The organism is Paracoccus binzhouensis, from assembly GCF_016446475.1.
GTDB lineage: Bacteria > Pseudomonadota > Alphaproteobacteria > Rhodobacterales > Rhodobacteraceae > Paracoccus > Paracoccus binzhouensis.
In genome coordinates this window covers 1-49,847 of record NZ_JAEHFP010000015.1, presented here as the reverse complement: position 1 = coordinate 49,847, position 49,847 = coordinate 1, and the positions used below count along the sequence as shown (strand labels likewise).

Genomic DNA, 49,847 nt, shown 5'->3' with positions numbered 1-49,847 from the left:
TGTTGCACAAATCCCGTCAGGGATTCAGATCGTGAATCCAGGGTGGTAGCTGTGATGTATGAGCAGACCCACACCGCCAACCTACAGGACCAGAAACTGGCCAGCCTACAATGAAGCGCTCAAGCGCCGGGGCTCGCTGACGATCTGGTTCGACCCCGAGATGAGCTGGGATGCCGTGCCGACGGGGAGGCGTGGCCGCCAGCAGACCTACAGCGATACTGCCATTCAGAGCTGCCTGACGATGAAGGTGCTATTCGGCATGGCGCTCCGGCAGACGACCGGGTTCGTCGAGAGCCTGCTGCGTCTGGTTGGCCTCGACTGGACGGTGCCTGACTTCAGCACACTGTCCCGCCGCCAGAAGACCTTGGCTGTGAACATCCCGTATCGCGGCTCCAAAGGGCCGCTGCACCTGCTGATCGACAGCACAGGAATCAAGGTCGAGGGCGAAGGCGAGTGGCACGCTCGCAAGCATGGTGGCCCCAAACGGCGGGTCTGGCGCAAGATCCACCTTGGGATCGACGAGGAAACGCTAGAGATCCGGGCTGTCGAGATCACCGGGAGCAACGTCGGCGATGCGCCGATCCTACCTGACCTTCTCGACCAGATCCCGGAGGACCAGGAAATCGGTAGCGTCACGGCAGATGGCGCCTACGACACGCGCAAGTGCCACGATGCGATTGCAGATCGCGGAGCCCATGCCGTCATCCCACCGCGCAGGAACGCGAAGACCTGGAAGACCATCACCGCTGGAGCCGTCGCGCGCAACGAGGCCCTCCGGGCGTCCAGGTATCTCGGCCGCACCCTGTGGCGACGATGGAGTGGATACCACCGCCGGAGCCGCATCGAGACGAAGATGCATTGTGTCAAACTGCTGGGCCAGCGGCTCATGGCAAGGGACTTCGACCGTCAGGTCGCCGAGTTCCAGATCCGCATCGCCGTCCTGAACGGCTACACCGCGCTCGGCATCCCGGTCACGGAAGCTGTAGGATAAGTCTGTCCGGGGAGGGGGTAACCGCGCCCATCACCTGAGTTATGCAACAGAGCCTTCGGCATCCCGGTCACGGAAGCTGTAGGATAAGTCTGTCCGGGGAGGGGGTAACCGCGCCCATCACCTGAGTTATGCAACAGAGCCCTGCCGCCATAAAGCGTATCGCTGCCGGTTCCGGCATGCAGGTAATCCCGGCCGGATCCGCCCGACAGAAAGTCGTTGCCGTCATAGCCATAGATGTAATCGTTGCCGTTATTGCCGTACATCCAGTTGGCGCCATTGGTCCCGTAAAGGGTGTCGTTGCCGGAGCCGGAATAGACGTTCTCGAAATTCACATAGCTTTCGCCGGTGAAGTTCGTGGCGCCGGTGGCCAGGTTGATCCTGTAGGCACCGCTATAGGTGGCGGTGTTCAGCCAGTCGGTGCCGGTGCCGCCGTCCAGCGTCTCGCTGGTGCCAAGGCCGGCATAGATGTAATCGTTGCCGGCATCGCCGTAATATTGCCCGGCGCCGCTGGAGACGACGGTGTCATTGTCGTCCCAGCCATGCACCGTGTCGGTGCCCGAGCCGGCGCTGATATAGTCGTGGCCGTCGCCGCCGGACAGGTAATCGCTGCCCGAGCCGCCATAGATCGTGTCATTGCCCCCGAGGCCGAGGACGTAATCGTTCCCGCCAAGAGCATTGAAGACTTCGCTGGCAGACGTACCGATCAGGGTGTCGTTGCCATTGGTTCCAGTAGGCATGTTCTCCTCCTGTCGTCTGATGGTCGCGGGGCTTCTTCACCCTCGTGAAGCGAGAGTGCTCCCCGATGCGTGAAGGCGGCGTGAAATGTGGTTTACCAATTGAAAGAAAACAAATTTTTCTGGAAATGGCAGGGGTTGCCCGATCCTTTGCGCAAGGCGGCGGCGGCGGGCGGGGATTGCCCCTTGCCCCGCGCGCGGCTATCGCAGGCAAAAAGGGGTCCGGGAACCATGAGCTTCAACACCTTCGGCCGCGTCTTCACCTTCACCACCTGGGGCGAAAGCCACGGACCGGCGCTTGGCGCGACGGTGGACGGCTGCCCGCCCGGCGTGGCGCTGGACGAGGCCTGGATCCAGCAGTTCCTGGACCGGCGCCGGCCCGGCAGCTCGAAATTCACCACCCAGCGGCAGGAGCCGGACCGGGTGCGCATCCTCTCGGGCGTGTTCGAGGGCCGGACCACCGGCACGCCGATCCAGCTGATGATCGAGAACACCGACCAGCGCAGCAAGGATTACGGCGAGATCGCCCAAGCCTTCCGTCCCGGCCATGCCGACATTGCCTATCACCTGAAATACGGCATTCGCGACTATCGCGGCGGCGGCCGGTCCAGCGCGCGCGAGACGGCGGCGCGGGTGGCGGCCGGCGGCGTCGCCCAGGCGGTGCTGCGCGAGCTGGCGCCGGGGCTGAAGATCACCGGCTACATGGTGCAGATGGGCGAACTGCATCTGGACCGGGGGCGTTTCGACGCGGAGGAGATCGGCAGGAACCCGTTCTTCCTGCCCGACGCCTCGGCCGTGCCGGCCTGGGAGGACTACCTGAACGGTATCCGCAAGGCGCAGGACAGCGTCGGCGCCGCGCTCGAGGTGCTGATCCAGGGCTGCCCGCCGGGCCTGGGCGCGCCGGTCTATGCCAAGCTGGACACCGACCTGGCCGCGGCGATGATGTCGATCAACGCGGTCAAGGGCGTCGAGATCGGCGAGGGCATGGCGGCGGCCGCGCTGACCGGCACCGCCAACGCCGACGAGATCCGCATGGGCAACGAAGGCCCGCGGTTCCTCACGAACCATGCCGGTGGGATCCTGGGCGGCATCTCAACCGGGCAGGACATTCTGGTGCGCTTCGCGGTCAAGCCGACCAGCTCGATCCTGACGCCGCGGCGGACGATCAACCAGCGGGGCGAGGAGATCGAGCTGATCACCAAGGGCCGCCACGATCCCTGCGTCGGCATCCGTGCCGTGCCCATCGCCGAGGCCATGGCGGCCTGCGTGATCCTGGACCACCTGCTGCTGGATCGCGCCCAGACCGGCGGCCAGCGCGGCCGCATCGGCTAGGGATCCGCCGGGGAAGGCCCGGTCGCGCGGGAAAGGGGAACGCCGTTCCCCTCTTGGCCCGTGCCGGGCCATTTCACCCCATGGAGTATTTGGGGAAACGGTGAAGCCCGGGCCTCGGCCTGTGGTTTTCCCTGTTGCCCAAATACCCTTTCGATTGTCACGCAACTGACATATTCCTTTCGCATAACCGTCGCATCGCCGTTCTAGAGAGCGATCAGGCCGCAACGGCCCCTAGGAAATGTCAGGAGTGATCCTATGAAATCCGCGAAATTCACCGTGTCGGCGCTGGCCGTGATTGCTGCCTCGGCCACGGCGGCCGCCGCGCGCGACCAGATCCAGATCGCCGGCTCGTCCACGGTGCTGCCCTATGCCACCATCGTCGCCGAAGCCTTCGGCGAGAACACCGACTTTCCGACCCCGGTGGTCGAATCTGGCGGCTCCTCGGCCGGGCTGAAGAAATTCTGCGAGGGCGTGGGCGAGAACACCATCGACGTCGCCAATTCCTCGCGCCCGATCAAGGACAGCGAGAAGGAAGCCTGCAAGGCCGCCGGCGTCACCGACATCATGGAGGTCCGCATCGGCTATGACGGCATCGTCTTCGCCAGCGACATCGGCAGCAACGACTTTGCCTTCACCGCCGCCGACTGGTTCAACGCCCTGGCCGCCAAGGTGGTCAAGGACGGCAAGGTCGTCGACAACACCGCGACCAAGTGGAACGAGATCCGCGCCGACCTGCCGGATCAGGAAATCCTGGCCTTCGTGCCCGGCACCAAGCACGGCACCCGCGAGGTCTTCGAGGAGAAGGTGATCGCCGCCGGCTGCGAGGAATCGGGCGCCGCCGAGGTGTTCAAGGCCGAGCTGGGCGAGGAAGAGGGCGAGGCGGCCTGCATGGCGCTGCGCACCGACGGCAAGTCCGTGGATATCGACGGCGACTATACCGAGACCCTGGCCCGCATCCAGTCGGCCAAGAACGGCATCGGCGTCTTCGGCCTGTCCTTCTATGAAAACAACACCGACAAGCTGAAGGTCGCGACCATGGGCGGTGTCGCCCCCTCGACCGAGTCCATCGCCTCGGGCGAATACCCGGTCTCGCGCCCGCTGTTCTTCTACGTCAAGAAGCAGCATATCGGCGAGATCCAGGGGCTGAAGGAATTCGCCGAGTTCTTCGTCTCGGACGAGCTGGCCGGCCCCGAGGGTCCGCTGGCCGCCTATGGCCTGGTCGCGGATCCCGAGCTTGCGGCGACGCAGCAGGCGGTGGCCGACGAAGCGACGCTCGCCCAATGATCTGACGGGCGCGGGGGCAGGGTCCCCGCGCCTTCTCCATTTCCCAGTCTCGAGGCTCACATGCCTGTCTCCTGGACCTTGCTGATCGTCCTTGCCATGGCGGTCGGGGGCTATCTTGCCACCCGGTCGCGCGCCATCGCCCTGGCGTCCGGCGACATCCGGCGGCTGCATTCGCGCCCCAGCTATTACGGCTGGAACGCGGCGCTGCTGACGGCGCTGCCTGCGCTCTTCCTGATCGCGCTCTGGCGCTTCTTCCAGCCGGGCGCCGATACCCTGTTGGTGTCGGCCGCAGGCCTGGTCCTGGCCGCGGCGGGGCTGGCCTTTGCGCTCAGCCGCACCGCGCCGGGCTTTCGCGCCCGCAACGCCGTCGAATCCATGGTCAAGGGCCTCTTGATCCTGTGTTCCAGCATCGCCATCCTGACCACCGCCGGGATCGTGCTGTCGATGCTGTTTGAGACCGGGAACTTCTTCCGGCAATATCCCTGGCAGGACTTCTTCTTCGGCACCACCTGGTCGCCCCGCTTCGGCGGCGGCTCGCAGCTGGGCATCCTGCCGCTGGTCTGGGGCACCCTGTATATCTCGGTGATCGCGCTGGCGGTCTCGGTGCCGATCGGGCTGTTCGCGGCGATCTACATGTCGGAATACGCCTCGCCCAAGCTGCGCAGCATCGCCAAGCCCGCGATCGAGGTGCTGGCCGGCATCCCGACCATCGTCTACGGGCTTTTCGCGCTGATCACCGTCGGGCCCCTGCTGCGCGACTGGTTCGCGCAGCCGCTGGGACTGGGCAATTCGGGTTCCTCGGTGATGACGGCGGGCCTGGTCATGGGCATCATGCTGATCCCCTTCGTCAGCTCGCTGTCGGACGACATCATCAACGCTGTGCCGCAATCGCTGCGCGACGGCGCGCTGGGGCTGGGTTCGACCCATTCCGAAACCGTCAGGAACGTGGTGCTGCCGGCGGCGCTGCCGGGCATCGTCGGCGCCATCCTGCTGGCCGCCTCGCGCGCCATCGGCGAGACGATGATCGTGGTCATGGGCGCCGGCGCCGCCGCGCAGATGGACCTGAACCCGTTCGAGGCCATGACCACCATCACCGTGAAGATCGTCAGCCAGCTGACCGGCGACACCGATTTCGCCGCGCCCGAGACGCTGGTCGCCTTCGCGCTTGGCCTGACCCTTTTCGTCGTCACCCTGGGGCTGAACATCATCGCCCTTTACGTGGTGCGCAAATACCGGGAGCAGTACGAATGACCGACGCAGCCATGCCGGCCGCGGCCCTTCCGCAAGGGAAAAGCTCGCTTCTGGTCGCCGATCCCCGCACCCGCAAGCGCAACGCCGCCGAGGCCCGCTTCCGCGCCTATGGGCTGGGCGCCATCGTCATCTCGATGGTCATGCTGGTGATCCTGCTGTTCACCATCCTGACCGGCGGCATCGGCGCCTTCCGCCAGACCTATCTGGAGATCCCGGTCACGCTGGACGCCGCGCAGCTTGACAAGAGCGGCAGCCGCGACCCCGAGCAGATCAAGAAGGTGCTGACCCTGACCTATGGCAAGCTCCTGCGGCAATCGCTGGAACAGGCCATCGCCGGAAAGGGCATCGCCATTCCCGACCTGTCCGAGAAGGACGTCTCGACCCTGATCTCCAAGGAGGCGGCGGCGCAGCTGCGCGCCCGCGTGCTGGCCGATCCCGAGCTGATCGGCCAGACCGTCGAGACCCGCGTGCTGGTGAACGGTCGCATCGACGGCTATTACAAGGGCCGCGTCAGCATGGAGAGCGCGGCGCGCGACGCCAATACCTCACCCGCGCAGCTGCAGCTGGCCGATGCGCTGAAGGCGGAGGGGATGCTCGCGACCGAGTGGAACTGGTCGTTCCTGACCAGCCCCGACGCCTCGGACCAGCGCCCCGAGGCCGCCGGCGTCGGCATCGCCATCCTCGGCTCGCTCTACATGATGCTGGTGGTGCTGGTGCTGTCGGTGCCGATCGGCGTCGCTGCCTCGATCTATCTCGAGGAATTCGCACCCAAGAACCGCTGGACCGACATCATCGAGGTGAACATCTCGAACCTCGCCGCCGTGCCTTCGATCGTCTTCGGCATCCTCGGCCTTGCCGCCTTCATCAACTTCGCCGGCCTGCCGCAATCGGCGCCCATTGTCGGCGGCTTGGTGCTGACGCTGATGACCCTGCCCACCATCATCATTGCCACCCGCGCGGCGCTGAAGGCGGTGCCGCCCTCGATCCGCGACGCGGCGCTGGGGGTGGGGGCGTCCCGGATGCAGTCGGTGTTCCACCACGTCCTGCCGCTGGCCATGCCGGGCATCCTGACCGGCACCATCATCGGCCTGGCCCAGGCCCTGGGCGAGACCGCGCCGCTGCTGCTGATCGGCATGGTGGCCTTCGTGAAGAACTATCCCTCGGCGCCGCCGGACGGGCTGTTCGAGCCCGCCTCGGCCCTGCCGGTCCAGGTCTACAACTGGACCCAGCGCGCCGACCCCGCCTTCGTGGAACGCGCTTCGGGGGCGATCATCGTCCTGCTGGTGTTCCTGCTCTGCATGAACCTTCTGGCCATCTTCCTGCGCCGCAAGTTCGAGCGCCGGTGGTAATCCCGGAAAGGAGACCCGATATGAACGACATGAGTTTGCTGGAGCGCAGTGTGGACCAGACGGAAATCAAGATCTCGGCCCGGGACGTGCAGGTCTGGTATGGCGACAAGCATGCCATCAAGGACGTGAATGTCGATCTGCTCGACAAGACCGTGACCGCCTTCATCGGCCCCTCGGGTTGCGGCAAGTCGACCTTCCTGCGCTGCCTGAACCGCATGAACGACACCATCGACATCAGCCGGGTCGAGGGGCGGATCACCCTGGACGGCGAGGATATCTACGACAAGCGCGTCGATCCGGTGCAGCTGCGCGCCCGCGTCGGCATGGTCTTCCAGAAGCCGAATCCGTTCCCGAAGTCGATCTATGACAACGTGGCCTATGGCCCGCGCATCCACGGCCTGGCCCGCCACCGCGCCGAGCTGGACGAGATCGTCGAGAAATCGCTGCGCGGTGCGGCACTGTGGAACGAGGTCAAGGACCGCCTGCAGGAGCCCGGTACCGGCCTGTCGGGCGGCCAGCAGCAGCGGCTTTGCATCGCCCGCGCCGTCGCGACCCAGCCCGAGGTGCTGCTGATGGACGAGCCCTGTTCGGCGCTGGACCCCATCGCCACCAGCCAGATCGAGGAGCTGATCGACCAGCTCCGCGCCGAATTCTCGGTGGTGATCGTCACCCATTCGATGCAGCAGGCGGCGCGGGTCAGCCAGAAGACCGCCTTCTTCCATCTCGGCAACCTGGTGGAATACGGCAGCACCGACGACATCTTCACCAATCCGCGCGACCCGCGCACCGAAAGCTATATCTCAGGCCGCATCGGCTAGGCCGGAAAGGGATCTGACATGAACAACGAACGCCATATCCTCTCGGCCTTCGACCGCGACCTGGAGACCGTCCAGGCGCTGGTGGTCAAGATGGGCGGCATGGTCGAAAGCGCCATCCACGACGCCGCCATCGCCCTGGAGACCCGCGACGACGAGCTGGCCGAGGAGGTCCGCCGCCGCGACAAGGCCATCGACGAGCTGGAAATGCAGATCAACGAGGAGGCGGCGCGGCTGATCGCCCTGCGCGCGCCCCGTGCCACCGACCTGCGCATGGTGCTGTCGGTGATCAAGATCTCGGCCATTCTCGAGCGGGTGGGCGATTACGCCAAGAACATCGCCAAGCGCAGCAACGTGCTGGCCGACATGCCCGCCATCGACGGCGCCGGCATGGCGCTGCGGCGCATGTCCACCACGGTCGAGGCGATGATGAAGGACGCGCTGGACAGCTATATCCAGCGCGACGCGGCCCTGGCCGGCGACGTGCGCAAGCGCGACCTGGAAGTGGACCAGATGTATAACGCGCTGTTCCGCGAGTTCCTGACCTACATGATGGAGGACCCGCGCAACATCACCGCCTGCATGCACCTGCATTTCATCGCCAAGAACATCGAGCGCATGGGCGACCACGCCACCGGCATCGCCGAGCAGGTCATCTACATCGCCACGGGCGAGCTGCCCGACGATCCGCGGCCCAAGGGCGAAAGCGTGCCGCGCATGGAGGGGGCCTGATCCATGGCGCAGTCGCAACCCTGTGTTCTGGTGGTCGAGGATGAGGGCGCGCAGCGCGAGGTGCTGAAATACAATCTCGAGGCCAAGGGCTTCCAGGTGGTCATGGCCGAGAACGGCGACGAGGCCATGCTGCTGGTGGCCGAGGAACAGCCCGACCTGATCGTGCTGGACTGGATGCTGCCCAATGTCTCGGGCATCGAGATCTGCCGCCGCGTCAAGGCTGACCCCTCGACCCGGCAGATCCCGATCATCATGCTCTCGGCCCGCTCCGAGGAGGTGGACCGGGTGCGCGGGCTGGAAACCGGCGCCGACGATTACGTGGTCAAGCCCTATTCCGTGGTCGAGCTGATGGCGCGGCTGCGCACCCAGCTGCGCCGCACCCGCCCGGCCTCGATGGGCGAGCGGTTGAGCTTCGGCGACATCATCCTGGACGCGGCCGAGCACCGGGTCTTCCGGGCTGGGCAGCCGCTGCACCTGGGCCCGACCGAGTTCCGGCTGCTCTCGACGCTGATGGAAAAACCCGGGCGGGTCTGGACGCGCGAGCAGCTTCTGGACCGGGTCTGGGGCCGCGACATCTATGTCGATACCCGCACCATCGATGTGCATGTCGGCCGGTTGCGCAAGGCGCTGATGGTGCATGGCGGCGACAATCCGGTCCGCACCGTGCGCGGCACCGGCTATTCGCTGGGCTGAACGGCCGGGAATCGGGCAGGGCCGGCGCCGGTGATGGCCGCCGCGTCCGGCGGCATTCGGGCCTGTCGGCGTTGGCCGGCAATCATGGTGCAAGCATGGTCACGGCAGCCGGTTGCGGAATCATGCGGCCGCCCAGCCGGCCATCATCCGTCCGAGGCGGCGGAGGATGGAAACCGCTTCCCTGTCGCCCAGGGGGACAGGCCGAAATGCGTCGGCCAAGCGCCCGCTCCGGGCGATCGCAGCCACCAAATCCGCAAAGCTTGCATTGAATGGGCAGTTCGTCCCGCGATGACGCTTCCTGCGCAGCCGCATCCGCCGGAAGATTGGCCGTAAGATCGCCGGCATGGGTGGCAACCCGGGAATTGGATGCAAGTCACGCTGGCCTGGCAAATCCGGGCAAGCCGTCGTGCTACCCTTCTTGCCCGGCCAGCAAAAACGGCCGGGCGCAAGTCACGCCCGGCCGCTGCGATCCGCGAAAGCCGCCATTCCAGCAGCTTTCGGGTTGTTCAGTTCTGCGCCTGTTCCAGCAGATCGGTGATCCGGCGCACGGCGACGCGGCGGTTCGCCCGCTCGGCCCCTTCGCTCGGCACCAGCAGGAACTGCTCGCCATAGCCCTGCACCACCATGTTCTCGGGCGGCACGTCGAAATATTCGGTCAGCGCCAGCGCCACCGATTCTGCCCGGCGATCCGACAGCGCCAGGTTCGCGGCGTCCGACCCGACCGCGTCGGTATAGCCCTCGATCATGTAGATCTCGCGCGGGTTCTGGTCGATGCTGTCGCGGATCACCTTGCCCAGCGTGGCAAGCTGCTGCGCCTGGTCCGGGGTGATCGCCGATGAGCCGGTGTCGAAGGTGATCTCGGGCACGTTCACCGGTGCGACCAGGGCGCGGACCTCGGGGATATTGCGGATCTGCCCCAGGGTGAAGCGCCGGTCCACGGCAGCCTCGCGCAGCAGCGCTTCGCGCAGCGCGGCCTCGTCCAGCGGGCCGCGGTTCAGCACCACCGGCGGCGGGGCGGGCAGGGTCGCGATCTCGACCGGCTGCACCTCGGTATTGTCCAGCAGCCGCATCTCGGTCCCGTCGGCGCGCACCAGCGTGCGGCGCAGGATGTTCATGTTGGCGTCGCGGATGGTGACCACGCGGCTGCCATCCTCGCGCAGGACCGTGGTGCGGGTCGAGCCGTCCTCGAAGCTTTCTGTGCGCACGTTCGAGCCGGGTTGGTAGAGCAGGGCGTTGTCGTCCTTGATCACCTGCTGGCTGCCGTCGGGCAGGGTGACGACCACCCGATCGCCGGTATTCAGCGCCACCTGCCGGTCGTTCGACAGCATCTTGCCGACGGCGAAGCCGGCCGCACCGGCCAGCAGCAGCTTGCCGATGTCCTTGAGGTCGTCGTCATCGTCGTCCTCGCGCGCCTCCTGCTGCCGGTCCGGCTGGGCGCGCTGCTGCAGCCCCTGCATGATCGCAGTCTCGAAATCCTCGTCCGAGCGACGGGCGTTTTCGCGGGTGATCTGCACTTCCTCGACCTGGCCCTCGGCCTCGTTTGCCTGGGCGGCCAGCGCGGCCGCGTCGGCGGGCGCCTGCTGCTCGGCGGCGCGTTTCGCCACTTCGTTGGGCTTCACCCGGGCTTCGGGAGCCTGGACCTCGTTGCGCTGGCCGGGCTGCGGCTGTCCTGGTTGCGGCTGGCCGGGCGGAGCCATGGGCGGGGTCTGGTCCTGCTGCGCCTGCTGGTCACCCTGCTGTTGCTGCTGGCGTTCCTGCAGGCGGCGGCCGAGCTCCTCGGCATCGGGCACCGTGCCCTCTGCGCCCTCAGCGCCTTGCGCGCGCCGAGGCGGCTTCTGCGGGTCGGCGGCCTGGTCGCGGCTGTCGGCCTGGGCCGCCGCGCGCTCCTCGCCGGGTTGCGGCTGGCCGGGTTCGGGCTGGCCGGGCTTGGGCCGAGCCTCGCCGCCGGTCCTGGCCTCCAGCGCCTTCTTCAGCTCATCGGCGTCGGGGCTTTCGCCGGTTTCCGCGGCTGGCTGCCTGGTTTCCGCGGCCGGATCGTCCTGCTGCGGTTTCCGCTCTGGCGCCGGATCCGAGCGCGTCATCGCCTCGGGCGTATCGGGCTTGGGTTCGGGCTGTTTCTGCGCCTCCTCCTGCGCCCTGTCGCGGCGGGTGGCGGCCTCGGCAGCATCCCGGGGCTTGCCCTTCGGCGTTTCGGCCTGGACGACCGGAGGCTTGGCCTGCGGCTCCTGCGCCTGGGTCACCTCGGGCTTGGGCGCAGGGGCCTCACCTTGCTGTCGGGCCGGGCGGGGCGGTTCGGCACCGGGCTGATCGTCGGCTTGCGCGTCGACCGCAGGCGCGAGCTCGGGCTGGGCCTGCTCCTGCTGCCGGGCTTGGGCCTCCGGCTCCGGCTCCGGCTCCGGTTCGGGGGCGGCCTGCCGCCGGGGCGGCTGTTCGGGCTGCGCTTGCGCAGGAGTCTCCCGAGCCTGGTCCTGCACGGGACGTTCCTGCTGGGCCTGCTCCGGCTGGGCCTGCTCCGGTTGGGGTTGCCCTTGGGCCTTGCCTTGCTGGCGCTGCGGCTGTTCGGCCGGGCGTTCCTGCTGTTCGGCGGCCTTGGGCTGCGGCTTCTCGCCTTGCCGTGCTGCCGCCTCGGCATCCTTCTTGAGCCGGGGCAGGATCTGCTGTTCGCCGCCGCCTTCGCCCTGCTGGTCTTGCGCCACCGCAAGCTGCGGGGCGATCAGCGACAGGCAGGCCACGATCGCGGTTGTCGTTTTGTAGATGCGGCGCATGTCGGTCCTCTTCCGATGGTCGCGTTGCTGCGGCCAAACCCGGAGCCGAAAGCCGGGGTTCCCCAACAACCGCGTGACCGGGCCGTGATGGCAGGATCGGGCCGATATTCTCCGCGGGGTGGTTCAGGCGCCGATCAGCGCCAGTTTCCCGCCGGCCAGGCGTTGGACGCGACCGGCAAGCTCCAGCGTCAGCAGGGCCGGGGCGATGACGGCGGCGGACACCCCCAGGTCGCGGATCAGCATGTTTTCCTCGGTCGGGCTTGGCCCCAGCCGGGCGAGGATCCGTGCCTCGAGCGCCGCCGGCCCGCCTTGCGCGGGTGGCGTGGCGGGGGACGGGGCTGGATGATGACCCAGCTCTGCCAGACGGCTTGCCACGGCGGCAGGTTGCATCGTCCGCGCCTTGCCGGGTTTCGTTGCGGATTCCTTTGCGGGGGCAGCGGCAGTCTTCCGAACGGGTTCCGCCGCCAGGCTTGGCACTTCGACCGGGGCGGCATTCGCCTGCAGCGCGGCCAGCACATCGGCGGAATTGCGCACCAGAAGCGCGCCGTCGCGGATCAGGGCGTTACAGCCGCCCGCCCGCGCATCCATCGGATGGCCGGGCACCGCCATGACCTCGCGCCCCTGGTCGAGGGCGCAGCGCGCGGTGATCAGGCTGCCGGAGCGATGCGCGGCCTCGATCACCACCACGGCCCGCGACAGGCCCGAGATGATGCGGTTGCGGGCCGGGAAATGCCGGGCGACCGGCTCGGTCCCCGGGGGCTGCTCGGTGACCAGCAGCCCGGTTTCGCAGATCGATTCGGCCAGGGAGGCGTTCTCGCCGGGATAGATCATGTCGATGCCGCCGGCCATGACCGCGATGGTGCCGGTGCTCAGCGCCGCCTCATGCGCGATGGTGTCGATGCCGCGCGCCAGCCCGGCGATGACCACCGCCCCTTCCTGCGCCAGGCCCGCGGCCATGCCGCGCGCCATGCGCAGTCCCAGAGACGAGGCATTGCGCGCCCCGATCACCGCCACCGGCAGGCGGTCCAGCACCGCAAGCTGGCCGCGCACCCAAAGCACCGGCGGCGCTTCGGCCACCGCGCGCAGCAGCGGCGGATAGTCGGGATCGTCCCAGCCGAGCAGCCGGGCGCCGGCGCGATGGCCGGCCGCGATCTCGGCCTCGGCCACGGCGGCGGGGCAGGGGGCGTAATCCGCGATTCCGGCGGCGCGGGCGATGTCCGGCAGCGCGTCCAGCGCCGCCTCGGCGCTGCCATGCTCGGCCAGCAGCCGATGGAAGGTCGCCGGCCCGACCTTGCGAGAGCGGATGAGGCGCAGGGCGGCAAGCCCGTTCCCCTTCGGGGTGAGTGGGGTGTGGTGGGGGTCGAAAGAAAGCGGTCCTGCCATGATCCCATGCCTTTGCCTCATCCGCAGGCCGAGTCATGGCATGGCAATGGTTAAGAATGGGTTAGCCGCGGAAATATTCCTTCAACCGCATGAAAGGAAAGGCAATCACGCCGCGGAACCGCCGATGGTCAGGCCGCCGATGCGCAGCGTGGGCAGGCCGACACCGACCGGAACCCATTGCCCCTGCTTGCCGCAATTGCCGATTCCCGGGTCCAGCGACAGGTCGTTGCCGATGGCGCGGATCTGCTGCAAGGCGGTGGCGCCGTCGCCGATCAGCGTGGCGCCGCGGATCGGATCGCCGACCTGGCCGTTCCTGACCCGGTAGGCCTCGGTGCAGGAGAACACGAACTTGCCGTTGGTGATGTCCACCTGGCCGCCGCCAAAACCAACGGCATAGATCCCGTCCTCGAGCCCGGCGAGGATCGAAGCCGGGTCTTCCGAACCCGCCAGCATGAAGGTGTTGGTCATGCGCGGCATCGGCGCATGGGCATGGCTCTGTCGCCGGCCGTTGCCGGTCGCCGCGACACCCATCAGCCGGGCGCTCTGGCGATCCTGCATGTAGCCGACCAGGATCCCGTCCTCGATCAGCACGTTGCGGCCGGGCGCCGTGCCCTCGTCATCGACCGAGATCGAGCCGCGTCGGTCGGGGATGGTGCCGTCGTCCACCACGGTCACGCCCGGCGCCGCGACGCGCTGGCCCATCAGCCCGGCAAAGGCGGAATGGCCCTTGCGATTGAAATCGCCTTCCAGCCCGTGGCCCACGGCCTCGTGCAGCAGGATGCCGGGCCAGCCGGGGCCCAGAACCACGTCCATCACCCCGGCCGGGGCGGGGACCGAGCGCAGGTTGACCAGCGCGATGCGCAGCGCCTCGCGCACCAGGTCCTGCCAGTGCTCGGGCGCGACCAGCCCGTCCAGCGCGACGCGGCCGCCGCCGCCGGCGGTGCCCGATTCGCGGCGGGCGTTGGATTCCACGATCACCGAGACGTTCAGCCGCGCCATCGGCCGGATGTCGGTGGCAAGCCCCCCTTCGGGGCGCAGGATCGCCACCTCCTGCACCGAGGTGGCGATGCTGGCCGAGACCTGCACCACCCGCGGGTCGAGCCCGCGCGCGAAGGCGTCGATCTCGCGCAGCAGGGCGACGCGGGCGGCGAAGGGCACGGTTGCGGCCGGGTCCACGGGCGCGTAGAGCCGCCGGATCTCGCCCTTCGGGGGCAGGGCCAGGGTGCCGCCGCCGTCGCCGACCGCCAGCCGCACCGTCTCGGCGGCCTTCTTCAGCGCCGCCTCGTCGATCTCGGTCGAATGGGCGTAGCCGGTGACCTCGCCGCGCACGGCGCGCAGGCCGAAGCCCTGCTCGGCATCGTAGCTGGCGGTGCGCAGGCGGCCGTCGTCGAAGACCAGCGCCTCGGAGCGCGAGCGTTCCAGGAACAGATCGCCATCCTCTGCACCGGCCAGCGCCGATTGCAGGATGCGCAGCGCGCGGTCCTGATCGAGATGGGTTTCGAAGGGGGAAAACACAGCGTCTGTCATGGGGCCGATCCTTGCCTGGATGCCTCGCCTAGGGGTTTTTTGGTAGCAAGTCGATAGCTATAGGCTTGCCCGGCGGGGTAAGATATGGTTCTGGTGCAGCACCGAATGCCGGCGGTCCGAGGAGTCATGGCCTGCCGGCGGCATGATAGGCAACGGGATGGGATGATGGCAATTGCGACGATGCGCCGCGCAGTGGCGGCGGTAACTGGCCTTGGACTTGCAGCGATGGCGGCCATTCCGGCCATGGCGCAGGACGTGCTGGGCGAGCTGCCGGTGATCGGCAAGCCGCATAATGGTGGAATGGGTTTCCAGCCGGCCTCGAGCCCGCTGGCGCATGACCAGCAATGGCTGGATCATTTCGTGCTCTACATCATCACCGCCGTGACGATCTTCGTCTGCCTGCTGCTGCTGATCTGCATCCTGCGCTACAACCGCCGGGCGAATCCGGTGCCGGCCCGCTTCACCCACAACACCCCGATCGAGGTGATCTGGACCCTGGTTCCGGTGCTGATCCTGGTGGCCATCGGCGCCTTCTCGCTGCCGATCCTGTTCCGCAGCCAGGAGATGCCGAACGACCCGGACCTGGTGATCAAGGCCATCGGCCACCAGTGGTACTGGTCCTATGAATATCCCAATGACGGCATCGCCTTCGACGCGCTGATGCTGGAAAAGGACGCGCTGGCGGATGCCGGCTATTCCGAGGACGAATACCTGCTCGCCGCCGACAATCCGGTCGTGGTGCCGGTGGGCAAGAAGGTGCTGGTGCAGGTCACCGCCACCGACGTGATCCACAGCTGGACCGTCCCGGCCTTTGCCGTCAAGCAGGACGCCGTGCCGGGCCGCATCGCGCAGCTCTGGTTCGAGGTCGATCAGGAAGGCGTCTATTTCGGCCAGTGTTCGGAGCTGTGCGGCATCAACCACGCCTATATGCCGATCGTGGTCAAGGCCGTCAGCCAGGAGAAATACGACGCCTGGCTGGCCGGTGCGAAGGAAGAATTCGCCGCCGATGCCTCGGATTACCTGCCGGCGAAGCCCGTCCAGCTGGCCCTGGCGGAGTAAGGTCGGGCCGTGGCCGATATCAACGCATATGAGGGGCCCGCAGAGGCGGGCTTCGGCGACTATGTCGCGCTGCTGAAGCCGCGCGTCATGTCGCTGGTGGTGTTCACGGCCTTTGTCGGGCTGTGGATCGCGCCGCAGCCGGTCAACCCTTTCGTCGCCTTCTGCGCGGTGCTGTTCATCGCGCTGGGGGGCGGGGCGTCGGGCGCCCTCAACATGTGGTATGACGCCGATATCGACGCGGTGATGAAGCGCACCGCCGGCCGTCCCGTGCCCTCGGGCCGCGTCGCCCCGGACGAGGCGCTGGCGGTCGGGATCGCGCTGTCCGGCCTGTCGGTGATGATGCTGGGGCTGGCGGCGAACTGGTTCGCGGCCGGCTTCCTGGCCTTTACCATCTTCTTCTATGCCGTGGTCTATACGATCTGGCTGAAGCGCTCGACGCCGCAGAACATCGTCATCGGCGGCGCGGCCGGGGCCTTCCCGCCGATGATCGGCTGGGCCTGCGCCACCGGCGGCATCGGCCTGGAACCGCTTCTGATGTTCGCGCTGATCTTCTTCTGGACGCCGCCGCATTTCTGGGCGCTGGCGCTGTTCATGAAGGAGGATTACTCCAAGGCCGGCGTGCCGATGCTGACCGTGACCCACGGCCGCAAGGTGACGCGCCGCCATATCTTCGCCTATACGCTGGTGCTGGCGCCCTTCGCGATCTGGCTGGGCCTCACCTCGGTTGGCGGCCCGCTCTACATGGCGGTCTCGGTGGTGCTGAACGCGCTGTTCATCGCCGGCGGCTGGCGCATCCTGCGCCGCAGCGAGGAGCAGGCCCAGGCCGACGGCTACAAGGTCGAGAAGCGCTATTTCCGCCTGTCGCTCTATTACACCTTCCTGCATTTCCTGGCGCTGCTGATCCAGCATTGGGTGGGGGGATGGTGATGCTGCCCCAGGTCGAGCATGAACTGCACAAGCGCCGGCGCAGCCGCAACATCGGCCTTCTGGTCGTGCTGCTGGGTTTCGTGGCGCTGGTCTTCGGGCTTTCGGTGGTCAAGATCACCCAGGGCGACATGATGCAGGGTTACGATCACCGCCCGCGCGCCTCGATGCTGCCCGCCGACCCGAACCCGCCGGCGCGCAATTCCGCGCCCGTCGCGGCGCCGGGCACCCCGGCGGCCGAGCAGGGTGGCGCAGCGGAGGCAGGCCAATGACCGCCAGGCCCGGATCCAACGGGCGCACCGTCGCCATGCTGGCCGGCATCGTGGTGCTGATGGGTGCACTGAGCTGGGCGGCGGTGCCGTTCTATTCTTGGTTCTGCCGCGTCACTGGCTTTGCCGGCACCACCAACGTGGCTGAGGCGGCCTCGGACACCGTGCTGGACGAGAAGATCCGCGTGCGCTTCGACGCCAATGTGGACGACAACCTGGGCTGGACCTTCCGCCCGCTGCAGCGCGAGATGGAACTGCGCATCGGCGAGAACGCCATCGCCTTCTACGAGGCGGTCAACAATACCGACGAGACCATCACCGGCACCGCCAGCTATAATGTCGCGCCTGATGCCGCCGGCTATTTCTTCAACAAGATCCAGTGCTTCTGCTTTACCGAGCAGACGCTCGCCCCGGGCGAGCGGATCGAGATGCCGGTCAGCTTCTTCGTCGATGCCGAACTGGTGAAAGACCGCGATGCCGGGCGCATCCGTGACATCACCCTGTCCTATACCTTCCACCGGACCGACCCGCCGGCGCCGAAACAGGCGGCGCTGGACGCGAAGGCGGAACGGACCGTAAATTGAGCAACAAGAACCAGCAACAGCCGGAAATGCAGCCATGGCCCATGTAAAGAACCACGACTATCAGATCCTGCCGCCATCGATCTGGCCGTTCTTCGGCGCGATCGGCGCCTTCGTGATGCTGACCGGCGCGGTCGCCTGGATGAAGGGCATCTCGATCCTCGGGCTTCCGGTCGAGGGGCCGTGGATGTTCCTGATCGGTCTGGTGGGCGTGCTCTACGTCATGTTCGGCTGGTGGGCCGATGTCGTGAACGAGGGCGAGACGGGCGAGCATACCCCGGTGGTGCGCATCGGCCTGCAATACGGCTTCATCCTGTTCATCATGTCCGAGGTGATGTTCTTCGTCGCCTGGTTCTGGGCCTTCATCAAGAACGCCATGTATCCGATGGGGCCGGACAGCCCGATCAAGGACGGCGTCTGGCCGCCCGAGGGCATCGTCACCTTCGACCCCTGGCACCTGCCGCTGATCAACACGCTGATCCTGCTCTTGTCGGGCGTCGCGGTGACCTGGGCGCACCATGCCTTCGTGCACGAGGGCGACCGCAAGACCACCATCAACGGCCTGATCGTCGCGGTGATCCTGGGCCTGTTCTTCACCGGGCTGCAGGCCTATGAATACAGCCACGCCGCCTTCGGCCTGGCCGACACCGTCTATGCCGGCGCCTTCTTCATGGCCACCGGCTTTCACGGCGCGCATGTCATCATCGGCACGATCTTCCTGTTCGTCTGCCTGATCCGCCTGCTGCGCGGCCAGATGACCCAGGAACAGCATGTCGGCTTCGAGGCCGCGGCCTGGTACTGGCACTTCGTCGATGTGGTCTGGCTGTTCCTCTTCGTCGTCATCTATATCTGGGGCCGCTGATCCCGACAGAGATTTCCACGGCGCGGGACGGCAGTTCCCGCGCCGTTTGCTTTGGAGGCCCGCCATGCGCCGATACCTGTTCCCGCTGATCGTCGGCGTGCTGGGCTGCGCCATCCTGATCTCGCTCGGCCTCTGGCAGCTCAAGCGGCTGGACTGGAAGGAGGGCATGATCGCCCAGATCCAGGACCGCATCATGGGCCAGCCCGTGCCCCTGCCGGCGGCGGTGGACCCGTCGATGAAATACCAGCCGGTGCTGGTCTCGGGCCGGACCACCGGGGAAGAGATCGACGTGCTCTCCGGCACACGCGAATCCGGCGGCGGCTATCAGGTCGTCTCGGGCTTCGTCACCGATGACGGTCGCAGGATCCTGCTGGACCGCGGCTTCGTCGATCAGGACCGCAAGCGCGATCCGCGCCCGCCCACGCGGCTGGAGGTGGCGGGCAACCTGCACTGGCCCGACGAGAAGGGCAGCGCCACGCCCGATCCCAACCTGTCCGAGAACGTCTGGTTCGCCCGCGACGTGCCGGCCATGGCCGCGCGGCTGGGGACCGAACCGATCCTGGTGGTCGCGGCCGAGGTTCGCGGCGACGCCCAGGGTGTGCAGCCGATCCCGGTCGCGGTCGAGGGCATCCCGAACAACCACCTGAGCTATGCCGTGCAATGGTTCATGATCGCTGCGGTCTGGGCAGGGATGACAGTGGCGCTGATCTGGCGTATCAGGCAGCGGCAATTCTAGGGGGACGCGATGCGTTACGTTTCGACTCGGGGGCGGGCTCCGGTCCTGGACTTCGAACAGGCGATGATGACCGGGCTGGCGCGGGACGGCGGGCTCTACCTGCCGGAAGCCGTCCCGATGTTCTCGGCCGAGGAGATCGCCGGTTTCGAGGGCCTGCCCTATGAGGAGGTCGCCCGCCGCGTCACCAGCCCCTTCGTCGGCGAAAGCTTCGGCGATGCCGAGTTGCGGGACGCCATCGCCCGCGCCTATCGGGGCTTCGACCATGTCGCCCGCGCGCCCTTGGTCCAGCTTGCCCCCGGCCATCACCTGCTGGAGCTGTTCCACGGCCCGACCCTGGCCTTCAAGGACTTTGCCATGCAGCTGATCGGCCAGCTGTTCCAGCTGGCGCTGGCGCGCTCGGGACAGCGGGTGACGATCCTGGGCGCGACTTCGGGCGACACCGGCTCGGCCGCCATCGAGGCGTTCAAGGGCCTGCCCAACGTCGACGTGTTCATCATGTATCCGCATGGCCGCGTCAGCGAGGTGCAGCGCCGGCAGATGTCCACGCCCTCCGAGGCGAATGTCCATGCGCTGGCCGTCGACGGCACCTTCGACGACTGCCAGGCGCGGCTCAAGGACCTGTTCAACGACCACGGTTTCCGCGACGCGGTGGGGCTTGCCGGCGTGAACTCGATCAACTGGGCGCGGGTGCTGGCGCAGATCGTCTATTACTTCACCGCCGCCGTCAGCCTGGGCGCGCCGGGCCGCGCGGTGGACTTCACCGTGCCGACCGGCAATTTCGGCGATGTCTTCGCCGGCTCCATCGCCAAGGCCATGGGCCTGCCCATCGGCCGGCTGGTCGTGGCCACCAACCAGAACGACATCCTGCACCGGGCGCTGACCGGCGGCGAATACCGGGTGGGCGCCGCCCGGCCCTCGATCAGCCCCTCGATGGACATCCAGGTCAGCTCGAATTTCGAGCGCGCGCTGTGGCTGGCCTATGGCCAGGACGGCAATGCCGTGGCGGCGCTGATGGAGGAACTGAAATCCGGCGGCTTCGCCATCAGCCAGGGCGCATTGCAGGCGCTGCGCGAGACCTATGTCTCGGGCCGCGCATCCGAGGCGGAAACCGCGGCGACGATCGCCACCATCCGCGAGGAGACGGGCGAGGTGATCTGCCCGCATACTGCCGTCGCCGTGAAGGTGGCGCGCGAGCATCTGCGGCCGGGCGTGCCGATGGTCTCGCTTTCCACCGCGCATCCGGCGAAATTCCCCGATGCGGTCGAGGCCGCCACCGGCATCCGCCCGCCCCTGCCGCCGCATATGGCCGACCTGTTCGAGCGCGACGAGCGCATCACCCGGATCGCAAACGACGCCGAGGCCATCAAATCGCTGATCCTTGAACGGAGAACCGTGTGAGCCAGATCCGCATCAGCACCCTTCCCAACGGCCTGCGCGTCGTCAGCCGCGACATGCCCGGCCTGCATTCCGCCGCCATCGGCATCTGGGTCAATGCCGGCTGCCGCGACGAGCGCGCCGAGCAGAACGGCATTGCCCATTTCCTGGAACACATGGCCTTCAAGGGCACCGCCCGGCGCAGCGCGCTGGAAATCGTCGAGTCGATCGAGAATGTCGGCGGCTATATCAACGCCTATACCTCGCGCGACGTGACCTCCTATTACGCGCGGGTGCTGGCGGGGGATGTCGAGCTGGCGCTGGACGTGATCTCGGATATCGTGATGAATCCGGTTTTCGACCAGCGCGAGATCGAGGTCGAGCGCGGCGTGATCCTGCAAGAGATCGGCCAGGCGCTGGACACGCCCGACGACGTGATCTTCGACTGGCTGCAAGAGGCGGCCTATCCGAACCAGCCCATGGGCCGCACCATCCTGGGTCCGGCCGAGCGGGTCAGCCGCTTCGACCGTGCCGACCTGTCGGGCTTCATCACCGAGCATTACGGCCCCGAGCGCATGATCGTGGCCGCCGCCGGCGCGGTGGACCATGACCGCATCCTGCGCCAGGTCGAGGCGATCTTCGGCAACCTGCCGGCCCGCAAGCTGACCACGCGCGAGCCCGCCCGCTGGCAGGGCGCCGAGGCGCGCCGCGTCAAGGGGCTGGAACAGGCGCATTTCGCGCTGGCCTTCGAGGGGCCGGGCTATCAGGCGCCGGATTTCTACGCCGCGCAGATCTGGACCTCGGTGCTGGGGGGCGGCATGTCCTCGCGCCTGTTCCAGAAGCTGCGCGAGGAAAAGGGGCTGTGCTATTCGATCTTCGCGCAAAGCGGCTTCCACGACGATACCGGCATGGTGACGATCTATGCCGGCACCTCGGGCGAGCAGATCGCCGATCTGGCGACGCTGACCGTGGACGAGCTGAAGCGCTCGGCCGAGGACATGACCGAGGCCGAGGTGGCCCGCGCCCGCGCGCAGCTCAAGGCCGGGCTGCTGATGGGGCTGGAAAGCCCGACCGGCCAGGCCGAGCGCATGGCGCGCTCGCTGGCGATCTGGGGCCGGGTGCCCGACCCCGCCGAGGTGGCCGAGCGCATCGACGCCGTGACCGTCGCCGATATCCGCGCCCATGCCGGACAGCTGATCGCCGATGCCCGCCCGGCGCTGGCGCTTTACGGCCCGGTCGAGCGCGCGCCCTCGCGCGAGGTGCTGGCTGAAAGGCTTGCCGCCTGATGTTCTCGCGCCGCCGTCCGCCGCGTCTGGAAACCGAGCGGATGGAGCTGCGCCTGCCGGTGCATGCGGATTTCGGGCCCTGGGTGGCGCTGCGCGTCGAAAGCCGCGCCTTCCTGGCCCCGTGGGAGCCGGTCTGGGCCCCCGACCACCTGTCGAAGCGCAGCTTCACCAACCGGGTCTACTGGGCGCAACGCGCCAGCCGCAACGGCACGGCGCTGCCCTTGTTCCTGATCCGCCGCGACGGCACGCTGCTGGGGGCGATCACGCTGGACAACATCCGCCGCGGCCCGGCGCAATCGGCGACCATCGGCTACTGGATCGGCCAGCCCTTCGCCCGGCAGGGCTACATGCGCGAAGCCATCGGCGCGCTGGTGCAGCACGCCTTCACCGAGATGGACCTGAGCCGCATCGAGGCCGCCTGCCTGCCCGAGAACACCCCCTCGCGCGGGGTGTTGGAACGGGCGGGCTTCAAATACGAGGGCGTGGCGCAAAGCTACCTGCAGATCAACGGGCGCTGGCGCAACCATGTGCTTTACTCCAACCTGCGCCACGACCGGCGCGGCAAGACCGAGGTGCGCTGATGCTGAACCCCGCCGATGAAACGCTGTCCGCCCGCCTGCCCGAAGGCGTGCTGCGCGAGGTGACGCCCGCCTATCTGGAGGAGCCGCGCGGCCGCTATCTGGGCCGGGCCGGGCTGGTCGCCGCGCCGCGCAGCACGGATGAGGTCGCCGCCGTGGTCCGCGCCTGCGCCGCGGCCCGCGTCGGCATCGTGCCGCGCGGCGGTGGCACCGGCCTGGTCGCCGGTCAGGTAATGCCGGACGGCCCGGCGCCGCTGATCCTGTCGCTGGAGCGGATGACCGCGCTGCGCGGCATCTGGCCCGAAGAGAACGTGCTGGTGGCCGAGGCCGGCATGACCCTGCAGGCCGTGCGTGACGCGGCCGAGGCGGCGGGGCGGCTGTTCCCGCTGTCGCTGGCCAGCCAGGGCACCGCGGCCATCGGCGGCTGCCTTGCGACCAATGCCGGCGGTGTCACCGCGCTGCGCTATGGCACGGCGCGGGCGCTGTGCCTGGGGATCGAGGCGGTGCTGCCTGACGGCTCGGTCGTCCACGACCTGAAGCGGCTGCGCAAGGACAATACCGGCTACGACATCCGCGACCTGCTGATCGGCGCCGAGGGCACGCTGGGCATCGTCACCGCCGCCAGCCTCAAGCTGGTGGTGCCGCCGCCAGGGATCGGCACCGCCATGCTGCAGGTGCCCTCGCCCGAGGCGGCGCTGACGCTGCTGTCGCTGGCCGAGGGGCGCATGGCCGGCGGCGTCACCGCCTTCGAGTTGATCGGCGGGCAGGGGCTGGCCTTTCTGGCCGAGGTGCTGCCCGAGATCCGCCAGCCGCTGCCCGGCGCCGAATGGTCGGTGCTGGTCGAGGTTGGCCTGCCCGAGGAGCTGGCCCCCGAATCCGCGCTGGAGGGGCTGCTGATCGACGCCATGGAGCGCGACCTGGTCATCGACGGCGTGATTGCGCAATCGGGGGCGCAGGCCGCCGGTTTCTGGCACTTGCGCGAACATATCCCCGAGGCGAACCGCCGCATCGGCGCCGTCGCCAGCCATGACATCAGCCTGCCGCTGTCGGAAATCGCCGGCTTCATCCGCGACGCCGGCGCGGCCTTGGCGGGCGAGGGGCTGCGCATCAACTGCTTCGGCCATCTGGGCGACGGCAACCTGCATTACAACCTGTTCCCGGCCCCGGGCCGCAAGCGCGCGGATTACGACGACCGGCGCAAGGCGCTGTCGCAACTGGTGCACCAGATGGTGGTGGATCGCGGCGGCTCCTTCTCGGCCGAGCACGGGGTGGGGCGGCTGAAGACCGGCGACCTGGAACGCTGGGGTGATCCGGCGCGGCTGGCGGCCATGCGGGCGATCAAGGCCACGCTGGACCCGCTGGGCATCATGAATCCGGGCGCGGTGCTTTCAGCAGCGGCGTAAGCCGCGCCCGAAGGTGGTCCAGATAGGCCGAAAGCCGCGGCGGCATGAAGGGCTGCGGCAGATAGAGCGCCTGGATGTCCAGCTGCGGCCGCTGGAAATCCGGCAGAAGCCGCTGCAGCCGGCCCTCGGCCACGTCGCGGGCGACGATGAAATTCGGGATCATCGCCACGCCCTCGCCCTCCAGCACCAGTTGCCGCACGGCCTGGGCGCTGTTCACGGTGATGCGGCCGGGCAGGGGGATGCTGACCGCCTTGCCCTCGATCAGGAAGATCGCCCGGCCGGGATTCTGGGTATTGCTGTCGCGGATGTTGACATGCTCGCGCAGTTCCTCGGGGCGGGCGGGGCGCGGATGCCTGTCCAGATAGGCGGGGCTGGCCACCGCCCAGGCCTCGGCCTGGCCGATGCGGCGGGCGATCAGGCTGGAATCGGCAAGCTGGCCGATGCGCAGCGCCAGGTCGAAACCCTCGGCCGCCAGATCGACATAGCGGTCGGTTAGGTTCAGGTCGATCTCGATCCCCGGATGGCCGGCGGTGAAGTCGCGGGTCAGGGTGGTGGCGAACATCTCGCCGAAGGCCACCGGGGCCGAGATGCGCAGCCGCCCGGTCAGCACCCCCTCCTCGGCATGGGCCTGCGCGTCCAGTTCCTCGACCGCCGCCAGCACCCGGCGGGCCGCCGCCAGATAACGCTCGCCCGCGGGGGTCAGCGACAGGGCGCGGGTGGTGCGGTTCAGAAGCGTGACGCCCTGCTGCCCCTCCAACGCCGCGACATATTTGCTGACCAGCTTGTTCGAGATCCCCAGCCGCTCGCCTGCCCGGGTGAACGAGCCGGCATCGACCACGGCGACAAAGGCGCGGATGCCGTCGATCCTGTCCATTCCATCCCCGTATCGGCGACAATATTTCCATGAATATGGCAATTTTCGCGACAATCGCCAAGGGCTATCTGTCGGGCAACGGACACGCGAACAGTTGCAAGGAAACACATCATGACCGACCTTAACCAAAGCGCCCCGGCCCTGGCCGAGCGCAATGCCGACCTCGCCGCCTTCATCCTGCGGGCCTCGACTGGGACCTGGTTCCTGGTCCACGGGCTGATCAAGCTGCTGGTCTTCACGCCCTCGGGCACCGCCGGCTATTTCCAGTCCATCGGCCTGCCCGGCATCTTGGGCCCGCTGACCATGCTGGCCGAGATCCTGGGCGGGCTGGCGCTGATCGCCGGTATCTTCACCCGCCAGGTCGCGCTGGCGCTGGCCGCCGTGCTGCTGGGCGCGGCTTGGTTCGGCCATGGCGGCGCGGGTTTCACCTTCAGCAATCCGGGCGGCGGCTGGGAATATCCGGTGCTCTGGGCCGTGACCATGGTGGCGCTGGCGCTGCTGGGCGACGGGGCCTGGTCGCTGGGCCGGCGCCGCTGAGCCCTGCGCGAAACGATCTTGCCACGGCCGGCCTTGGGGCCGGCCTTTCCTTGCGTGCATGGCTGGGTTGATTTGTCAGCCTTGCGCGATGGCTCTAATCATCCCGCCCAGTTCAGGGAGGCTGCCATGACCGAGGATCACCTTCACCGCATTCGCCACAAGGCTCTGCGCGAGCGCGTGGTCAGCGCCGAAGAGGCGGCAAGCCTGATCCGCGACGGCATGGTGCTGGGCATGTCGGGCTTTACCCGCGCGGGCGAGGCCAAGGCGGTGCCGCTGGCGCTGGCCGAACGCGCGAAGCGCCAGCCGCTGAAGGTGACGCTGATGACCGGGGCGTCGCTGGGCAACGATCTCGACAAGACGCTGGCCGAGGCGCAGGTGCTGTCGCGCCGCATCCCCTTCATGTCCGATCCGGCGCTGCGCCGCGCCATCAATGCCGGCGAGGTGATGTATATCGACCAGCACCTTTCCGAGACGGTCGAGCAGCTGCGCACCTGCCAGCTGCCGCCGGTGGATATCGCCATCGTTGAGGCGGTGGCGATCACCGAGACCGGCGGCATCGTCCCCACCACCTCGGTCGGCAATTCGGCCAGCTTCGCGCTGCTGGCGGAAAAGGTGATCGTCGAGATCAACCTGAGCCAGCCCGAGGCGCTGGAGGGGCTGCACGATATCTATATCCCCACCTATCGCCCCACCCGCACGCCGATCCCGGTGGTGACGCCGGAAAGTCGGGTGGGCTTTCCCTTCATCCCGGTGCCGCCCGAGCGCATCGCGGCCATCGTCGTCTCGACCAAGCTCGACTCGTCCTCGACCGTGTTGGACCCGGATGCCGAGACCCGGGCCATCGCCGGCCACCTGACCGAATTCCTGAAGCACGAGGTGGCGCATTCCCGGCTGCCGAGCCACCTGCACCCGCTGCAGGCCGGCATCGGCACCATCGCCAACGCGGTGCTGCACGGCTTCATCGACAGCCCGTTCCACGACCTGACCATGTATTCGGAAGTCCTGCAGGATTCGACCTTCGACCTGATGGATGCCGGCAAGATGGTCTTTGCCTCGGGTTCCTCGATTACGCTCTCGGCGCCGAAATACCGCGACGTGATGGCGCGGTTCCACGAGTTCAAGCCGCGGCTGGTGCTGCGTCCGCAGGAGATTTCCAACCATCCCGAGGTGGTGCGGCGGCTGGGGCTGATCTGCATCAACACGGCGCTGGAATTCGACCTTTACGGCAACGTGAACTCGACCCATGTCATGGGCACGCAGATGATGAACGGCATCGGCGGCTCGGGCGATTTCGCGCGGAACGCCTATCTGTCGGTTTTCGTCACGAAATCCATGGCCAAGGACGGGCGGATCTCCTCGGTGGTGCCGATGGTCAGCCATGTCGACCATACCGAGCATGACGTGGACATCCTGGTGACCGAGCAGGGGCTGGCCGACCTGCGCGGGCTGGCGCCGCGCGAGCGGGCGCGGGTGGTGCTGCAGAACTGCGTGGCCCCGGAATGGCGCGATGCGCTGGCGGATTACCACGCGCGGGCGCTGGCGCGCGGCGGCCATACGCCGCATCTGATCGAGGAGGCGCTGTCCTGGCATGACCGGCTGCGCCGCAGCGGCAGCATGAGGCCGGAATGAGGAAACGCCCCGCCAATGTGGCGGGGCGCTTTTCTTGTGGCGCGGGGTGGGGGCTCTGCCCCCGTCGCGTGCCGCGACTCCCCCGGAGTATTTGGAAAACAGTGAAGATCACCAGGCCGGGATGACGGCGCCCTGGTATTTCTCCTCGATGAACTGCTTCACCGCCGGGTCGTGATAGGCCTCGACCAGTTGCTTGGCCCAGGGCGCGTCCTCGTCGCCCTTGCGCACCACGATGATGTTGGCATAGGGGCTGTCGGCTTTTTCCATGGCGATGGCGTCCTCGTTCGGGTTGAGGCCGGCATCCAGCGCGTAATTGGTGTTGATCACGGCGATGTCGGCATCGGCCAGCGCGCGCGGCAGCTGCGCGGCGTCGAGTTCCAGGAACTTCAGGTTCTTCGGGTTGCCGGTCACGTCCAGCGGCGAGGGGGTCAGGCCGGTGCCGTCGGCCAGCGTGATCACGCCCTTGTCCTGCAAGAGCAGCAGCGCGCGGCCGCCATTGGTCGGGTCGTTGGGGATCGCGACCTGGGCGCCCTCGGGCAGCTCGTCCAGCGATTTCAGCTTTTCCGAATAGACGCCCATCGGCGTGGTGATGGTCTTGGCGATGCTGACCAGCTCGAAGCCGCGATCCTTGATCTGGTTGTCCAGATAGGGCTGGTGCTGGAAGCTGTTGGCCTGCAGGTCGCCATCGGCCAGCGCCTGGTTCGGCACCACGTAATCGGTGAATTCGACGATGTCGATGGTCAGGCCCTTGGCCTCGGCCACCCTGGCGACCTCTTCCATGATCTCGCCATGCTCGCCGGGCGAGACGCCGACCTTGATTTCCTCGGCCGCGGCCAGGGTCGCGGAGAGGGCGAGCGCCGAGGTCAGGGCAGCAAGGCTGAATTTGCGCATGGGATGTCCTTTCAGGTTATCGGCCCCGGTTGCGGGGCGCGCGCTTGTCGAAACGGGCGGCGATCCATTCGCCGGCCGATTGCACCAGTTGCACCAGCACGATCAGGATCACCACGACGGCCAGCATCACCTCGGGCATGAAGCGCTGGTAGCCGTAGCGGATGCCGAGATCGCCCAGGCCCTCGCCGCCCACCGCGCCGACCATGGCCGAATAGCCGATCAGGCTGACCACGGCGAGCGTCAGGCCCAGGATGATGCCGGGCATGGCCTCGGGGATCAGCACCTTGCGCACGATCTGGCCGGGCGTGGCGCCCATGGCCCGGGCGGCCTCGATCAGGCCGGCATCGACCTCGCGGATCGCGGTCTCGATCAGGCGGGCGATGAAGGGGGCGGCCGCGATGGTCAGCGGCACGATGGCGGCGGTAGTGCCGATCGAGGTGCCGGCGATCAGCCGCGTGAAGGGGATGATCGCCACCACCAGGATGATGAAGGGCGTCGAGCGCGCCGCGTTCACGATCAGCCCCAGCACGGTGTTCAGCCAGGGCGCCGAGAGCAGCTCGCCCCGGCGCGAGGTGGCGAGGAACACGCCCAGCGGCCCGCCGATCAGCGTGCCGAGCAGCGTGGACGTGGCGACCATGTAGAGCGTCTGCAGCGTCGCCTGCCACAGGATCGGGATCAGGTTAGCCGACATGGCCAAGCACCTCGGTCAGAAGCCCGTGTTCTTCCAGGAAGCGGCGCGCTTCCTCGAGCCGCTGGGCGGGCAGGGCGACGATCAGGCTGCCGAAGGGCCTGGTCCCGATCTCCTCGATGGCGCCGGCCAGGATGTTCACGCTGACGCCGCGCTCGGCGGTCAGCCGCGCCAGCATCGGGTCGGTGGCGTGACTGCCGATGAAGGTGATCTGCAGCACCGCTTCGGCCTCGGGGCTCTGCGGTGTCTCCTGCATGCGATGGGCGACGAATTGCGGCACCGCGACGCCGGTCACCCCGGTCAGGAACGAGCGCGTGGTGGCATGGGCGGGTTTCGAGAACACCGCATAGGTCTCGCCCGTCTCGACGATGCGGCCGGCCTCGATCACCGCGACATGGGAACAGATGTCGCGCACCACCGCCATCTCATGGGTGATGAGCAGGATGGTCAGGCCGAGGTCGCGGTTGATGGCCTGCAGCAGGTCCAGCACCTGCCGCGTGGTGTCGGGGTCGAGCGCCGAGGTCGCCTCGTCCGACAAGAGCACCCGCGGGCCGGTGGCGAGCGCCCGGGCGATGCCGACGCGCTGCTTCTGCCCGCCCGAGAGCTCTGCCGGGTAGCGGCCGGCCTGGGCGGTCAGGCCGACGCGCTCGATCAGCTCGGCGACGCGGGGGGCGATCCGGGCGCGGTCCTCGCCGGCGATCTCCAGCGGCAGGGCGATGTTTTCCGCCACGGTGCGGCTGGCCAGCAGGTTGAAATGCTGGAAGATCATCCCGACCTCGCGCCGGATGCGGCGCAGGCCGGCATCCGAGGCGGCGCCGACGTCGTGGTCGTTCACGATCACCTTGCCGGCGCTGGGGCGCTCCAGCCCGTTCACCATGCGCAAGAGCGTCGACTTGCCGGCGCCCGAACGGCCGATGATGCCGGTGATCGCGCCCTGCGGCACGTCCAGCCAGATGTCGTGCAGCGCCACCACGTCGCCGCCGCCCTTTTGCGGATAGCGGCGGGTCACGCCCTGGAATGAGATTGCCGGCCCTGTCATTGCCCCTGCCTTGAATGTCAGGCGAGACCTATGCCCGGCGGGCCGGGCTTGGCAAGGGGCAGGCGGGTCGCAAAACGGCAATGCCATTCCAAACCGGAGGGTTCGGATGGAATGGCGTTCCCTTCCGGTCCGTTACGCTGCGGAAAGCGCGGCGATGATCGGTCCGAAGTCGCTGGCCTTCAGGCTGGCGCCGCCGACCAGTGCGCCGTTCACATGCGGGATGGCGAAGATCTCGGCCGCATTGCCGGGCTTGACCGAGCCGCCATAGAGCAGGGCGAAATCGGCGCCGTCGGCGAAGCGCGCCGACAGGCGCTCGCGCATCAGGGCGTGGACCTCGGCGATCTGGCCGCTGGTCGGCGTGCGGCCGGTGCCGATGGCCCAGACCGGTTCATAGGCGATCACCGTGTTCGCGGCCGTGGCGCAATCCGGGACCGAGCCGGAAAGCTGGGCCGAGATCACCGCGAGGGTCTCGCCGGCATCGCGCTGCGCCTCGGTCTCGCCGACGCAGATCACCGCGACGAGGCCGGCCTCATGCGCGGCGACGGATTTGCCGGCGACCTGGGCGTCGGTCTCGGCATGGTCGGTGCGGCGCTCGGAATGGCCGAGGATGACATGGCTCGCGCCCACGTCCTTGAGCTGCTGGGCGGCGATGTCGCCGGTATGCGCGCCCGAGGCTTTCGCATGGCAATCCTGGCCGCCGGTGGCGATGCCCCTGGCCGCCACGGCCTGGATCAGCGTCGCGGGCGGGCAGATCAGCACCTCGCAGCCGGGCGCCGGGTGGTCGGCCAGCAGCCGGTCGATCTCGGCCAGCGAGGCCAGGGTTCCGTTCATCTTCCAGTTGCCGGCGGCGAATTTGCGCGGGGCCATCAGCCTCTCTCCCTAAGTCATGCTTGTCATGGTCTGGCAGGGGATTAGGCCGGGGATCCGGTGCGATCAAGACGCGGCGGGCGATGGGGGCGCTAACGCGCCGGAAAAACCCTCAGGCTTTGGCGCGTGCGCCTTCCAGCGGCGCGAAACTGACCGATTCGCCGCAACCGCAGCTGTCGGTGACATTGGGGTTGCGGAACCTGAAGCCGGATTCCAGCAGTCCGCTTTCATAGTCGATCTCGGTCCCGAACAGGAACATCTGCGCGGTGGGGGCGATCAGCACCCGCGCCGCGCCCTGTTCGACCACCTCGTCGCCGGGGGCGGCGGCCTCGGCCAGTTCCATGGTGTATTCCATGCCGGCGCAGCCGCCCTTCTTCAGGCCGATGCGCAGCCCGCTGGCGGATTTCTGGGCCATCAGCCGGGCGATCTGCCGCTCGGCCGCCTGGGTGATGGTCACGGGGGATTTGCCGGGGATCGAAAACATCTCGGGCCTTTTCTGTTCGCTGTCTCTCATTTAGGAGCAACGGGGCCGCCGCTCAAGGGGTGCTTGACACCGGGCGCGGGGCGGCTATAAGCGCCGCTTCATTGGTGTTGGTGGACCCCGCAAGGGGAATCCTGTCGGGCAATATGCCAAAGGACAACGCCCTTCGAGAACATAACATAAAGAAGGAGATCAGCGATGACCAAACGCACCGCTGCCAAGTACAAGATCGACCGCCGCATGGGCGAGAACATCTGGGGCCGCGCCAAGTCGCCGCTCAACCGCCGCGAATACGGCCCGGGCCAGCATGGCCAGCGCCGCAAGGGCAAGCTGTCGGATTTCGGCACCCAGCTGCGCGCCAAGCAGAAGCTGAAGGGCTACTATGGCGACCTGACCGAGAAGCAGTTCCGCCGCATCTATGCCGAGGCCGAGCGCGTCAAGGGCGATACCGGCGAGAACCTGATCGGCCTGCTGGAGCGTCGCCTGGACGCGGTGATCTATCGCGCCAAGTTCGTGCCGACCATCTTCGCTGCCCGCCAGTTCGTGAACCACGGCCATGTCGAGGTGAACGGCAAGCGCGTGAACATCGCCTCCTATCGCGTGAAAGAGGGCGATGTCGTCTCGATCCGCGAGCGGTCGCGTCAGCTGGCCATCGTGCTGGAATCGGTCGGCCTGGCCGAACGTGACGTGCCGGACTACCTGGAAGTGGACCACAACAAGATGACCGCGACCTTCGTGCGCACCCCGGCCCTGGGCGACGTGCCCTATGCCGTGCAGATGGAGCCGAATCTGGTCGTCGAATTCTACGCGAAGAACTGATCGTTTCGGATCAGACGAGTTGCAGGGCCGTCCCTTCGGGGGCGGCCTTTTCGCTTTTCGGCGCTGTCGCTTGGGTATTTGGGGAGCAAAGAAGGCGCGGGCCGTGCCCCCAGGGCCACAACCGGGTCGGTAACGATCCTGTGGATTGCAGCACCGGCCCGCGGTCTGGAATGAGGGGCGGCGCGGACAGATCTCGGAGGATGCGATGCGGCTTGTGGCGGTTTTGATGGCGGTGCTGGCGCTGCCGGCAGCGGCACAGGAGAAGCCTGCGAAGGAGGAGCGGCTCTGGACCTGCGAGACCTCGATCGCGGGCGAGAAGACCGCGATCAACTATGTCCGCGATGCCGAATTCCGCGAGAATGTCGGGCGGCTCGAAAAGAACTTTTCGGGCTGGGGGCGGATCTCGTGCCCCGGCTATGTCACCCTGCGCGAGATCCTGCGGCGCAACGCCATGGCCGACGACGGCAGCTATTGCCTGCTCTGGGACCAGCAGAACGACACCTATATCGGCGCGCGGAAGGGTCCGCGCAAGGGCAATGCGCTATGCCGCAAGACCTTCTGCGAAAGGGTGAACGCGGCGCGGCAGGCGACCTTCCGCAGCGCCAATGCGCTGGCGGTGGCCGGCTACGAGGCGGTGACGCAGCGGCCCGGTGCCACGATCCTGGCGGCGGGCTCGGGCCAGATGGTCGGCACGCTCGAGGCGGCGGGGGCGGCAGCCATGGGCATGGCGGCCTCTCCGGTGGCGGTCGGCTCGATGGTGATCGGCTCGGCCGCGGTGGGCGGCACCATGTGGTATTGCGCCGAGGAATAGGCGCGGCCCTCAGCCCCGTTCAGCCTTTCCCAAACCCGCATGCCGCCGCCTTGCGGCGTGCCGGTTTCTTCGTTCCCCAAATACCCATGCAGCCGCGCGGGAAGCGAAAAGGCCGCCCCCGAAGGGACGGCCCGTTGTGCGTTCGCCGGGAATGCAGATCAGGCCCGGGCCAGGTTGCGCAGCACGTAATGCAGCACGCCGCCATTCTCGAGATATTCGATCTCCACCTCGGTATCGACGCGGGCCTTGAGCTGGATCACCTTCTCGGTGCCGTCGGCATAGCGGATGGTGCAGGGCACCAGCGACAGCGGCTTGAAATCGCCTTCCAGACCGTCGATCGAGATCACCTCGTCGCCCTTGAGCCCCAGCGACTTGCGGTTGTCGCCGCCGGTGAACTCGAAGGGGATCACGCCCATGCCGACCAGGTTCGAGCGGTGGATGCGCTCGAAGCTCTCGGCGATGACCGCCTTGACGCCCAAGAGGTTGGTGCCCTTTGCTGCCCAGTCGCGCGACGAGCCGGCGCCGTATTCGATGCCGCCCACCACGACCAGCGGGATGCCGGCCGCCTTGTAGGCCATGGCGGCGTCGTAGATCGAGGTCTCGCCGCCATCCGGGCCCTTGGTGTAGCCGCCCTCGACGCCGTCCAGCATCTCGTTCTTGATGCGGATATTGGCGAAGGTGCCGCGCATCATCACCTCGTGGTTGCCGCGGCGCGAGCCGTAGCTGTTGAAGTCCTTGGGTGCGACCTGGCGCTCGGTCAGGTATTTGCCCGCGGGCGTGGTCGGCTTGAACGAGCCGGCCGGCGAGATGTGGTCGGTGGTGATCATGTCGCCCAGCAGCGCCAGGATCCGGGCGCCGTGGATGTTGTGGATCGTGCCCTTTTCCCTGGACATGCCCTGGAAATAGGGCGGGTTCTGGATATAGGTCGAGGTCGGCGGCCAGTCATAGGTCTCGCTGTCGGTGACCTCGACCGCCTGCCAGCGCTCGTCGCCCTTGAACACGTCGGCGTATTTCTCCTGGAACATCTCGCGGGTGACGACGGTCTCGACCAGTTCCGCCACTTCCTTCGAGGTGGGCCAGATGTCCTTGAGGAACACCGGCTGGCCGTCCTTGCCATGGCCCAGGGGCTCGGTGGTCAGGTCGATGTTCATGTCCCCGGCGATGGCATAGGCCACGACCAGCGGCGGCGAGGCCAGGTAGTTCGCCCGCACGTCGGGCGAGATGCGGCCCTCGAAGTTGCGGTTGCCGGAGAGGACCGAGACCGCCACCAGGTCGTTCTCGTTGATCGACTTCGAGATTTCCGGCTGCAGCGGCCCCGAGTTGCCGATGCAGGTGGTGCAGCCGAAGCCGACCAGGTTGAAGCCGAGCGCGTCCAGGTCGTCCTGCAGGTTCGCCGCTTCCAGATATTCCGCCACCACCTGCGAGCCGGGGGCCAGCGAGGTCTTGACCCAGGGCTTGCGGGTCAGCCCAAGCGCGCGGGCCTTGCGGGCGACAAGGCCCGCGGCCATCAGCACATAGGGGTTCGAGGTGTTGGTGCAGGAGGTGATCGCAGCGATCACCACCGAGCCGTCGTGCAACTGGTAGTCCTGGCCCTCGACCGGGCCGGACTTGTAGCCCTCGTGATGGCCGGGCAGGTCGCTGGGGGCGGGGGCGCCGCCTTCGCCGTTCCAGCGCTTCTCGGCCGCGACGGTGGGCTCGGGCAGCTTGCGGGTGCCGCAGATATACTTGCGGAACTCGAAGGCCGAGTCGGTCAGCGCGACATGGTCCTGCGGCCGCTTGGGGCCCGAGATCGCCGGGACGACATCGCCCTGGTCCAGCTCCAGCGTCGAGCTGTAGACCGGCGCGTAATTGGCGCCGCGCCAGAAGCCGTTTTCCTTGGCATAGGCCTCGACCAGGGCGATGCGGGCTTCGTCGCGGCCGGTCTGGCGCAGATAGCGCAGGGTCTCGTTGTCGATCGGGAAGAAGCCGCAGGTGGCGCCGTATTCGGGGGCCATGTTGGCGATGGTGGCGCGGTCGGCCAGCGGCATGTGGTCAAGGCCGTCGCCGTAGAACTCGACGAACTTGCCGACCACGCCGTGCTTGCGCAGCATCTGCACGACCTTCAGCACCAGGTCGGTGGCGGTCACGCCCTCGCGCAGCGCGCCGGTGATCTTGAAGCCGACCACCTCGGGGATCAGCATGGAAATGGGCTGGCCCAGCATCGCCGCCTCGGCCTCGATGCCGCCGACGCCCCAGCCCAGGACCGCCAGGCCGTTGACCATGGTGGTATGGCTGTCGGTGCCGACCAGCGTGTCGGGATAGGCGACGGTCTCGCCCTTCTGGTCGGTATCGGTCCAGACGGTCTGGGCGAGGTATTCCAGGTTCACCTGGTGGCAGATGCCCGTCCCCGGAGGCACGACGCGGAAGTTGTTGAAGGCGTTCTGCCCCCATTTCAGGAAGGTATAGCGTTCCAGGTTGCGCTCGTATTCCAGCTCGACGTTGCGCTGGAAGGCGCGGGGGGTGCCGAATTCGTCGATCATCACCGAATGGTCGATGACCAGGTCCACCGGGTTCAGCGGGTTGATCTTCTGCGGGTCGCCGCCAAGCGCCTTGATGCCGTCGCGCATCGCCGCCAGGTCCACCACCGCCGGAACGCCGGTGAAGTCCTGCATCAGCACCCGGGCAGGGCGATAGGCGATCTCGCGCGGGTTCTGGCCGCCCTTTTCCGCCCATTCGGCAAAGGCCTTGATGTCATCCACGCTGACCGTGCGGCCGCCATCCTCGAAGCGCAGCAGGTTCTCGAGCACGACCTTCAGCGAAGCCGGCAGCTTCGAGAAATCGCCCAGGCCCGCTTCCGTCGCGGCGTCGATCGAGTAATAGGCATAGGTCGAGCCGCCCACCTCGAGCTGGCGGCGCGTCCTTGCGGTGTCGGTTCCGGTTTCGATGGGCATGACTCGGCTCCCTATTCTTGAAAAGGTGGCTGAATGGCGGTGCTGCCTGCCATTTGCCCCTTTTCCGGATGGGGTTCAAGGGGCGGGGCAGGCTTTGTATGCAATTGTATGCCAATTTTCCGCTGCATCTGCAAGATGTGGGTTTTCCATCACGGTCACGCTGCGGGAACGCCGAGCTAACAAAGCATTGATTTGTCGTTCCCCGGGCCGGCGGGTTAGCTGAGGCGGATCGGAAGGGCCGGGAATGCACGGAACATGGCGTTGACGCGCGACAAGACGACATCTCGGGGGCGATCGGGACGGCAGGGGCGGCGGCAGGCCCGGCTTCTGGGCATGGCCTGCGCGGCCTGGATCATGGTGATCGGGGCGGCCGGCCCGCTGCTGGCGCAGGGCGCCGGGCCGGGTGGGGCAGGTGGTCCCGGCGGTTCTGACGGCCCCGGCCTTTCCGGATTTTCCGCCGACCCGCATGCGGATCCCGCGGCGGGGATCGGCCCCGCAACGGGTGGGATCAGGCAGGGTGGGCCGGACGGGACCGGGCCGGACGCCCCGGATGCTCCGACCGGCGAGCCGGCGATCACCGATCCCTCCGGCGATTCCCTTGCCGATCCCGGCGCGGATCCATTCGCCGTCCCCACCGCAGATCCCTTTGCCGTCCCCGCCGTTCCCGTCCCGCCCGCCGGCGCCGGATCCGAGCCCGCGGATGACGGGGTGATCGGGCTGATCGAGGCGCCCGAGGGCCTGCCCGGCATGCCCGCCGACCTGCTGCCCCCGGGCATGCAGGTCGGCGATTTCGCCGCGTCGGGCATGGTCTCCTTTGCCGAGGTGCAGGCGCGGCGGATGTTCGGCCCCATCGACCACCCGCCGGTGGTGGTCGAGCTGTTCACCTCGCAGGGCTGCTCCTCCTGCCCGCCGGCCGACGAGATGCTGGCCGACCTGGCCGAGCGCGAGGACGTGCTGGCCCTGTCCTGGCATGTCGATTACTGGGACTATCTCGGCTGGGCCGACGAGTTCGCCCGCCCCGAATTCACCCGCCGCCAGCAGGCCTATGCCCATCAGTCGGGCGAGCGCGCCATCTATACCCCGCAGATGGTCGTGGGCGGCACCGACACGCTGATCGCCCTGCGCCCGGCCGAGCTGATGGGGCTGCTGCAGGCGCAGATGGCCCGCCCGCCCATGGTGCTGGTCTCCTCCAGCCGCCGGGGCGAGGGCGGCTATCGCATCGAGCTGACGCCGCGCGGCGCCATCCGCGACCGGGTGGCGATCATCCTGGTGCGCTATGCGCCCGCCCGCCGGGTCGAGATCAAGGCCGGCGAAAATCGCGGCATGGCGCTGGACTATCGCAACGTGGTGCTGGCGGCCGAGCGCATCGCGGAATGGGACGGCCGGACGCCTCTGCGCCTGACGGTGAAACCGGGTCCGCGCAGCGGCGATGCCTTCCCCGCCGACACCCGCCACGCCATCCTGGCGCAGGAGCTGGGCGAAGGCGATCCGCGCTCGGCCAGCGGGCCGATCCTGGCGGCGATCCGGCTGGACTGACGCGCGGCTTGCGTCGCGCCCGCCCCCGGGGCAAAACCGCGCCATCCCGGCATGAGAGGAACCCGCCTTGACCGAAGCCCGCAAGATCAACCCCTGGCTCAAGGCCGCGCTGGAATTCGGCCCGCTGATCCTGTTCTTCCTGGTCTTCTCGCGCTTTCGCGACCATGCGGTGACGCTGGCGGGGCGGGACTATTCCGGCTTCATCCTGGCGACGCTGGTCTTTATCCCGGCGCTGGTGCTGACCACGCTGGCGCTGTGGCGGCTGACCGGCCGGCTGTCGCCCATGCAGATTGCCACGCTGGTGCTGGTGGTGGTGTTCGGCGGGCTGTCGGTCTGGTTGAACGACCCGAAATTCTTCAAGATGAAGCCGACGATCATCTACCTGATCTTCGCGGGCCTGCTGGGGCTCAGCCTGGCGCTGCGCCGCAACTGGCTGCAGCTGGTCATGTCCGAGGCCCTGCCGATGAGCGCCGAGGGCTGGCGCATCCTGACCCTGCGCATGCTGGCGCTGTTCCTGGCCCTGGCCGCCGCGAACGAGGCGGTCTGGCGGCTGCTGTCCGAAACCGCCTGGGTGAATTTCAAGACCTTCGGCCTGCCGGCGATCATGGTGGTGTTCTTCGTCGCCAATGCCCGCCTGTTCGAGCGCCACGCCCAGCCTCGCGACGGCGAATAGCCCCCGCTGCACCCTTGCACGGCTGCCCGGGCGGGAGTAACCGGGCCTTCTGATCACAGGAGCGAGCCCATGTCCCAGGAGTCGAAGGCCCCGGAAGCGAACCAGCCTCTGCATCCGCGCACCCGCGCCGTCCATCACGGCATCCGCCGCAGCCAGTATGGCGAGATGGCCGAGGCGCTGTTCATGACCCAGGGCTTCTCCTATGACAGCGCCGAGCAGGCCGAGTCCCGCTTCATCCGGTCCGGCCCGGACGAGTTCATCTATGCCCGCTACGGCAACCCGACCTCGCGCATGTTCGAGGACCGCATCGCCAACCTGGAAGGCACCGAGGACGCCTTCGCCACCGCCAGCGGCATGGCGGCGGTCAACGGTGCGCTGATGTGCTTCCTGAAGCCGGGCGATCACATCGTCTCGTCGCGGGCGCTGTTCGGCTCCTGCCTCTATGTGCTGGACGTTCTGGCCCGTTTCGGGGTCGAGGTCTCCTATGTGGACGGCACCGAGCTTGGGCAATGGCGCGCCGCGATCCGGCCCGGCACGAAGGCGGTGTTCTTCGAGTCGGTGTCGAACCCGACGCTGGAGGTGGTGGACATCGCCGGCGTGGCCGAGCTGGCCCATGCGGTCGGGGCGCTGGTGGTGGTGGACAATGTCTTCGCCACCCCGGTCTATTCCCGCGCCGTCGAACAGGGCGCCGACGTGGTGGTCTATTCCGCGACTAAGCATATCGACGGCTCGGGCCGCTGCCTGGGCGGGGTGATCTGCGGCACGCGCCAGTTCGTGCGCGAGGTGGCCGAGCCCTATCTGAAACATACCGGCGGCGCGATCAGCCCCTTCAACGCCTGGCTGATGCTGAACGGGCTGGCGACGATGGAACTGCGGGTGCGCGCCCAGACGGAAAGCGCCCTGCGCCTTGCCGCCGCGCTGCAGGGCCAGCCCGGCATCGCCCGCGTCATCTATCCCGGCCTGGCCGAGCATCCGCAGCACGACCTGGTGCAGCGGCAGATGGGCGCGGGCGGCACCATGGTCGCCATCGACCTGGGCAGCAAGGAGGCGGCCTTCGCGGCGATGAACCGGCTGCGGGTCTTCCTGATCTCGAACAACCTGGGCGATGCGAAATCCATCGTCACCCATCCGGCGACCACCACCCACCAGCGCCTGTCCGAGGAGGTGCGGGCGGAGCTGGGCATCACTCCCGGCCTCTTGCGCCTGTCCATCGGGCTCGAGGATGCGGGCGACCTGATCGCGGACATCCGCCAGTCGCTGGCCTGACGCGGCCCATCGGCACCCGAACTTGCCGGGTGCCTCTTTCCTTTCCGGTCACGAGTCCCCAGATTGTTGCCGACCGCCAAGCGAGGACGACCATGACCGAGGCCCGCCCCGTTGCCACCGACCGCGCCTATCCGGCGCTCAATCGCGAATATCCGGCCGATTTCCGGGTGGATGACAGCTACAAGGCCAGCCTGCCGGACCTGCAGAACGGCCCGGCCAGCCTGATCGTCGGCGCCCGCGCCCCGATCCAGCATGTCGGCATCTCGAATTTCCGCCTGCCGATCCGCTACCAGACCCGCGCCGATTCGGCCGATCACGGCGGCGAGATCACGCTGGAGACCTCGGTCACCGGCACCGTCAGCCTGGAGGCCGACCGCAAGGGCATCAACATGAGCCGCATCATGCGCTCGTTCTACGCCCATGCGGAAAAGCAGTTCTCGATGGGCGTGCTCGAGGCGGCGCTGGAGGATTACAAATCCGATCTCGACAGCATCGACGCCCGCATCCAGATGCGGCTGAGCTATCCGATGCGGGTCGAATCGCTGCGTTCCGGGCTCAGCGGCTGGCAATATTACGACATCGCGCTGGAGTTGGTCGAAAAGGCCGGGCAGCGGCTGCGGATCATGCATTTCGACTATGTCTATTCCTCGACCTGCCCCTGCTCGCTGGAACTCAGCGAACATGCCCGGCAGATGCGCGGCCAGCTGGCCACGCCGCATTCGCAGCGCAGCATCGCCCGGATCTCGATGGTGATGCAGGGCGATACGCTGTGGTTCGAGGACATGGTGGCGCTGTGCCGCCGCGCCGTCGCCACCGAAACCCAGGTCATGGTCAAGCGCGAGGACGAGCAGGCTTTCGCCGAGCTGAACGCTGCCAATCCGATCTTCGTTGAAGACGCGGTGCGCGCCTTTGCCGCCGAGCTGATGGCCGAGCCGCGCATCGGCGATTTCCGCGTCGTCGCCAGCCACCAGGAATCGCTGCATTCGCATGACGCGGTCTCGGTGCTGACCCAGGGTGAGACCTTCGCCCATGCCAGCCTGGACCCCGCGATCTTCGCCGGCCTCAGGGCGTAATGCTGTGGTTGTCCAGTGGAATGGTCTGTTTCCTGACGGCTCGGCTGGCGGCGATCTGGCTTTGTCTGGGCCATCGCTACCCTGAATGGCGCGCAAGACGGCTGGCCGAGGGGCGGGCGTCCGGCCTGCTGGCGTTCGGGATGCTGCACGCCAATCCGCTGTTCGACGGCCAGGGGTTTCTGGATTGGCACCACCCGCGCAACCGCCGCGAACGCATCCGGCTTTACGCGGTGGGTGCGGTTTTTCTCGCCCTGGCCCTTCTGGTTTTCTGGGGACTCGCCGCCGCGGTAGGCGACCTGTGAACGAAATAAGAACGACGGGCTTTCCCGAGCGCGGCTGCAGGGCTATGGTGCGGGCATGAGCAATTTCGACGACTCGGACGCTTTCGAGGCCGCAGCCGCCCCGGTGCCGCTTTCCCAGCGTGCCATGGGCGCGCGGCCGGCGCCCTATCTGGACGGGCTGAACCCGGCGCAGCGCGACGCGGTTGAGGCGCTGGACGGGCCGGTGCTGCTGCTCGCGGGCGCCGGCACCGGCAAGACCCGGGCGCTGACCACCCGCATCGCGCATCTGCTGAACCTCGGCCGGGCGCGACCGGGGCAGATCCTGGCCGTGACCTTCACCAACAAGGCCGCGCGCGAGATGAAGGACCGCATCGGCCGCCTGCTGGGCGAGATGGTCGAGGGCATGCCCTGGCTCGGCACCTTCCATTCGATCAGCGTCAAGATCCTGCGCCGCCACGCGGAGCTGATCGGGGATGGCGAGCTGCACCTGAAGCCCAGCTTCACCATCCTCGACACCGACGACCAGATCCGACTGCTGAGACAGCTGATCCAGGCCGAGAACATCGACGAAAAGCGTTGGCCGGCGCGGCAGCTGGCGCATCTGATCGACGGCTGGAAGAACCGCTGCATCACTCCCGCCAGGCTGCCCAGGGGCGAGGAGCGCGCCTTCGACGGCTGGGGCGGCAAGCTTTATGCCGCCTATCAGCGCCGGCTGCTGGAACTGAACGCGGTCGATTTCGGCGACCTGCTGATGCATTGCGTCATCCTGTTCCAGGCGCATCCCGACGTGCTGCGGAGCTGGCAGGACCGCTTCCGCTATATCCTGGTGGACGAATACCAGGACACCAACGTCGCGCAATACATGTGGCTGCGGCTGCTGGCGTCCGGGCATCGCAACATCTGCTGCGTGGGCGACGACGACCAGTCGATCTATGGCTGGCGCGGCGCCGAGGTCGGCAACATCCTGCGCTTCGAGAGCGATTTCCCCGGCGCCCAGGTGATCCGGCTGGAGCAGAACTACCGCTCGACCCCGCATATCCTCGCCGCCGCCTCGGGGCTGATCGCGGCCAACAAGGGGCGCTTGGGCAAGACGCTCTGGACCGAGGCCGAGGAGGGCGAGCGCGTGCGCCTGATCGGCCATTGGGACAGCGAGGCCGAGGCGCGCTGGATCGGCGAGGAGATCGAGGCCTTCCACGGCGGCCATCGCGCCGGCATCGGCCGGCGCAGCCTGAACGACATCGCCATCCTGGTGCGGGCCAGCCACCAGATGCGGGCCTTCGAGGACCGCTTCATGACCATCGGCCTGCCCTATCGGGTGATCGGCGGGCCGCGCTTCTATGAGCGGGCCGAGATCCGCGACGCCATGGCCTATTTCCGGCTGGCGGTCAGCCCCACCGATGACCTGGCTTTCGAGCGCATCGTGAACGTGCCCAAGCGCGGCCTGGGCGACAAGGCGGTGCAGACCATCCAGCGCGAGGCGCGGGAGCGCGGGCTGTCGCTCTTGGAGGGCGCGGCCTCGGCCGTCGCCACCGGCGCGCTTGGCGGCAAGGGGGCGGGGGCGCTGCGGCAGTTCACCGAGGCCATGGGCCGCTGGCATGCCGACGCGCTGGACGCCTCGGTGAACCATGTCGAGCTGGCCGAGCGCATCCTGGACGAATCCGGCTATACCGCCATGTGGCAGAACGACAAGTCGCCTGACGCGCCGGGGCGGCTCGACAACCTGAAGGAATTGATGAAGGCCCTGGAAGAATTTGAAAATCTTCAGGGATTCCTGGAACATGTCGCGCTGGTCATGGACAATGACAAGGGCGAGCAGTCCGAGGAGGTCAGCATCATGACGCTGCATGCCGCCAAGGGGCTGGAATATCCCATCGTCTTCCTGCCGGGCTGGGAGGACGGGCTGTTTCCCAGCCAGCGCAGCATGGACGAAAGCGGCATGAAGGGGCTCGAGGAAGAGCGGCGCCTCGCCTATGTCGGCATCACCCGCGGCGAGGAACTGGTGACGATCAGCTTCGCCGGCAACCGCCGCATGTATGGGCAATGGCAGTCGTCGCTGCCCTCGCGCTTCATCGACGAACTGCCCGAGGATCATGTCGAGGTGCTGACGCCGCCGGGTCTTTACGGCGGTGGCTACGGTGCGGCGGCCCAGCCCTTTGCGCAATCGGTGATGCACGAGCGCGCGGCACGGGCCGATGTCTACAACTCGCCGGGCTGGAAGCGCATGCAGGAACGCGCGGCCCAGCGTGCGCAGCCCGTGCACCGCACGCCGGTGGTGATCGACGCCGAGCCGGCGGCGCGCTTCGCGGTCGGCGACCGGGTGTTTCACCAGAAATTCGGCAACGGCACCATCATGGGCATTGCCGAGGACACGCTGACCATCCGGTTCCCCACCGGCTTCAAGACGGTGAAGGCGGGCTATGTCCAGCCCGCCTCGCAGGCCGGCGGGCCGGACGACGTGCCCTTCTAGAGCGCGGCGCGCACCACCTCGGCCAGCGTCGCGGTCGGGCGCCCGATCAGTCGCGACAGGGCGCGGCCGTCGTCGAACAGCGCGCCTTGGCTCGCGCCGACGTCCCAGCTGGCGATCGCCGCGGCCAGTTCCTCGGGCAGGCCGGCGCCCGCCAGCGCGGCGGCGTAATCGGCCTGCGACAGGTCGTCATAGGGGATCTGCCTGCCGGTCTGCGCCGAAAGCTCGGCGGCCAGCTCGGCCAGGGTCCAGCCCTCGTCGCCGGCCAACTCGTAGGTCTTGCCGGCATGGCCCTCGCCGGCCAGCACCAGGGCAGCGGCCTCGGCATAATCGGCGCGCGCCGCGGCCGAGATCCGGCCCGCGCCCGCCGCACCGATCAGCGCGCCATGCGCCAGCGCCGCGGGGATCGCGCCGGTGTAATTCTCGGCATACCAGCCATTGCGCAGGATGGCATGGGGCAGGCCCGATTCGGCCAGCATCGCCTCGGTCGCCACATGCTCTCCGGCCAGCGACAGCGGCGAGCGGTCGGCATGCAGCAGGCTGGTATAGACGATCTGCCCGACCCCGGCGGCCTTTGCGGCCTCGATCACCGCACGGTGCTGGGCGGCGCGCTTGCCGACCTCGCTCGACGAGATCAGCAGCAGCCGCTCTACCCCCTGCAGCGCTGCGGCCAGGGTTTCGGGCCGGTCATAGTCGAAGGCGCGGGCCTCGACGCCCAGGTCGGCGGCCTTTTCGGGGCTGCGGGCCAACGCCACGATCTCGGTTGCGGGCAGCAGGGTCTTCAGCCGGGCGATGGCCAGGCGGCCAAGCTTGCCGGTGGCTCCGGTGACGGCGACGGTCATCTGTCTTTCCTTTCGTGAATGCCTTGTGCGGCGCAAGGTAGAGGTATAACTTACGGATCGTAAGTACTGACGGAGATGTTAGTGTGAAAATTCCCGATCCCGGCGGCCGGGGCGACCTGATGGCGGCGGAATGCCCCTCTCGCGACGTGCTGCGGCGGCTGACCGGGCGCTGGGGCATGCTGGTGCTGCGCGTGCTGGCCGAGGGGCCGCATCGCTTTTCCGCCCTGCGCCGGCGCATCGGCGGCGTCAGCGAGCGGATGCTGGCCCAGACCCTGCAGGGGCTGGAAGCCGACGGCATGGTGTTGCGCCGCGACTTCCAGACCGTGCCGCCGCATGTGGAATATGCGCTGACGCCGCTCGGGCACGAGGCGGCGCTGCGGGTCGGCGCGCTGCTGGGTTGGATCGAGGATGCGCTGCCCGAGATCGCGCGCGGCTGGACGCGGGCCTGACCCGTTCTCCGTTGACCAAATATCCATGCGGCGGCGCAGCCGGCGCGGCGCTTGACCTTGGCCGCCGCCGGTCCTATCTGCCTTCCTGCGCGGATGGCCGGATGACCGCGGCGGCAACGTCGAGGAAAGTCCGGACTCCATGAAGGCACGGTGCCGGGTAACGCCCGGCGGGGGCAACCCCAGGGAAAGCGCCACAGAGAAAAGACCGCCCATGCGCGCATGGGCAAGGGTGAAACGGTGGGGCAAGAGCCCACCGCGGGGCTGGCAACAGTCCCGGCACGGCAAGCCCCACCGGGAGCAATGCCGAATAGGGACCGCGCGTCGCAAGACAGGGCCGCCTTCGCCCCAGCAGGTCCGGGTTGGCAGCTAGATCCCGTCAGCAATGGCGGGGCCAGAGGAATGGTCATCGAAGGGGGCGACCCCGGAACAGAATCCGGCTTACAGGCCATCCGCGCAAATTCCGCCCGGACTCCCCCGAACCCCGCCGATGCGGCCGGTCGCGGGCGGTTCCGGGCCGGGGGATTTTCGCTGCGACGCCGCCGATTTCCGGCCGATTCCCGGTTGACTTCGCCGGCTTCGCCGCTAAAAGGCGGGCTTCAAGGGAATTTCACGGGGTTGGCGAGACGCATTTTGCCCCGCAGCAGGAGCGAAACAGATGGCGAAGCCGACGACGATCAAGATCCGTCTGAACTCGAGCGCCGGGACCGGGCACTTCTATGTCACCAAGAAGAACGCCCGCACGATGACCGAAAAGATGACGGTCAACAAGTATGACCCGGTTGCGCGCAAGCATGTCGAATACAAGGAAGGCAAGATCAAGTAGGATCTGCCCCTTCGACGGGATCGTGCAAGGCCGCGCTCGGCAACGGGCGCGGCCTTCCCCTTTGGATCGCCGCCACGCCACGCCCTCCTGGCGGGGCAAGGGGCTGTGGCGGCCAGGAAACTGCGCGGAAACGGCAGCACGCGGCCCGCGATCCCGGGGCGATGGCCGGCAAGGAAGGCGGGCCGCTCGGCCTTGTCCAGCCGGTCCAGATAGGGCCCGCAGCGCCGAGCCGAGGAACCATTCCACGATGCCCTTCAGCCCGTCCAGCGCGACGTGATAGACCGTGCGCCAGATGTCGACGCGGGCGCAGAGCGGGCGCAGCAGCGCATGCAGCGCCATCGGCGGCAGCAGCGGTTGGCGCTGCTTGGCTGCCCCGGCCAGCAGCGAGGTCGAATTGTCCGGGCCGCCGCCGATATCGACCACAAGGCCCGGCGCGTCCAGCGGCACCGCCGCCAGCAGGTCGCGCGCCGGGCGGCTGCGGTCGTCCAGGAATTTCGCATATTGCGCGGCCGACCATCGCATGGCGATCCCTCCTGCCCGGACCCGGGCGCAGGGTAGAGGATGCCCCGCGGCGGGGGCAGGGGCGCGGAAGCGCCGGCTTCCTAGTGAAAATCCCGCGACTTGGGCAGGATGCGCACCTGGCGCGGGTGGCTGGGCCGGGGCTGGGGCAGCGCGGCCGGCGCCTCCCCTGCCAGGCGCAGCAGCGCCTCGGAGCGATCGGCCAGCCCATGCGCGACGACATGGGTCACGCCATCGGCGCGCTGGAGCTGGCCGTGGACCTCGAGCAGGCGGGCGGTCATCACCACCTTGCGGAACCGCGCGAAGGTCTTTTCCCAGATCACCAGATTCGCCACGCCGGTCTCGTCCTCCAGCGTCACGAAACAGATTCCCTTGGCGCTGCCCGGGCGCTGGCGCACCAGCACGATGCCGGCCATGCGCAGGCTGGCGCGGTTGGGCAGACCGGCCAGGCCGGCCGCCGAAACATAGCCCTGCGCCGTCAGGCTGCGGCGCAGGAAGGCCATCGGATGCGCCTTCAGCGACAGCCGCAGGGTCTGGTAATCGGCGGTGACATGCTCGCAAAGTGGCATGGCGGGCAGGGCGACGGCGGGCTCGGCCCCCTCGTCCCGGCGCCCGAACAGCGGCAATTCCGGTGCGTCGCGCAGCGCCCGCGCCTGCCACAGCCCCGCCCGCCGGTCCAGTCCCATCGAGCGCAGCGCATCGGCCGCCGCGATCAGCCGGATGGCCCGGGCATCGAGCTCGGCGCGGGCCTTGAGATCGGCCAGATCGGCATAGGGTTCATTCCGCGCCCGACAGATGCGTTCGGCCAGCGCCTTGGACAGCCCGTCGATCTGGCGCAGGCCCAGGCGCAGGGCGAAGGCGCCGTCGCAGGGCTCAAGCGTGTTGTCCCATGCGCTGATGTTCACATCGGCCGGCAGCACGGTGACGCCGTGGTCGCGCGCGTCGCGCACGATCTGGGCCGGCGCGTAGAAGCCCATCGGCTGGCTGTTCAGCAGCGCCGCGGCGAAGGCGGCCGGGCGATGGCATTTCAGCCAGGCCGAGACATAGGCCAGATGCGCGAAGGCCGCCGCATGGCTTTCGGGAAAGCCGTAATCGCCGAAGCCCTTGATCTGGTTGAAGCAGCGCTCGGCGAAGTCGCGGTCGTAGCCGCGTTCGACCATGCGGCCGACCATCCTGTCCTGCAATCGCCCGATGGTTCCGCGCGAGCGGAAGGTGGCCATGGCCTTGCGCAACTCGTCCACCTCGTCCGGGGTGAATTGCGCGGCGACCATGGCGATCTTCATCGCCTGTTCCTGAAAGATCGGCACGCCCAGGGTGCGCTTCAGGATGTTCTTCAGCTCGTCCGGGTCGCCGTCCCGGGGGCCGGGATAATCCACCGCTTCGCCATTGCGACGACGCAGATAGGGATGGACCATGTTGCCCTGGATCGGGCCGGGGCGGACGATGGCCACCTGGATCACCAGGTCGTAGAACTCCTGGGGCTGCAGGCGCGGCAGCATGGCCATCTGCGCCCGGCTTTCGACCTGGAAGGTGCCGATGCTGTCGCCTCTTTGCAGCATGGCGTAGGTTTCCGGGTCGTCATGGTCGAAATCCGACAGCGTCAACACCTTGCCGTAATGCGCCCGCACCAGCTCGAAGCATTTGCGGATGCAGGTCAGCATCCCCAGCGCCAGCACGTCGACCTTGAGGATGCGCAATTCGTCGATGTCGTCCTTGTCCCATTCGATGAAGCTGCGGTCCGGCATGGCGGCATTGCCGATGGGCACGGTTTCGAAGAGCGGCCCCTCGGTCAGCACGAAGCCGCCGACATGCTGGGACAGGTGGCGGGGCATGCCGATCATCTCCTCGGCCAGTCGGACCGCGCGCCGCAGCAAGGGGTCGCCAAGGTCCAGCCCGGCCTGATCGGTCGAGGCCGCCGACATGTCCTTGCCCCAGCTGCCCCAGACCGTGTCGGCCAGCGCCGAGGTCACGTCCTCGGACAGGCCCATGACCTTGCCGACCTCGCGGATGGCGCTGCGCGGGCGGTAATGGATCACCGTGGCGCAGAGCCCGGCGCGTTCGCGGCCATATGCGTCATAGATGTGCTGGATGACCTCCTCGCGCCGCTCATGCTCGAAATCCACGTCGATATCGGGCGGTTCCTTGCGGTTCTGGCTGATGAACCGTTCGAACAGCAATTCATGCTTGGCGGGATCGACCGGGGTGATGCCGAGGACGTAGCAGACCGCCGAATTCGCCGCCGAGCCGCGGCCCTGGTTCAGGATGCCCTGGTCTTCGGCATAGCGGACGATGTCGTGGATGGTCAGGAAATATTGCGCGATCTTCTTGTCGCCGATCAGCGCCAGTTCCTTGACCAGCGTGGCGCGGACCTTCTCGGGCACGCCCGAGGGATAGCGCCAATCCGCGCCCTGCCAGGTCAGGTTTTCCAGATGCTGCTGCGGGGTCAGGCCGGGCGGCACGCTTTCGCGGGGATATTCGTATTGCAGCTCCTCCAGCGAGAAGCGGCAGCTGTCGGCGATTTCGCGCGTGGCGCGGATGGCATGGGGCCAGTCGGCGAACAGCCGGGCCATCTCGGCCGGCGGCTTCAGGTGACGTTCGGCATTCTGCGCCAGCAGCAGCCCGGCTCGGGCGATGGTGGTGCCCTCGCGGATGCAGGTCATCACGTCCTGCAGCGGCCGGCGATCGGGGACATGGTAATGCACGTCGTTCACCGCGACGATCGACAGCCCCGCCGCCCGCGTCGCCCGGTCGAGGCGATTGATCCGCGCCCGGTCGTCGCCGCGATAAAGCCAGCTTGCCGCGACATGCGACAGCTGCGGCAGGCGGCGGGCCAGACGGGGCAGGGGCGCAAGGTCGTCGCCCGGCAGCCAGACCAGCCGCATGCCTTCAGCATGGGCGGCCAGATCGTCCAGGCTAAGGTCACAGCGGCCCTTCTTCTGCCATTTCCCCTCCAGATCCTGTCGCCGGCCCTTGGTGATCAGCGAGGCGAGCCGGCCATAGGCGGCGCGGTCGGTCGGATAGGCCAGGAAGGCGGTGCCGTCCGCCAGCACGATCCGCGCCCCGATCACCGGGCGCAGCTGCAGTTTCCTGGCCGCGGCATGCAGCCGCACCACCCCGGCGAGGCTGTTCAGGTCGGCGATCCCCAGCGCGTCATAGCCCATCAGATGCGCCGCCAGCGCCAGTTCGCGCGGATGCGAGGCGCCGTGCAGGAAGCTGAAGGCGCTGGTCACCGCCAGTTCGACGTAATCCGCGGGCGGGTTCGGGTGCTCGACCGGGGGCAGGGGGATCTCGGGGCGGGCATGATGGTCGGGCATCAGGCGAAGATCCCGTGCAGGAACCAGCGCGGCGCGCCGCCGCGGCCGTCATGGACCAGCCCCTCGCGATAGATCCACAGGCGCAGGCCGCTGTCGTCCTCGATGCGGAAATAGTCGCGCAGCCGGGTGCCGGGGCGGTCGTGCCACCATTCCGGCGCGATGCGCTCGGGCCCGGCATGGCGGGCGACGCGCAGGGTCTGCCGGCGCCAGACGAATTGCGCCGGCGGGCCTTCGGGAATGGCGTAGAGCACGCGGATCTCCTCGGGCGGGTTGAGCAGGCGGATCGGCCGGTCGGGGCGCGCGACCGGGGCGGGGGTGGTGGCCAGCGGCGGGCCGGGTGTCTCGGCGCGTTCGGGGATATGGCTTTCCTGCGGCAGCGGCCGGCTGATTGCCGCCGCGCCGAAGCGCGCCGCCAGCCGGTCCACCAGCCGCGCCAGTGCCAGCCCTGCGGGCGCGGCGCCGTCCAGGCCGGGCTGGGCTTGGGCCAAGGGCTCGACCGCCTCGGCCGCGAGGCGGATCAGGTCGAAGCCATAGCCGGGGTCCAGCCGCCCGAGCCGGCCGTCGAACAGGCGCAGCAGGTGGCCGGGGTCGCGCGTGGGCGCGGCCATGGCGACGCGGATGTCGCGCCGCTCGCCATCGACGCGAAACACCGACAGGCAAAGCCGCCGGCAGCCGCGATCCGCCGCCGCCATCTGCGCGCAAAGATCGGCCAGCAATCCGGGCAGCCAGTCCGAGGGGTCCATCACCGGCTCGGCCAGCCGGACCTCGGCGGCGTATTCGGGTGCGGGCTCGGGCGCATCCAGCGGCTCGGCCGCGCGCCCCAGCGCCTGGTCGAGGCGGATCAGCGGATTGTCCTGCGGTTCGGCCCGGGCAAAGCGGCGCATCAGTGACAGGCGCGGCAGCCCTGCGAGGTCGCCGATGGTCTTGAGCCCCAGCCGGCGCAAGAGCAGCAGGGTTTCCCCCGACAGCCGCAACCCGGCCACCGGCAGCGGCGCCAAGGCGGGCAGCGGATCGGCGCAGATCGCGCGCTCGGATCCGAAGCGGGCCAGCGCCCAGGCCGCGCCGCGCGTCGGCGCCAGCGCCAGCCGCGCGGTCAGCCCGGCCCGGGCGAAT

44 protein-coding genes and 1 other RNA gene are annotated in these 49,847 nt (G+C 68.1%); 31 read left to right on the top strand and 14 right to left on the bottom strand.

The annotated features are described in order from the left end of the window. Positions 1-58 precede the first annotated feature (58 nt). Positions 59-991, top strand: a complete 933-nt coding sequence (locus tag I9P22_RS06230; RefSeq protein ID WP_179921185.1) for an IS5 family transposase — start codon at positions 59-61, stop codon at positions 989-991. Here the strand turns inward: I9P22_RS06230 and I9P22_RS06225 are convergent. Next, complete coding sequence (locus tag I9P22_RS06225) at positions 949-1,728, bottom strand: calcium-binding protein (RefSeq protein WP_199258493.1); 780 nt, start codon at positions 1,726-1,728, stop codon at positions 949-951. The two genes, I9P22_RS06230 and I9P22_RS06225, sit on opposite strands and share 43 nt — an antisense overlap. A 228-nt stretch (positions 1,729-1,956) precedes the next feature. Between I9P22_RS06225 and aroC the strand changes: the two genes are divergently transcribed. The 7 genes from aroC (at position 1,957) to phoB (ending at position 9,181) form a co-directional block, all read left to right on the top strand. Continuing rightward, a complete protein-coding gene (aroC, locus tag I9P22_RS06220; protein ID WP_199258492.1) occupies positions 1,957-3,057 on the top strand; it encodes a chorismate synthase in 1,101 nt (366 codons plus the stop codon). A 255-nt stretch (positions 3,058-3,312) separates the two neighbouring features. Continuing rightward, the gene (locus I9P22_RS06215; RefSeq protein WP_199258491.1) at positions 3,313-4,341 is read left to right on the top strand and encodes a substrate-binding domain-containing protein; all 1,029 of its coding nucleotides are present in this window, start codon (positions 3,313-3,315) and stop codon (positions 4,339-4,341) included. A 60-nt stretch (positions 4,342-4,401) separates the two neighbouring features. Further along, positions 4,402-5,592 carry a phosphate ABC transporter permease subunit PstC gene (gene pstC / locus I9P22_RS06210; RefSeq protein ID WP_199258490.1) on the top strand — a complete coding sequence of 397 codons (1,191 nt, stop codon included), beginning with the start codon at positions 4,402-4,404 and terminating at the stop codon, positions 5,590-5,592. Beyond that, a complete protein-coding gene (gene pstA / locus I9P22_RS06205) occupies positions 5,589-6,941 on the top strand; it encodes a phosphate ABC transporter permease PstA (RefSeq protein WP_199258489.1) in 1,353 nt (450 codons plus the stop codon). The genes pstC and pstA overlap by 4 nt, the downstream gene beginning before the upstream one ends. 20 nt (positions 6,942-6,961) lie before the next feature. Further along, positions 6,962-7,759, top strand: a complete 798-nt coding sequence (gene pstB, locus I9P22_RS06200) for a phosphate ABC transporter ATP-binding protein PstB (RefSeq protein WP_199258488.1) — start codon at positions 6,962-6,964, stop codon at positions 7,757-7,759. 18 nt (positions 7,760-7,777) lie between these two features. Continuing rightward, positions 7,778-8,488: a phosphate signaling complex protein PhoU gene (gene phoU / locus I9P22_RS06195; RefSeq protein WP_199258487.1), complete on the top strand. Its 711-nt coding sequence runs from the start codon at positions 7,778-7,780 to the stop codon at positions 8,486-8,488. A 3-nt stretch (positions 8,489-8,491) separates the two neighbouring features. Next, positions 8,492-9,181, top strand: coding sequence for a phosphate regulon transcriptional regulator PhoB (gene phoB / locus I9P22_RS06190; protein ID WP_199258486.1), 690 nt, complete (start codon positions 8,492-8,494; stop codon positions 9,179-9,181). Between the two features lie 506 nt (positions 9,182-9,687). Here phoB and I9P22_RS06185 read toward each other — a convergent pair. The 3 genes from I9P22_RS06185 to tldD form a co-directional block, all read right to left on the bottom strand. Then, positions 9,688-11,946, bottom strand: coding sequence for an OmpA family protein (locus I9P22_RS06185; protein WP_199258485.1), 2,259 nt, complete (start codon positions 11,944-11,946; stop codon positions 9,688-9,690). A 123-nt stretch (positions 11,947-12,069) separates the two neighbouring features. Further along, positions 12,070-13,329, bottom strand: coding sequence for a DNA-processing protein DprA (dprA, locus tag I9P22_RS06180; protein WP_199258484.1), 1,260 nt, complete (start codon positions 13,327-13,329; stop codon positions 12,070-12,072). A gap of 105 nt (positions 13,330-13,434) precedes the next feature. Beyond that, positions 13,435-14,856 carry a metalloprotease TldD gene (gene tldD, locus I9P22_RS06175; protein WP_199258483.1) on the bottom strand — a complete coding sequence of 474 codons (1,422 nt, stop codon included), beginning with the start codon at positions 14,854-14,856 and terminating at the stop codon, positions 13,435-13,437. 162 nt (positions 14,857-15,018) lie between these two features. On the opposite strand from tldD, the gene coxB reads away from it, so the two are divergent. From coxB to I9P22_RS06125, 10 genes are all read left to right on the top strand, one after another. Further along, positions 15,019-15,915, top strand: a complete 897-nt coding sequence (gene coxB / locus I9P22_RS06170; protein WP_199258482.1) for a cytochrome c oxidase subunit II — start codon at positions 15,019-15,021, stop codon at positions 15,913-15,915. Positions 15,916-15,924: 9 nt separating this feature from the next. Next, positions 15,925-16,842 carry a heme o synthase gene (gene cyoE, locus I9P22_RS06165; RefSeq protein ID WP_199258481.1) on the top strand — a complete coding sequence of 306 codons (918 nt, stop codon included), beginning with the start codon at positions 15,925-15,927 and terminating at the stop codon, positions 16,840-16,842. Further along, complete coding sequence (locus I9P22_RS06160; RefSeq protein ID WP_199258480.1) at positions 16,842-17,111, top strand: hypothetical protein; 270 nt, start codon at positions 16,842-16,844, stop codon at positions 17,109-17,111. Before cyoE ends, I9P22_RS06160 begins: the two co-directional genes overlap by 1 nt. Further along, positions 17,108-17,692, top strand: a complete 585-nt coding sequence (locus I9P22_RS06155) for a cytochrome c oxidase assembly protein (protein WP_199258479.1) — start codon at positions 17,108-17,110, stop codon at positions 17,690-17,692. The genes I9P22_RS06160 and I9P22_RS06155 overlap by 4 nt, the downstream gene beginning before the upstream one ends. 34 nt (positions 17,693-17,726) lie before the next feature. Continuing rightward, a complete protein-coding gene (locus tag I9P22_RS06150; protein WP_199258478.1) occupies positions 17,727-18,551 on the top strand; it encodes a cytochrome c oxidase subunit 3 in 825 nt (274 codons plus the stop codon). A 64-nt stretch (positions 18,552-18,615) separates the two neighbouring features. Beyond that, the gene (locus I9P22_RS06145) at positions 18,616-19,287 is read left to right on the top strand and encodes an SURF1 family protein (RefSeq protein ID WP_199258477.1); all 672 of its coding nucleotides are present in this window, start codon (positions 18,616-18,618) and stop codon (positions 19,285-19,287) included. Positions 19,288-19,296: 9 nt separating this feature from the next. Continuing rightward, positions 19,297-20,685 carry a threonine synthase gene (gene thrC, locus I9P22_RS06140; RefSeq protein WP_199258476.1) on the top strand — a complete coding sequence of 463 codons (1,389 nt, stop codon included), beginning with the start codon at positions 19,297-19,299 and terminating at the stop codon, positions 20,683-20,685. Beyond that, positions 20,682-21,947: a M16 family metallopeptidase gene (locus I9P22_RS06135; protein ID WP_199258475.1), complete on the top strand. Its 1,266-nt coding sequence runs from the start codon at positions 20,682-20,684 to the stop codon at positions 21,945-21,947. The genes thrC and I9P22_RS06135 overlap by 4 nt, the downstream gene beginning before the upstream one ends. Next, the gene (locus I9P22_RS06130; protein ID WP_199258474.1) at positions 21,947-22,528 is read left to right on the top strand and encodes a GNAT family N-acetyltransferase; all 582 of its coding nucleotides are present in this window, start codon (positions 21,947-21,949) and stop codon (positions 22,526-22,528) included. Before I9P22_RS06135 ends, I9P22_RS06130 begins: the two co-directional genes overlap by 1 nt. After that, positions 22,528-23,928: an FAD-binding oxidoreductase gene (locus I9P22_RS06125; protein ID WP_199258473.1), complete on the top strand. Its 1,401-nt coding sequence runs from the start codon at positions 22,528-22,530 to the stop codon at positions 23,926-23,928. Before I9P22_RS06130 ends, I9P22_RS06125 begins: the two co-directional genes overlap by 1 nt. Here the strand turns inward: I9P22_RS06125 and I9P22_RS06120 are convergent. Next, positions 23,891-24,802 (bottom strand): LysR family transcriptional regulator, encoded by a 912-nt coding sequence (locus I9P22_RS06120; protein ID WP_199258472.1) that lies wholly within the window; start codon positions 24,800-24,802, stop codon positions 23,891-23,893. The genes I9P22_RS06125 and I9P22_RS06120 overlap by 38 nt on opposite strands. 111 nt (positions 24,803-24,913) lie before the next feature. Here I9P22_RS06120 and I9P22_RS06115 point away from each other — a divergent pair, with 111 nt between their 5' ends. Both I9P22_RS06115 and I9P22_RS06110 read left to right on the top strand, forming a co-directional pair. After that, positions 24,914-25,339 carry a DoxX family protein gene (locus tag I9P22_RS06115; RefSeq protein WP_199258471.1) on the top strand — a complete coding sequence of 142 codons (426 nt, stop codon included), beginning with the start codon at positions 24,914-24,916 and terminating at the stop codon, positions 25,337-25,339. Positions 25,340-25,465: 126 nt separating this feature from the next. Continuing rightward, on the top strand, positions 25,466-26,968 hold the full coding sequence (locus I9P22_RS06110; RefSeq protein ID WP_199258470.1) for an acetyl-CoA hydrolase/transferase family protein: 1,503 nt from the start codon (positions 25,466-25,468) through the stop codon (positions 26,966-26,968). A gap of 108 nt (positions 26,969-27,076) precedes the next feature. Here I9P22_RS06110 and I9P22_RS06105 read toward each other — a convergent pair whose 3' ends face one another. The 5 genes from I9P22_RS06105 to I9P22_RS06085 form a co-directional block, all read right to left on the bottom strand. Then, positions 27,077-27,859 carry a MetQ/NlpA family ABC transporter substrate-binding protein gene (locus I9P22_RS06105; protein WP_199258469.1) on the bottom strand — a complete coding sequence of 261 codons (783 nt, stop codon included), beginning with the start codon at positions 27,857-27,859 and terminating at the stop codon, positions 27,077-27,079. Between the two features lie 16 nt (positions 27,860-27,875). Next, positions 27,876-28,550 carry a methionine ABC transporter permease gene (locus I9P22_RS06100; RefSeq protein WP_199258468.1) on the bottom strand — a complete coding sequence of 225 codons (675 nt, stop codon included), beginning with the start codon at positions 28,548-28,550 and terminating at the stop codon, positions 27,876-27,878. Beyond that, positions 28,540-29,586 (bottom strand): methionine ABC transporter ATP-binding protein, encoded by a 1,047-nt coding sequence (locus I9P22_RS06095; protein WP_199258467.1) that lies wholly within the window; start codon positions 29,584-29,586, stop codon positions 28,540-28,542. Before I9P22_RS06095 ends, I9P22_RS06100 begins: the two co-directional genes overlap by 11 nt. 132 nt (positions 29,587-29,718) lie before the next feature. After that, positions 29,719-30,453: a triose-phosphate isomerase gene (gene tpiA, locus I9P22_RS06090; protein WP_199258466.1), complete on the bottom strand. Its 735-nt coding sequence runs from the start codon at positions 30,451-30,453 to the stop codon at positions 29,719-29,721. Positions 30,454-30,565: 112 nt separating this feature from the next. Next, positions 30,566-30,937, bottom strand: coding sequence for a HesB/IscA family protein (locus tag I9P22_RS06085; protein ID WP_199258465.1), 372 nt, complete (start codon positions 30,935-30,937; stop codon positions 30,566-30,568). Positions 30,938-31,132: 195 nt separating this feature from the next. Between I9P22_RS06085 and rpsD the strand changes: the two genes are divergently transcribed. Together rpsD and I9P22_RS06075 are read left to right on the top strand one after the other, a co-directional pair. After that, positions 31,133-31,753 carry a 30S ribosomal protein S4 gene (gene rpsD, locus I9P22_RS06080; RefSeq protein ID WP_011750529.1) on the top strand — a complete coding sequence of 207 codons (621 nt, stop codon included), beginning with the start codon at positions 31,133-31,135 and terminating at the stop codon, positions 31,751-31,753. A gap of 205 nt (positions 31,754-31,958) precedes the next feature. Further along, entirely contained in the window at positions 31,959-32,564 is a 606-nt protein-coding gene (locus I9P22_RS06075) for a hypothetical protein (RefSeq protein ID WP_199258464.1), read from the top strand. A 158-nt stretch (positions 32,565-32,722) separates the two neighbouring features. Here the strand turns inward: I9P22_RS06075 and acnA are convergent, their stop codons facing one another. After that, positions 32,723-35,494 carry an aconitate hydratase AcnA gene (gene acnA, locus I9P22_RS06070; protein ID WP_199258463.1) on the bottom strand — a complete coding sequence of 924 codons (2,772 nt, stop codon included), beginning with the start codon at positions 35,492-35,494 and terminating at the stop codon, positions 32,723-32,725. 255 nt (positions 35,495-35,749) lie between these two features. On the opposite strand from acnA, the gene I9P22_RS06065 reads away from it, so the two are divergent. The 6 genes from I9P22_RS06065 (at position 35,750) to I9P22_RS06040 (ending at position 42,790) form a co-directional block, all read left to right on the top strand. Further along, complete coding sequence (locus I9P22_RS06065) at positions 35,750-37,030, top strand: DUF1223 domain-containing protein (RefSeq protein ID WP_233253243.1); 1,281 nt, start codon at positions 35,750-35,752, stop codon at positions 37,028-37,030. 67 nt (positions 37,031-37,097) lie between these two features. Further along, positions 37,098-37,703 carry an inner membrane-spanning protein YciB gene (locus I9P22_RS06060; RefSeq protein ID WP_199258462.1) on the top strand — a complete coding sequence of 202 codons (606 nt, stop codon included), beginning with the start codon at positions 37,098-37,100 and terminating at the stop codon, positions 37,701-37,703. A gap of 69 nt (positions 37,704-37,772) precedes the next feature. Then, the gene (metZ, locus tag I9P22_RS06055; RefSeq protein WP_199258461.1) at positions 37,773-38,969 is read left to right on the top strand and encodes an O-succinylhomoserine sulfhydrylase; all 1,197 of its coding nucleotides are present in this window, start codon (positions 37,773-37,775) and stop codon (positions 38,967-38,969) included. An 8-nt stretch (positions 38,970-38,977) separates the two neighbouring features. Continuing rightward, a complete protein-coding gene (gene folE2 / locus I9P22_RS06050; RefSeq protein WP_456299609.1) occupies positions 38,978-40,042 on the top strand; it encodes a GTP cyclohydrolase FolE2 in 1,065 nt (354 codons plus the stop codon). Continuing rightward, a complete protein-coding gene (locus tag I9P22_RS06045) occupies positions 40,042-40,344 on the top strand; it encodes a hypothetical protein (RefSeq protein ID WP_199258459.1) in 303 nt (100 codons plus the stop codon). The genes folE2 and I9P22_RS06045 overlap by 1 nt, the downstream gene beginning before the upstream one ends. A gap of 55 nt (positions 40,345-40,399) precedes the next feature. Beyond that, a complete protein-coding gene (locus I9P22_RS06040) occupies positions 40,400-42,790 on the top strand; it encodes an ATP-dependent helicase (protein WP_199258458.1) in 2,391 nt (796 codons plus the stop codon). On the opposite strand, the gene I9P22_RS06035 is transcribed toward I9P22_RS06040, so the two are convergent. Further along, the gene (locus tag I9P22_RS06035) at positions 42,787-43,629 is read right to left on the bottom strand and encodes an SDR family oxidoreductase (RefSeq protein WP_199258457.1); all 843 of its coding nucleotides are present in this window, start codon (positions 43,627-43,629) and stop codon (positions 42,787-42,789) included. The two genes, I9P22_RS06040 and I9P22_RS06035, sit on opposite strands and share 4 nt — an antisense overlap. 119 nt (positions 43,630-43,748) lie before the next feature. On the opposite strand from I9P22_RS06035, the gene I9P22_RS06030 reads away from it, so the two are divergent. The 3 genes from I9P22_RS06030 to rpmG all read left to right on the top strand — a co-directional run bounded on the left by I9P22_RS06030 (position 43,749) and on the right by rpmG (position 44,901). Beyond that, the gene (locus I9P22_RS06030) at positions 43,749-44,078 is read left to right on the top strand and encodes a winged helix-turn-helix transcriptional regulator (protein WP_199258494.1); all 330 of its coding nucleotides are present in this window, start codon (positions 43,749-43,751) and stop codon (positions 44,076-44,078) included. A gap of 89 nt (positions 44,079-44,167) precedes the next feature. Further along, an RNA gene (rnpB, locus tag I9P22_RS06025) (RNase P RNA component class A) lies at positions 44,168-44,535 on the top strand. 198 nt (positions 44,536-44,733) lie between these two features. After that, positions 44,734-44,901, top strand: coding sequence for a 50S ribosomal protein L33 (gene rpmG / locus I9P22_RS06020; protein WP_017999830.1), 168 nt, complete (start codon positions 44,734-44,736; stop codon positions 44,899-44,901). A gap of 602 nt (positions 44,902-45,503) precedes the next feature. On the opposite strand, the gene I9P22_RS06015 is transcribed toward rpmG, so the two are convergent. Together I9P22_RS06015 and I9P22_RS06010 are read right to left on the bottom strand one after the other, a co-directional pair. Continuing rightward, positions 45,504-48,734, bottom strand: a complete 3,231-nt coding sequence (locus tag I9P22_RS06015) for an error-prone DNA polymerase (RefSeq protein ID WP_199258456.1) — start codon at positions 48,732-48,734, stop codon at positions 45,504-45,506. Then, on the bottom strand, positions 48,734-49,847 hold a 1,114-nt coding region (locus I9P22_RS06010), incomplete at its 5' end, for a Y-family DNA polymerase (RefSeq protein ID WP_199258455.1). The genes I9P22_RS06015 and I9P22_RS06010, both read right to left, overlap by 1 nt.

Bases quoted from the DNA above. Each gene is read 5' to 3' on its own strand.
- rpmG (WP_017999830.1), top strand. From the start codon at position 44,734: ATGGCGAAGCCGACGACGATCAAGATCCGTCTGAACTCGAGCGCCGGG.
- I9P22_RS06075 (WP_199258464.1), top strand. From the start codon at position 31,959: ATGCGGCTTGTGGCGGTTTTGATGGCGGTGCTGGCGCTGCCGGCAGCG.
- pstC (WP_199258490.1), top strand. From the start codon at position 4,402: ATGCCTGTCTCCTGGACCTTGCTGATCGTCCTTGCCATGGCGGTCGGG.
- pstA (WP_199258489.1), top strand. From the start codon at position 5,589: ATGACCGACGCAGCCATGCCGGCCGCGGCCCTTCCGCAAGGGAAAAGC.
- tldD (WP_199258483.1), bottom strand. From the start codon at position 14,856: ATGACAGACGCTGTGTTTTCCCCCTTCGAAACCCATCTCGATCAGGAC.
- rpsD (WP_011750529.1), top strand. From the start codon at position 31,133: ATGACCAAACGCACCGCTGCCAAGTACAAGATCGACCGCCGCATGGGC.
- I9P22_RS06095 (WP_199258467.1), bottom strand. From the start codon at position 29,586: ATGACAGGGCCGGCAATCTCATTCCAGGGCGTGACCCGCCGCTATCCG.
- I9P22_RS06040 (WP_199258458.1), top strand. From the start codon at position 40,400: ATGAGCAATTTCGACGACTCGGACGCTTTCGAGGCCGCAGCCGCCCCG.
- I9P22_RS06085 (WP_199258465.1), bottom strand. From the start codon at position 30,937: ATGTTTTCGATCCCCGGCAAATCCCCCGTGACCATCACCCAGGCGGCC.
- I9P22_RS06115 (WP_199258471.1), top strand. From the start codon at position 24,914: ATGACCGACCTTAACCAAAGCGCCCCGGCCCTGGCCGAGCGCAATGCC.
- I9P22_RS06225 (WP_199258493.1), bottom strand. From the start codon at position 1,728: ATGCCTACTGGAACCAATGGCAACGACACCCTGATCGGTACGTCTGCC.
- I9P22_RS06120 (WP_199258472.1), bottom strand. From the start codon at position 24,802: ATGGACAGGATCGACGGCATCCGCGCCTTTGTCGCCGTGGTCGATGCC.
- I9P22_RS06130 (WP_199258474.1), top strand. From the start codon at position 21,947: ATGTTCTCGCGCCGCCGTCCGCCGCGTCTGGAAACCGAGCGGATGGAG.
- coxB (WP_199258482.1), top strand. From the start codon at position 15,019: ATGATGGCAATTGCGACGATGCGCCGCGCAGTGGCGGCGGTAACTGGC.
- I9P22_RS06150 (WP_199258478.1), top strand. From the start codon at position 17,727: ATGGCCCATGTAAAGAACCACGACTATCAGATCCTGCCGCCATCGATC.
- I9P22_RS06045 (WP_199258459.1), top strand. From the start codon at position 40,042: ATGCTGTGGTTGTCCAGTGGAATGGTCTGTTTCCTGACGGCTCGGCTG.
- I9P22_RS06230 (WP_179921185.1), top strand. From the start codon at position 59: ATGAGCAGACCCACACCGCCAACCTACAGGACCAGAAACTGGCCAGCC.
- acnA (WP_199258463.1), bottom strand. From the start codon at position 35,494: ATGCCCATCGAAACCGGAACCGACACCGCAAGGACGCGCCGCCAGCTC.
- thrC (WP_199258476.1), top strand. From the start codon at position 19,297: ATGCGTTACGTTTCGACTCGGGGGCGGGCTCCGGTCCTGGACTTCGAA.
- I9P22_RS06015 (WP_199258456.1), bottom strand. From the start codon at position 48,734: ATGCCCGACCATCATGCCCGCCCCGAGATCCCCCTGCCCCCGGTCGAG.
- phoB (WP_199258486.1), top strand. From the start codon at position 8,492: ATGGCGCAGTCGCAACCCTGTGTTCTGGTGGTCGAGGATGAGGGCGCG.
- I9P22_RS06110 (WP_199258470.1), top strand. From the start codon at position 25,466: ATGACCGAGGATCACCTTCACCGCATTCGCCACAAGGCTCTGCGCGAG.
- phoU (WP_199258487.1), top strand. From the start codon at position 7,778: ATGAACAACGAACGCCATATCCTCTCGGCCTTCGACCGCGACCTGGAG.
- I9P22_RS06125 (WP_199258473.1), top strand. From the start codon at position 22,528: ATGCTGAACCCCGCCGATGAAACGCTGTCCGCCCGCCTGCCCGAAGGC.
- I9P22_RS06065 (WP_233253243.1), top strand. From the start codon at position 35,750: ATGGCGTTGACGCGCGACAAGACGACATCTCGGGGGCGATCGGGACGG.
- I9P22_RS06100 (WP_199258468.1), bottom strand. From the start codon at position 28,550: ATGTCGGCTAACCTGATCCCGATCCTGTGGCAGGCGACGCTGCAGACG.
- I9P22_RS06105 (WP_199258469.1), bottom strand. From the start codon at position 27,859: ATGCGCAAATTCAGCCTTGCTGCCCTGACCTCGGCGCTCGCCCTCTCC.
- I9P22_RS06030 (WP_199258494.1), top strand. From the start codon at position 43,749: ATGGCGGCGGAATGCCCCTCTCGCGACGTGCTGCGGCGGCTGACCGGG.
- tpiA (WP_199258466.1), bottom strand. From the start codon at position 30,453: ATGGCCCCGCGCAAATTCGCCGCCGGCAACTGGAAGATGAACGGAACC.
- I9P22_RS06160 (WP_199258480.1), top strand. From the start codon at position 16,842: ATGCTGCCCCAGGTCGAGCATGAACTGCACAAGCGCCGGCGCAGCCGC.
- I9P22_RS06145 (WP_199258477.1), top strand. From the start codon at position 18,616: ATGCGCCGATACCTGTTCCCGCTGATCGTCGGCGTGCTGGGCTGCGCC.
- pstB (WP_199258488.1), top strand. From the start codon at position 6,962: ATGAACGACATGAGTTTGCTGGAGCGCAGTGTGGACCAGACGGAAATC.
- I9P22_RS06215 (WP_199258491.1), top strand. From the start codon at position 3,313: ATGAAATCCGCGAAATTCACCGTGTCGGCGCTGGCCGTGATTGCTGCC.
- I9P22_RS06155 (WP_199258479.1), top strand. From the start codon at position 17,108: ATGACCGCCAGGCCCGGATCCAACGGGCGCACCGTCGCCATGCTGGCC.
- aroC (WP_199258492.1), top strand. From the start codon at position 1,957: ATGAGCTTCAACACCTTCGGCCGCGTCTTCACCTTCACCACCTGGGGC.
- dprA (WP_199258484.1), bottom strand. From the start codon at position 13,329: ATGGCAGGACCGCTTTCTTTCGACCCCCACCACACCCCACTCACCCCG.
- I9P22_RS06185 (WP_199258485.1), bottom strand. From the start codon at position 11,946: ATGCGCCGCATCTACAAAACGACAACCGCGATCGTGGCCTGCCTGTCG.
- metZ (WP_199258461.1), top strand. From the start codon at position 37,773: ATGTCCCAGGAGTCGAAGGCCCCGGAAGCGAACCAGCCTCTGCATCCG.
- I9P22_RS06035 (WP_199258457.1), bottom strand. From the start codon at position 43,629: ATGACCGTCGCCGTCACCGGAGCCACCGGCAAGCTTGGCCGCCTGGCC.